Genomic DNA, 56,843 nt, shown 5'->3' on the forward strand with positions numbered 1-56,843 from the left:
GTCATGACCCAATCCACCAGCAGGACGAAAGCGGTCAGAACCACCATGCCCGCAAAGACGCCCGTCACATCAAAGACACCCTCGGCCTGCTGGATGAGGTAGCCGAGACCGGCGGCGGAACCGAGATATTCGCCGACGACCGCACCGACAACGGCAAAGCCGACCGAAGTATGCAGGCTGGAAAACACCCAGGAAAGCGCGGAGGGCAGATAGACATGGCGCAGCAGCTGCCGCTCGTTCATTCCAAGCATGCGGGCATTGGACAGCACCGGCTGGCTGACTTCCTTGACACCCTGGTAGACGTTGAAAAAGACGATGAAGAAGACGAGCGTGATGCCGAGCGCCACCTTGGACCAGATGCCGAGGCCGAACCACAACGCAAAAATCGGGGCGAGCACGACGCGGGGCAGCGCATTCGCCGCCTTCACATAAGGGTCGAAGACTGCCGCGATCAGCGGCCGGCGGGCGAACCAGAAGCCGAAGACGACGCCGCCGAAGGCGCCGAGCAGGAAGGCAAGGATCGATTCCGATAGCGTGATCCAGAGATGATACCAGATCGATCCGCTGGCGAACCACTGGATCACACGTTGCGCGACCTTGAGCGGATCGGCAAAGAAGAAGGATATGGTCTTCGGATTGCCGAAGAGGCCGGTATTCGTCGCCAGATGCCAGAGGACCAGAATGACCAGCGCCACCAGGATCTGCAGCAGGAGAAGGAGGGAGCGGTTCATGCGATCTCTCCGCTGCTCTGGCGATAGGCGGTCATCACCTCATCGCGCAGCGCCTGCCAGATATCACGATGAAGCTGGTTGAAAACGGGATCGTGCCGGATCTCGCCGATTTCGCGCGGCCGTTCCAGCGGCACCTTGAAGTCACCGATAATGCGGGACTTCGGACCAGCGGACATGATGACGACACGGTCGGCAAGGGCGATCGCCTCATCGAGATCGTGGGTGACGAACATCACCGCCTTGCGGTCCTCGGACCAGAGTTTCAGCAGCAGGTCGCCCATGATCAGGCGGGTCTGCGCATCGAGCGGGCCGAAGGGTTCGTCCATCAGGAGCAGTTTGGGATTGCGGATGAGCACCTGAGCGAGACCGACCCGCTTGCGCTGGCCGCCCGAGAGCATGCGGGGGAAACGATCGGCAAATGTGGCAAGGCCGACGCGTCCCAGCCAATCCCGCGCAATCCTTCTGGCCTCGGCCGTCTCCCTTCCCGTGATCTCTAGTCCGATCGCAACATTCTCGAGAACCGTTTTCCACGGCATCAGCGAATCCTGCTGGAAGAGATAGCCTGCCTGGCGGTTGATGGATTTCAGGGGCTGACCAAAGACTTCGACCGTCCCTGACGCCGGCGTCAAAAGCCCCGCCGTCGCATTGAGAAGTGTGGATTTGCCGCAGCCCGTCGGGCCGACAATAGCCACGAACTCATGCGCCTCAACATTCAGATTGGTCGCCGCTACGGCGTCGAACCGTGTCTTATCGGCCATTTCAAAGGAAATCGCCACCTGTTTCAGGCTGACCGCCCTCACAGCCTCCATCGTCATGCCCTGCTTTCCTCCCGGACGCCCGCAATCTCGCGCGGACATCAGGCATTGTCATGTCGGGCCAACAGATCAAAGCCAGCCGTACCAGTCAATACGCGATTAGTGCAGGTTCCGTTCTATCGGAGGCGGGAAATGCGAAAACCCTGAAAAGTTGAGTCCAACTTTTCAGGGTCAGTTCACATTCGATACCGGGGTTTTATTAGTTCCGTGGAAGTTGATCGATCAGGCCGCGCGCCGCCGGTGCTGGCCCTCCTGAACTTCTTCGACGATTTTGTCGACGAAGGCGGGAAGATCGTCGGGCGACCTAGATGTGATGATGCCTTCATCAGTCACGACCTTTTCGTCCTTCCAGGTTGCGCCGGCATTTTTGACATCCGTCTTGATGGACCAGTAGGAGGTTGCCTGGCGTCCACGCAATGCGTCGGCTTCGGCAAGCAGCCAGGGTGCGTGACATATGGCGGCGACCACCTTGCCGGAATTCAGGAAATCACGGACGACCCGCATGGCATCGCCATCCATGCGCAGCTTGTCGGGATTGATCTGGCCACCCGGCAGCACCAGCGCATCAAATTGGTTCACGTCGACATCCTTGGCGATGATATCGACCTCAACGCTGTCGCCCCAATCGGTCTTGTCCCAGCTCTTGATGCTTTCCTTCTTGATGGAGGCAACCTTGACGTCGGCGCCACGCTTCCTGAGTTCGTCGAGGGGAACGCGAAGTTCCGAACGTTCGTAGCCGTCGGTCGCCAGAATGAGGATATGTGCGGAATTGATGGAAGGCATGATCTATCCTTTCGCTGTATCGTTGATCGGAACGCCCGTTTCCAAACCCCAGCCGCAGGCAATCGTTCCCCGGCTTTGTGGGAACCGCAGCGCGATCCCGCGGTTATGGAAATCGACAGGGAGAGATCGGATGGAGAAGGCAATCAAATTCGAGCAGTCTGGCTGGATCCCGAATAATCAGCGATTTCCTGTGATCGTCTATCGGCAGGTGCTCGAAGGCCCCGACCGAGCCGAAAATTTCGAACGGCTCTTTCGAACCAATGGCTGGGGCGGCCTCTGGCGAAATGGCGTCTATTCCTTTCACCATTTTCATTCCACGGCGCACGAAATATTGGGCGTTGCGGCAGGTCGGGCCCGGCTGATGATCGGCGGACCCAGCGGCAAAGAAATCACGGTCGAGGCCGGCGATGCCCTGCTGCTACCGGCCGGAACCGGCCATTGCCGGCTCGAGGCGAGCGAAGACCTGCTCGTGATCGGCGGCTATCCTCCCGGTCAAGAGGCCGATCTCTGCCGGGAAATGCCCACGGCCGAGCAGCAGGCGATGATCGGAAAACTTGGCGTGCCCGCAAGGGATCCACTGAAAGGAGGGGCCGGTGGCCTCCTCTCTCTATGGCATGGCAAAGCCTAGCGCCGGCCGAAATCGAGCATTACCAGACACCCGGCAGCAATCGGAACCGCACGCGCCCGGCATAATCGGCATAACCCTCGAGTTCCGCCTGCAGCAGGGCGTCCTCCCAGCTGGTACGCAGAATCAGCACCCCACTTGCCCAAGCGGCTGGGATTAAAGCCCACCAGGAACCGAGCGCCAGCGCCAGCCCTGCAAATACCAAGATCGCGCTGACATAGCCCGGATGGCGCACGTAGGCGTAGGGACCATTGCTGATGACATGTTGGCCGCGTTCGCGCTGGAGGCGGACACCGGGTTCAAAGAAGCGATTGACGGCCTGCGCCCATGTGCCGAGCGCAATGCCGACCGCAAGCAGGATATAACCCAGGATCACGACGGAGGTTGGCATCACCGACCATTTCATCCTGCCGGCATCCAGGGTTCCAAGCGGTATTTCGGCGATCATACCCAGGCAGATGAGCGAGACCAGAATGAGGTCCCAACGTTTGGTTCCGGCCTGGAAGCGGCTGCGTGCCCTGAAGATCATGGGGTTCACGCGTCGCATGACCAGTATCGCGATCCCGTAGATTACCAGGAGGAAAATAATAAAGACCCATCCGGGCCGCCAGTCGAGGCGACCGACAGGTAAAAAGACGAGAGCAAGCAGCGCAAGCGGCAGACCGATCGCGTAGGATATGGCCTTCGTGCGGGACATGGGTTCAGGTTCGGTAACAGTCATGCATTTGCTCCTTGCAAGGCAAACTTGCCGCGCCCTTCGGTGGATTTATGCTGCTTAGATGATGGAAGCGAACGGATCGGGCGGTTCGAAGCCTTGACACGCGATGCGCCGGGTTTAGACCGGCCGAACATCATCATGCTCCTTCCCCCCGGAGATTCCATGAAATTCCTGGCATCCTTTTCCGCCTTCGTCGGCAAGACTTTTTCCATATGGGTCATCCTGTTTGCCGTTCTCGGCTTTTTCCTGCCCGATTTCTTCAAGCAGTTCGCACCCTGGATCGTCGTCCTTCTCGGCATCATCATGTTCGGTATGGGGCTGACCATATCCGTTGACGATTTTCGCGAGCTGGCGCGTCGTCCCCATGAGGTCGCGATCGGCGTCATCGCACATTTTGGCATTATGCCGGCGCTGGCACTGCTTTTGACGCGGATCATTCCGATGCCGCCGGAAGTCGCAGCCGGCGTCATTCTGGTCGGCTGCTGCCCAGGCGGCACCTCGAGCAATGTCATGACCTATCTTGCCCGTGGCGACGTGGCGCTGTCGGTCGCCTGCACGAGTGTGACGACGCTCGCAGCGCCCATCGTCACGCCGTTCCTCGTCTGGATGTTCGCGAGCCAGTATCTGCCTGTCAATGCCTGGTCGATGTTCATCAGCATCGTGCAGGTCATCATCGTGCCGCTGCTGCTTGGCGTCATCGCACAAAAGGCCGTGCCCGGCCTGGTTCGCGCGGCAATCCCGGTCCTGCCTCTCGTCAGCGTCATCGGCATCGTACTGATCGTTGCGGCTGTCGTCGGTGCCTCGAAGGCGGCCATCGTCCAATCCGGCCTTCTGATCTTCGCCGTCGTCGTCCTGCACAACGGTCTCGGCTACCTGTTCGGCTATTATGCATCGAAAGTGCTCGGGCTCAATTTCTACAAGCGCAAGGCGCTGGCGATCGAAGTGGGCATGCAGAATTCAGGCCTGGGTGCAGCGCTGGCCACAGCCTATTTCTCGCCGATCGCCGCCGTTCCGAGCGCGATCTTCTCCGTCTGGCACAATATCTCCGGCGCAACCCTGGCAAACTGGTTTGCTTCGCGCCAAGACGCAGACGCGCCGCCGCGGCCGTGAAATCTACGGTATGGATGGGGCGCGGCTTCAAGCCGCGTCGTGCCGGCCGAAATGCTTCCCATCGCTGAATGGTCGTTCAGCTCATATCCGTGGCAAGGGCGCAATAGACGGCTTGATCCACGGTTCCGCCAAGTCGGGTTACGGTGAGCGCAATTGGCGGCAGCCGCGATCCGGCGCCAAGACGGATGGTCGCGCCATCGCTGCGCAGGAGGTTCAGTTGCGCCGCCAGATCGGGTTCGTCCAGCCCGTCGAAGATGCCGCGGCCGCTGATCTTCAGCGCAGCCTCCTTTGCGACCCAGAGCCGGTAGCAGACTTCCAGCGCGATCGCGCTATCGAACGTGGTAACCGCGGCCGCTTCCCTCGGCGAGAAGTGGTCGGCGGCAAAAGCGATTGGGTCGAAGCCGTCGATATCCTCGACCTCTATATCCACGCCGACAGCATTATTGGGCGCAAAGCCCGCCAGTAGCAGATCGGTGCGATGTGAAAGCGAAACACCCAGCTCGTGATAGGGCTGCCTCAGCGCCGGCCGCTCGCTCGGTCGGCGATAGATGGAAAGATCGTCCCGCTGCGTGGCTGTTCTCAAGGCTGTTTGCGCGATCTGATCACGCTCCGCTCGTCCGCCAGGCATCGGGCGGACGAGGATGGCGATCGCATCCGCGACCGTCAGGACGACCTCGAATCGAGGCGCCGTCATCCCACGCTCACGCCGCGGCGGAGGGCAGGGCTTCTTTCTGAGCGACGGGAGCCGGTTCCTGCTCGGTTTGAACCGCCTGGGCAGGTGCGCCGACCCACGACGTTCCTTGCGGGATGGCCTCACCCTTCATGACCAGGGTCAGCAGTCCGATTTCAGCGAAATCGCCGACATTGGCCTCGTAAAGCACGGTGCTGCCCGAGCCGATCGAGACGCCGTCGCCGATCGTGATGCGGCCGACCTTCATGATGCGGTCTTCATAGAGATGGGTCTGCGGGCAGGAGCCCATATTGAGGACGGCGTGGTCGCCGATATGGGTGCAATCGAATTCGCAGATATCGGTGCTGTTGATCCATGCTCCCTGGCCGATCTTGGCGCCGAAGGGACGGAGCAGCCAGGGCAGGAACGGCGTGCCGCGCAGATAGTCGAGCAGCATCTTGCTGGCGAGACCGCCGTAGAAGACCGCGACGGCTTCGGTGCGCATGGCCCACCATGACCACATCGGCCGGTTCATCGGCTTGTAGGTACCAATCAGCGTCCATTTGAATGCGACGGCAACGAGGTAGAGGATGCCGGAGGTTGCGAGGCCGGCGGCCATCAGCGTCCAGAAAAGGCTGCCCCAGGCACCGTTGTCGATTTCGCTGGCCAGCATGTCGGACATGGCGAGTGCCATGACGATGAGGATGGCGGTCGGCAACGACGTATGCATGGCCTCGAACAGGATGCGCACAAGGCGCATGCGGAGCGGCGGTGCATAGGTGGTGTTCGCAGCCGCCTGCAGCCTCTCGCGCGTCGGGAACTGGAAGGCGGGGCTGCCGCACCAGGTTTCGCCCGACTTGACGTGCAGGGAATCGGGCAGGCGCGTCTTGATGCCGACGAGCGAATCGCTCTCGATCACCGCACCCTGCGAGATGACGGAGGAATTGCCGAAGAAGCAGCGATCGCCTGTTTTCAGGCGCTTGAGTATCATCCAGCCATTCTGGATTTCCTCGTCGCCGAAGATGGTCTCGTCACCGATGAAGTTGTCGCGGCCCATTTCGATAAGGTCGTAGCGGCCGGCGAAGTTTGCCGAGATCTCCGTGCCCTTGCCGATCTTGGCCCCCATCAGGCGGTACCAATTGCGCATGAAGACGGTGGCGTAGAGCGAATTCAGGGTTTCCAGCATGGCCTCGGTGGTCAGGCCGACGACCCATTTGCGGAAATAGAGATTGCCGAAAATGGAATAGCGACCCGGTACGACGCGAGGCAACAGTACCCATCTGAGCGCCACGACGACAGCCATCGACACGACGATCAGCAGGAAGGCGGCCGGCCAGGAGAGCGCGGCGATCATACCCCAGGACAAGGCCTCATCGGAGCCGGGCGCGTAGATCTGCTGTACGGCGGAGAACAGATAGAAGGCCGGGAAGATCGGCAGCAGGCCGACGACGAGGCTAAGATTGTAGGCAACGAAATAGGCCGCGAACTGGAAGATGCGCCCGACGGTACCGAGCTCCGGATGGGCGGGCATCTCTTCGTGCTCGGCGTGCCCGGTCTGGCGGGCGGGCGAGCCATCCCAGCGCGTATGGGCTTCAATATGGGTGCCGGCGGCAATCGCCGTCAGATCGCCGATGACGGCGCCGTCATCGATCTTGACATTGTGGCCGATGACGGAGCCGTTGCCGATCTGCACGCCCTCGCCGATATCGATCGTGCCGACATGGATCTCATTGCCGATGACTTCGACATTGGCGAGCTTGATCTTGACACCGAGGCTGGATCTCGCGCCGATGCGCACAAGGTCGATCGCGCCTTCCTCGAACTCATCGATCATCGCATCCTTGCCGACCTTGGCGCCGAGTGCGCGCATATAGACGCGGATAAGCGGCGAACCTTTCAGGAATTTCGGAGCGGTGAGCTGAACGATGCGCTGCATCAGCCAGATGCGGAAATAATAGGTGCCCCACAAGGGATAGACACCGGGCCGCGTGCGGCCGATGACAAGCCATTTGAGGGCGACGACGACCAGCTTCTCACCGAGATTGAGAGCCAGATAGACGCCGCCCAGAATGAGGATCTCATTCCAGACCGACGCGCCGTCATCGATCAGCAGGATGGAGGCGAGCAGTAGGCCGATCCATTGTAGCGTTGCGATCGCGACGATGAAGGGTAGCACCACGGCCTGAGCAAGACCGCAGAGAAAGCGCCGGCGCCAAGGAGCGGGCTCGAAATTCTTGCGCTCCTGTCCGGAAGCGCGCTCCGCGCGCTGCTCCAGGATCGCCGCGATGCCGCGCAAAGTGCGGCCGGCATAGACGTCGCGCAGGGCGATGCCCGCCAGCAGCGGGATCTTACGCACTTCGGAAACAAACCGGGCCGCCAGCATGGAATGGCCGCCGAGCTCGGTGAAGAAATCCGCCTCGAAGCTGATGGAGCGCAGCCGAAGCGCTTCCGTGGCGGCCTTGAGTAGCTGTGCTTCCGTCCATGTGCGCGGCGGCTCTTGTGCCTGGGTCGGCTGATCGGTCACCAGCGGGATGGCGGCAAGCGTCTTGCGATCGATCTTGCCGGAAGGAAGTCGCGGCAGCGAGACATGGCTATGCCAGGCGGCGGGCACCATGTAGGGCGGCAGCTTGGCTGCAAGCACGGCGCGCGCCTTGTCGCGATCGAAGCTGCTGCCCGTGGTAACGACGTGGGCAACCAGCATGTCCTCGCCATCCGGCGGACGATGCACGACGACGGATGCGGCCTTCACGTCGGGAAGCTCGCCCACGACGGTTTCGATCTCGCCGAGCTCGATGCGATAGCCGCGAATCTTGACCTGGTCGTCGATGCGCCCGAGGAAATGGAGCTGCCCTTCCTCGTCCATCAGCACGGCGTCGCCGCTGCGGTAAAGCATCGGGTCGTCATGACCGGCGAAGGGATTGGCGATGAACTTCGCGGCTGTCAGCTGCGGCAGGTTTCTGTAGCCGGCAGCGACACCCGGTCCGCCGATCAGCAATTCACCGGTATCGCCACGTGCCACGAGTTGCAGGTTTTCGTCGACGACATAGGCGGTCGTGTTGGCGATCGGCCCACCGATCGTGATCGGCCGGGATGGATCGAGTTCGGCGTAGGTTGCAACCACCGTCGTCTCGGTCGGGCCGTAGGTATTGATCAGGCGCCGGCCGGCTTTCGAAAAGCGGCTGACGATCGCCGGAGGGCAGGCTTCGCCGCCGACGATGATGACGCGCAGGCTTTCGACATCGCGCTCCAGCATGGTGAGCAGCGTCGGCACGGTGTCGATGACCGTGATCTTTTCTGCTTCCAGTACATCTGCGAGCCTGTCGAGTTCGGCCATAACGGCAGATGTCGCAACCTTCAATGTCGCGCCGACCAGATAGGGAACGAATATCTCCTCGAGCGAAAGATCGAAGGCGACCGAAGCCTGTTGAAGAACGACGTCCGATTCGACCATGCCGAGGACATCGTTGCCTGCCCGCAGATAGTGGCAGATATTCCGGTGCGTGATGACGATGCCCTTCGGCTTGCCCGTGGAGCCGGAGGTGTAGATCGCATAGGCGGGATCGTCATGCGTGGCGGCACGCGGCGCGATGCCATCATTGTCTTCTGCGAGCAGTCCCTTGAGGATCAGGGTCTGGCCGTCGAATTCGGGGGCAAGGGCCGCCTTTTCATCATGGGTCAGCAGCCATTTCGCGCCGCAATCGGCGAGGCTGACCGCCACGCGGTCGGCAGGGGCCGCGGCATCGAAGGGAATATAGGCAGCTCCGGCCTTGAGAATCGCCAGAAGTGCGACATGTAGCTCGAGGGAACGCTGGAACCACAGACCGACGAAGTCACCCGGACCAATGCCACGACGGCTGAGTGAACGCGCTGCCTCATCGGAAAGCCGGTCCAGTTCGGCATAGGTCATCGCCTGGTCGGTTCCGATCAGCGTGAGTGCCGTCTTGTGGGGGCTGCGGGCAACCGTTGCCTTGAAGATGTCCACCATGGTTTCATTGCGGACGAATTCAGGCCGAATGCCGCCTGAGGAAACCGAGAGGCTGGCATTTGGGGTAATCGACGAAATCTGGATAGTCATGGTAACTTCTGCGGAACGAAACTCGGCACAATCAGCGTGCCATCTGCTCATGCTTATACACCCTTCAATTTGCAGCTCTCTTACGGGCGTTGTCAGTGAATTGTAATGTTGGGAAAGCTATGCTTGGTTCGCTGCAGGGCGAGCCCTGCGTGCCAGCTCGAAAGAAGGATTGATATTGTTGCGCATATTCGGGCGAGGAGCCGGCTGGCCCCGCTGGCTGTCCGTTCTCTTGGTGGCGGTTCCGCTAAGCTTGCCAGGCATGGAGGCATTCGGTCGCATACATAACAGTGTTCTGGTCGAAGATGCCGGCAGCTTGCGGCCGCTGCGCGACATCTATGCGGTCGTTGCGCGCGAAATGCCGGGAAAGGTGCTTCGCATCAAGCGGGTTCGCCGGGCTGGGCGTCAGGCCTATGCCGTGCGCGTGTTGAAGCCGGATGGCAAACGTGGTGATATAGTGCTCGACGGCGTAACGCTTGCCGTGATCGAGAGACGCTGAGAATGCGCATTCTGATTGCTGAGGATGAGCCCAGTATCGTGGCGGACATGCGCCGCTGCCTGGAGGATCAGCATTATGTCGTCTCGACCGTGAGCAATGGCGAGGAAGCCTGGTATCGCGGCGATATCGAGCATTTTGATCTCGTCATCCTCGATCTCGGACTTCCGAAGCTTGATGGTCTGACGGTGTTGCGGCGCTGGCGCGCGGAAAAGCGGGGTATGCCTGTTATCATACTGACGGCGCGCGACGGCTGGCGCGACAAGGTCGACGGCATGGATGCGGGTGCCGACGATTATCTGACCAAGCCCTTCCGCATGGAAGAACTTCTGGCCCGCGTGCGCGCCCTCATGCGCCGCGCCGCCGGGCAGTCCTCCCCGATCCTTTCCAATGGCGTGCTGGAGCTCGACACGCGCCAGCGCACCGTTTCGTTTCGCGGGCAGCCGGTTCAGGTGACCGCGCTGGAATACCGGCTTCTTGCCTATCTGATGCACAATGCCGGCACCGTGCTTTCCCGAACGCAGATCGCCGACAGCATTTATGACGAAGAGACGGAGCTTCTGTCGAACGCGCTCGAAGTGGTCGTCGCACGTCTCAGGCGCAAGTTCGACGGCACCGTCATCGAGACCCGGCGCGGCCAGGGCTACATTATCCCGCGCGAGGCGCCGCCGTCATGACACCGTTCTCGCTGCGAGGGCGGTTGCTGCTGGGTTCCGTGGTGGCGATCATCGTTGCAACTTTGCTGGCAGGGGTCGGCATCAATGCCATTTCCGGGCTGGCCGTCAGGGCTCTCGCCCTCTCGGAGATAGACGAGGAGTTGCGCGTTCTTCTCGCCGCGGTCGATATCAATTCGTCCAATCAGCTCTTCCTTGATGACACGCCGACTGATCCCCGCTTCGGCATTCCGAATGGTGGCTTCTATTGGCAGGTCGGCCGCAATGGCACTGTCGAGCTGCGCTCGCAATCGCTCTGGGAGCAGAACTTGCCTTGGCTGCGTGCCCGGCCTCGCGATGCCGGACGGGCGACGGATATGAAAGGGCCAAATGGCAGCCGTCTTCTCGCCGTCGAACGGTCCATTTCGATCCCCTCGGCCACGGGCGACCAGATGGTCGATATCGTCATGGCGCTCGACAACAGCGAGCTTGCACCGGCGCGCTGGCGCTTCTTCTATGCCATGGCGCCCTCTCTTGGCGTGCTGTCAGTCGCCCTGATCGGGGCAGTCGTGGTATTCCTGCGATATGGGCTGCGGCCGCTCAATGACCTGCGCACGGCCCTGATGGCGGTGCAGGAGCGGTCCGCGCGCAAGATCACTGGTCAGTTTCCGCGAGAAGTCCAGCCTCTCGTGGACGACCTCAACGGGCTGCTCGCATCGCGTGAAACCCAGCTGACACAGGCGCGTGCGCGCGCCGGCGATCTCGCGCATGGCCTGAAGACCCCGCTCGCGGCGCTCGAGGCGACTGCGCGTATTCTCTCCGAAGAGGGTATGTCGGAGCGGGCTGCGGCCATCCAGACGGAGGTGAGCCGGATGGAGGCACAGATCAAACGAACGCTTGCGCAAACCCGCGCAAGCCTCGCCGCCGCCCATACCGTCGGCGTCATGGATGCCAGCGCCGATCTCCAGAAGATCATTTCGGTCATGCGGCGTCTCTCGGCCGAGCGGAAAATCGATTTCGAGCTCGTGGCGCCGCCGGAGATGTGGCTGGCGATCGACGAGGCGGATTTTGCCGACATTACCGGCAATCTGATCGACAATGCCAGGAAATGGACGGCCGGCAAGGTCAAGGTTCGCCTGTCGCAGTTGCCCGAGGGCGTGGAACTGTGCATCGAGGACGATGGCCCGGGCCTGCCCGAGGATGCGGAAATGGCTTTCATCCGGCGCGGCAGGCGGCTCGACGAAAGCATCGCCGGAACCGGCTTCGGCCTGGCGATCGCCAAGGATCTGGTCGAAGCCTATGACGGCAAGCTGACGCTCGCCCGCTCCAGCCTCGGAGGGCTGTCGGTCACCGTCAATTTGCCGGCGCGGCTGGTCAAGGACAAGCAGACGGCGCTGGAAAACTAGTTCACTATAAGCGGCTCAAGCATTGCCGCCCGCCTTCTTGCTTTCGCAAGGCAGGCGGACGGATTGAATTTGGACCTTGTCGCCTCAGGCAGCGCGTCGCGTGCGTGTTTCGTTGGCGGCCTGCTCGCTAATGCGAAACTGTGCGAGCAGCTCGTTCAAGGTCGCGGCTTCCGACGCCAGGCCGTGGCTCGCGGCCGTCTGCTGCTCGACCATGGCGGCGTTCTGCTGCGTGCCCTGATCCATGGTGTTGACCGCCGTGTTGATCTCCTGGAGACCTGTCGACTGTTCGCGCGAGGCTCGCACGATCGCTTCGATGTTGCGGTTGATCTCCTGAACGTCCCGCACGATCACCTCAAGCGCTTCGCCAGTCTGGTTAACGAGGGTAACGCCGTTCTTCACCTGTTCGCCGGAGGCGGTGATCAGGGATTTGATCTCCTTTGCCGCCTGCGCGGAGCGCTGTGCGAGCTCGCGGACTTCCTGCGCGACCACGGCGAAGCCCTTGCCCGCCTCGCCGGCACGTGCGGCTTCGACACCGGCATTCAGAGCCAGAAGATTGGTCTGGAAGGCGATGTCGTCGATGACGCCGATGATGTTGGAGATCTCGCCGGAGGATTTTTCGATCATGTTCATGGCGCCGACGGCCTTTTCGACGATCTCGCCGGATTTTTCCGCGCCGCCGCGAGCTCGCGTGACGAGCTGGCCGACTTCTTCTGCCCGGCGGGCACTATCCTTGACCGTTGTCGTGATTTCCTCGAGGGCTGCCGCGGTCTCCTCGACAGAAGCGGCCTGTTGCTCGGTGCGGCGTGCAAGATTATCCGCGGCGGCGCGGATTTCTCCGGCACCGGTGTCGATTGCCCGGGCATTGCGCCCGACGGTCGCCATGGCGTCGTGCAGCCGTGCGACCGACATATTGAAGTCGGTCCGCAGGCGGTCGAGATCGCCGGCAAAGGGAACGTTGATGCGATGGACGAGATCGCCATTGGCAAGACGGCCAAGCCCATCGGCGAGCGACTGCACGGCGGAAGCGATCTGTTCCTCCTCACTGGCCCTGAGGGCTTCGCGGTCGCGCCGCTCCTGCTCGCTCAGCATCCGCGTATCCTCGGCCTCCTTCGCAAGGCGGCCACGCTGAATCATGTTGTCTCTGAAGACGGCGACCGCCGCGGCCATGCGCCCGAGCTCATCCTTGCGATCGGTTCCCGGAATTTCGGCGGAAACGTCACCGCCGGCAAGCTTGCCCATGGCGCTCGTCATCTGCAGGACCGGGCGGACCACCAATCTCGACAGCAGCATCGCCAAGACGCCGATCAGGGCGACGACGCCGATAGCGGTCGCGGCGGTCGCAGCAATCCGGAATTTGGCGACGCCGGCAAAAGCAGCGTCGCGGTCGATCTGCACGCCGAGATACCAGTCGGCGCGCGGCAAGCCTTGAACGGGCAGGAAGCTGACAAGGACGGACTTGCCGTTGAAGATCGTTTCGGAAATGCCGGAGCCGATCGCAGGCGTTGCCTGCGGAAAGGCATCGGCGAGCTTCTTGGTGACCAGCTGCTGATCCTGATGGACAAGAATGGTTCCATCGTTCTTCACCAGGAATGCCGAACCTTTGCCGCCCATGGTGACCGACTTGATCATGGAGACGAGCGAGCCGAGCGAGAAGTCGCTTGCGGCAACGCCGAACAGCTTGCCATCGCGTTTGACCGGCATGGCGGCGCTGATGATGAGGTTGCCCGTCGAAGCGTCATTGTAGGGATCGGTCAGGACCAGCTTGTCGGCCTTCACGGCATCCTTGTACCAGGGCCGCTTGCGCGGGTCGTAATCCGCCGGAAGCGGCTGGTTGGGAACGCTGGTGAAGACGCCCTGCTCGTCTCCGACATAGGTGGACATGAATTCGCGCAGCAGAACGGGATTGTCGAAAGCGCTGCTGATGCCGGCCGGATTTCCAGCCTTGGCGGCGGCATTGGCGGCAAGTTCGGTCAGCATGACGCGTGCGCCCAGCCAGTTCGAAATACTCTGCGACGCCTGAAGGCCGGAGGATTCGATCTCTCCCTTGACCGCCTCGCTGGCGGCCGTGCGCTGAAGGCTGTCTATGTAAATTGAAAAACCGGAGAGGGCGGCGATGACCACCAGAGATGCCACCACCAAAATTTTCGTCATCAAATTGGAACGGGTTTGCACGGGATCGGTCCTTTACGGTGATCCAGCGTGCCGATGATTGAAGAGGCCGACGCGCCGGATGGGCCAAACGTCATGGTCATTCCCGCAAATGCCGTCATGGCGCCGCGAATGTCTTGATGAGACATGCGGTCAGATATGCTTGAGAAGCGTTAAGGCGCCTTTAATCATGATCGATCGATGACCACTGAGGAAGAAGCAAGCAGCAGATGCCATATTCTCAGCTCAATGAAACCTCAACCTGCGATAGCTTTCAGGTATCTCTCAGCAGAACGTTCCACCACGCGATTGCCGTCGCCTCTGATCGTTCGGCCGGGGAATGCGCCGTAGATCGCTTCGAAACGATAGGGTCGGATGGCTTCCGATATCGCCGTCACGGCCTTGGCGTCGAGCGGAACAAGATTTGGGTAACTGCGCATGAAGCTGACGAACTTGCGGTCCATGGTCACCTGCATCGTGTCGCCGACGAAGAGCGCGCCGCGTCCGCCTTCGAGCCAAGGGCAATGGAGCACGCAACTGCCGTCGAAATGGCCGCCGCAGCGGATCATGGTCGCCTGGCCAATCGATAGTGTCTCGCCTGTCCATGGACGTAGCGCCGCATCGCGCCTTTGTACACATTCGCTATCGTCGGCGTGGATATGGATCGGCACGCCGCCGCAGGTGGCACTCCATTCGGTCATCGACGAATAGAAATGAGGGTGGGAGATCGCGATCGCGCTTAAGCCGCCCATGGCGGCGATCCGTGCCTTGCTGGGCTCGTCGATAAGGCTGAGGCAGTCCCAGAGGATATTGCCGTCAGGTCCTTCGATCAAAAAGGCGCGCTGGCCAATGCCGAAATGAGGCGAGATCTGCAGACTGTGGACGCCTTCCGCTTCCTCGTTCCAGATTACCTCATGCTTCTGGCCGAGGCTCGCCATGTCTGTCCATTCCTGTCCCGATTGAGGTACGAACTGGCGCTCGTCTTCGCAGATTGGGCAGGCCAGAGGTGGTCCGTCGCCTTCGTCGAACTGTGTGCCGCATGTGATGCAGATAAAATGCGTCATCTCGAACTCCTCGCCAGTCTGTCTTTCCAACCTGCGACCACGGACCCGCCGCACGGCAAGTGAAGGCTTCTGTGCTATATTGGCCAGACCTTGGACGGATCAAAGCAAAAAGGCGACGCAACAACCCTCAGACGATCTCGTTGGAGACAGAAAATCGTCGCTTTCAGGCCGACCTTTCTTGGGAAAATGGATATTCCTAACGAATGGTGGTAGGATTCATGAAAATCCTATATCTATGATTTTTAACGTAAAAATTCTTATTTCATCGATTTATGACAATCTGACCTTGCAAAAGGCGCCAAGACAAAGAAACATAGTCGGCTAATGAAAGTTTAGATAATCGCGATATTGATGCCCAGCATCGTAGGCATATGGAGGACCACTATGGCGCTAATTCTCGGCCTCGTTGCTCTGGCCGGCCACATCGCCCTTCTGCTTTGGGGCACGCGCATGGTCCAGACCGGTATCCAGCGCACATTCGGGCCTGATCTGCGCTCCTTTCTCGGCCGGGCGCTCAGCAATCGCACGAAGGCTTTTTTTGCGGGCATCGGTGTCACCGCCATCCTGCAGAGCAGTACGGCAACCGGCCTGATGGCCTCCGGCTTCGCGGCGGGCGGCCTGGTGGATCTCGTGCCGGCACTTGCCGTCATGCTGGGAGCCAATGTCGGCACGACCCTGATCGTTCAGGTGTTGTCTTTCAATGTCGCGGCGGCTTCGCCGGCGCTAATCCTGATCGGCGTGCTGATGTTCCGCCGAACCGGGAATTCACGCGTGCACGATCTTGGCCGCGTCATGATTGGGCTTGGCTTCATGCTTCTGGCACTGCATCAGCTCCTCGACCTGATGACGCAGTATGAGGGGTCGAAGGCGCTCGCCTACGTCCTTGATGCGATCGCCGCGACGCCGGTGCTGAGCATGCTTCTCGCAGCCATTCTGACCTGGGCTGCCCATTCCAGCGTGGCCGTGGTGCTGCTCATCATGTCGCTTGCAAGCAAGGGGCTCGTCGATGTCGATCAGGCCTTTGCTCTCGTTCTCGGCGCCAATCTCGGCACCGCGATCAATCCACTCATCGAAGGGCAGTCGGGAGCGGATCTATCGGTGAAGCGTTTGCCCATTGGCAATATGCTGACACGCATTGTCGGTGTGATCGCGATGATCGGCCTGCTGGAGCCAGCCGCACGTCTGTCGGCGATGATCGATAGCGACAGTGCCCGGGCTGTTGCCAATTTTCATACGGCCTTCAATGTCGTTTTGGCCGTGGTGTTCATGCCGCTATTGCGGCCCTATGCCGATCTATTGACCAAATTGCTACCGCAGAAGATCGACGAGGCCGATCCGACGCGCCCGAGATATCTTGATCCGGCGGCCAAGGAAACGCCCGTGGTTGCTCTCGGCGCGGCAGCGCGCGAGGCGCTGAGACTGGTGGACGTGCTCTCGGAAATGCTTGCGGGCGCCAAGTCCGCCTTATCGGACACGGATCGAAAGGCGCTGACGCGATTGCGATCGCTGGACAATATCCTCGACAGCCTGAACACGGCGGTAAAGACCTATCTGACATCGATCGATCCCGACGAGCTTGGAGAAGCCGACCGGCGGCGTCTGAACGAGATCCTGCTGTTTTCGATGAACATGGAACATGCCGGCGACGTGCTCGACCAGAACCTTCTGCCGCACCTGGCAAAACGCCTGCGCCGAGGTTTGAGTTTCTCGAAGGAAGGACAGCTCGAACTGGCGACATTGTTCGACCGATTGCAGTCGAACCTCCAGACGGCGGCTGCCCTGTTCATGACGCAGAATGAAAGTGCCGCCCGCATGCTGGCGGAGGAGAAGGTGATTTTCCGCAAGGCGGAGCGCGAGGGGACGGAAGCCCATTTCCAGCGCTTGCGCCAGGGCGGGATCGAGACCGCCGAGACCAGCTCGCTTCACCTCGACCTTCTGCGCGACCTCAAGCAGATCAATTCCCACCTCGTCGCCGCCGCAGCCTATCCCGTTCTGGAAGAGCGTGGCGAACTTTTGCAGAGCCGGACCCCAAGCCCGGTTCCACCGGTTGCAGTGACTGCACATGACTAAAAGATCTATCTCAGCCGTCTGTCGGGCGGCTGGGCCGGAATGCGCGGCGCCGATGTGGCTTCGATATGCCCATCGGTGACAGCTGTCCGGTCGGTCGCAGCGCTGCGCCATCAAAAGTTCCTTTGACCCCATCGTGAGAGCCATCGTGTAGGGAGGTAGTCAGCCAAACGCAGCCATTGTCCATTGGATTGCGGGAGGTGCTCCGAAATACCGAGTTCTCGCATGGATCTGCCGAAGATAAAGACACTGATCGATTTTGTTGGACGATCCAACGTTACCGAACTCACGGTGACGGAAAGGGATGTCACGGTTCGGATCTTCCGAACGCCCAATCCGACGGATTCGTTCGCGCCAGCGCAGGTGGCCGCCAGCGCAGCAACCGGTCATGCTCAACAAGGCGGCGATGTTTCATCACAAGGCACGGCCGTCACCGTGGCGGCGCCGATCTTCGGCGTTCTGCATCGGGCGGCCGCACCCGGGCAGGAGCCCTTCGTCAAGATCGGCGACATTGTGGAGGAAGGGCAGACGCTCTTCATCATCGAAGCGATGAAGGTCTTCAACAAGATCGCAGCCCCGCGGGCCGGCCGCATCAGGCAGATCACCCAAATAGATGGCGGCGAAGTCGAGACGGGCGACATGCTCGCGGAGATCGCGTGATGGCGGAATCTCTCGACAGGGTGGGGTTGGCACGCCGCCGTTTCGATACGGTCCTGATTGCCAATCGCGGCGAAATTGCCGCGCGAATTCAGCGGGCCTGCCGCGAACTCGACTTGAAGACGGTGGCGATTTGCTCTGAAGCCGATAGGCAGGCACCTTACGGCGAGACCGCCGACACCTTTCTGTGCATCGGTCCGACGAACGCAGCCGGCAGTTATCTCAATCAAAATGCGATCCTCCTTGCCGCGCAACTGACCGGAGCGGGTGCGATCCACCCCGGCTACGGTTTTTTGTCCGAGAACGCTGCCTTTTCCGAAGCCGTTGAGAAAGCCGGTCTCACATTCATTGGGCCGGACGCTTCCTCGATTGCGATCATGGGCGACAAGATATCGGCGAAACGGGCAATGATTGCTGCCGGTGTGCCCTGCGTGCCTGGTCCCGATACATCGCTTCCGGATGATCCGGCGTCGGTCGAGCAGATCGCCCAGGAGATAGGCTATCCCGTGATCATCAAAGCCGCCGGCGGCGGAGGCGGCAGAGGGATGCGGGTGGTTCCGGGCGCAGGCGAGCTGCACGAGGCCATCGTCCTGACACGGGAAGAGGCTCGTCAGGCTTTCGGCTCTCCAACACTCTATATAGAGAAATTCCTTCAGCATCCGCGTCACATCGAAATTCAGGTGCTCTGCGATATCCATGGCAATGCCGTCTGGCTCGGGCATCGCGATTGCTCGATGCAGCGCCGGCATCAGAAGGTCGTGGAAGAGGCCCCTGCGCCCGGGATCTCTTCGGAAGCGATTGGCTCCGTCGGCCTGGCCTGCGTGGAAGCTTGCCGGCAGATCGGCTATCGCGGCGTCGGAACCTTCGAATTCCTCTATGAAAACGGCGCTTTCTACTTCATCGAAATGAACACGCGCCTGCAGGTCGAGCATCCCGTCACCGAGATGACCAGCGGGATCGATATCGTTCAGGCGCAGATAATGGTCGCCCAGGGCATTCCCCTCGAAATGCGCCAGGACGATGTGGCATGTGTCGGTCATTCGTTCGAATGCCGCGTCAATGCCGAGGACCCGGAAAGTTTCTTGCCGTCTGCGGGCACGATCTCCGATCTGGCGCTGCCGGAAGGGCCAGGTATCCGGGTCGATACCCATATTCATGCCGGCTATCGCGTCTCGCCCTATTATGATTCGCTCATCGCCAAGTTGATCGTTCATGCGCCTACCCGGGCCGACGCGATGACAAGAATGCGAGAGGCGCTTGCCGCCACCCGGATAGGAGGGATTTCCACCAACCTGCCGTTGCTGCGCGCATTGTTCGACGATGAAGGCTTTGCCCGGGGCGAGACCGATATCCACTATCTGGAGCAATGGCTTCGGCAGAGGAGGGCGGCATGAGCGCGATCGACTTTAGCGATCCTTCGATCATCGCGGCCTTGGCCGAAGCGCTGACGGCGGCAGGCGTCGACGGTCTGGAAATTTCGCGACCGGGCGCCAATCTGCGTATCGTGGTTTCGAAGGCTGGGCATGCTGAAATCAGGCTGACGAGAAACGCGCAGCCTCAACCGACGATACCAGTGGCGGTGGCCAAAGCGCCGATGGCGGGCCACTTCTATTCCTTGCATCCTTTGGATTCCGATGGAACCGGGCATCTTCCGCGCGCTGTCTCCAGCGAGGATGTGATCGGGTTCATCCGCATCGGTTCCGTCCTGCTTCCCATTCTCGCCGGCAGGACCGGTTTGCTGGTCAGGCAATTGGTCGAGGCTGAAGCCCTGGTCGGATTCGGGGATCCCCTGTTCGAAATCGAGCCGCTGTCATGATCGCCACCTCGAACACCGTCACATCGTCGCGCGAAATCGTTCCCGCCTCCAAGGGCCGGGCCAGGATCTCCTGTATCGGCACCCGATCTTTCCTGCTCGAAGCGCCCGGCGAATTCCATCTGCCTGCGCAGCGGTGGATCTGGGCCCTGGCGCAAACGGTGAAGGGCTGGACCGATATAGCGGAAGTGATCCCCGGGATGACCAATCTTCTAGCGATCTTCAAGGAGACGCCCGAGGATCCCGAATTGGTGGCGGGCCGGCTTCTTGAAGCATGGAACAAGGCCGATAGCCTCGATCTGGCGGGAAAGATCATCGAAATCCCCGTTCACTATGGCGGCAGCTATGCGATTGATCTTCCCGCGATCTGCGATTTTTGCGGCTTGAGCGACCGTGAGGTCGTGCGCATCCACTATGAGGCGAGTTACCGCGTCTTTGCCCTGGGAAGCGCCCCCGGTTTCGGCTACCTGCACGGGCTCGACCCGCGCATCTACATGCCGCGCAAGACCATTCCGTCGCTCAGGATGGAGAAGGGCAGCGTGACGATCGGGGGGATGCAGACAGGCGTTGCGATGCTGACAGGCCCGAACGGGTGGAACTCGCTCGGACATGCGGATCTGCAGATGTTCGATCCGGCCTCCGCGACGCCAGCCCTGATGGCGCCCGGCGATACGGTGCGTTTTCTGCCGGCAAGGATCGAGCTATGATTGAGATCATTGAAACCGGCCCATTCAACACGGTTCAGGATCTCGGCCGCCCCGGTTATCGCGATATTGGCGTCACGGCCAGCGGCGCGATGGACCCCCTTGCGGTGAAGATCGGCAATATCCTCATTGGCAATGACGACGACGCGGCGGGAATAGAGGTCCAGACCTTTCCGTTCAAGCTGCGGTTCGAGACGGGTGGCATCTTTGCCGTCACGGGCGCGGATGGCAGCCCCACGCTGGACGGAAGGGAGCTGCGTTCCTGGTGCACCCACGTCGCCGAGCCGGGTCAGCTTCTGGAGGTAAGGCAGCCGCCCCGGTTAGCGCGCGCCTATCTCGTGTTCCGCGGAGGGCTGGATGTGCCGGTTCTCATGGGCTCGCGCAGCACATCCCTGCGCGGTGGCTTCGGCGGCAATGCCGGTCGAGCGCTCGTCAGGGGCGATAGGATTGAATTTGGGGCGGCCGCCGATGAGCTCCCCTTGCCGGCTGGTGGTCTTGCCGTCGTCGAGCCGGCGGTGGCGCTGCATGATGTCTTTCCGGCCCCAACTGATGGCGTGCTGTCCATCCGTGCGATCGTTGCTGGCGAACATGAGCTGTTCGCCTCGGAAGGCGAGGCCTTCTGGGGTCAGGTCTGGCGCATATCGTCAAGCAGCGACCGCACCGGCTATCGACTATCCGGCGAACCCATAAGGCCGATGTCGACGGTCGAGATGCGCTCTCATGGCGTGGTGCCTGGCGTGATTCAGGTCCCGCCCGGCGGTGAACCGATCATTCAGATGAGCGATGCCAATACCGCGGGCGGCTATCCGAAGATCGCCGGCGTCGTCGAATGCGATCTGTGGCGGCTCGGTCAGGCACGGATCGGAAGCCGGTTGCGGTTCGTCCGTGCGACACATGCCGAGGCACGCGCCGTGGAGCAGGCCATGACCGGCTACGTCGAGGATATCAGGCGGACGTCGCAGATGGTCAAGCGTGCTTTGAAGGCAATGGTCTGATGAGAGTGGTGGGGACCAAGTGGAGGCGCGGGTGAAAATCGATCTGAATTCCGACATGGGGGAAGGTTTTGGTCCCTATCGGCTATGTGATGACGAAGCGATGATGAAGATCGTCTCATCGGCCAACATCGCCTGTGGTTTTCACGGGGGGGATCCGGGGACGATGGCGCGCATGGTTCGTCTCGCCAAGGAGAATGGCGTAGGCATCGGCGCGCATCCGGGGCTGCCGGATCGCGCGGGCTTCGGCCGTCGCGAGATGGCGTTCCAGCCGGACGAGCTACGGCAGCAGATGCTCTATCAGCTTGGTGCATTGACCGCCATCGCTAGGAGCGAAGGCATGACCCTTGGACATTTCAGTTTTCACGCGGCCATGGGCAATATGGTCAATCGCGATCCAGCGCTCGCCGATCTGATGATGAATGCCATTGCCACGGTCGATCAGCGCCTCGTCGTGTTCGTGACGCCTGACAGCGAAATCGAAAGGGCGGCAAAACGCGCGAAACTCAAGACGCTGGCGCTGTTTCTGGCCGACCGCGCCTATGATGCCGGCGGCAGGCTCGTTTCCCGCGATCTGCCGGGAGCACTGGTCAAGGACGAAGCTTCCGTGCGGGCGCGAGTGCGCCGTTTCCTGACCGATGGAACCATCGAGGCAATCGACGGCACCGCGCTTGAAATGCCGGCGAGATCGATCCTCGTGCACTCAGATACGCCCGGCTCGCTGGAGCTCGCGCGAATTATCCGCAACGAAATCGAGGCCACTGGAGCCACGCTCACACCTGCGGCTGAGCTTGCATCCTGATTGCCTCCGGCCACCAAGTTTTTCATTTCCACCGAAAGAACACGCCAATGCCCTCCACAGCTGATCGCCTGAAGAATGTTTCCATCTCCGCTTCCGCCGCCATGACCCAACGCGCCCGCGAGCTGGCCGCCAAAGGCATCAAGGTCGTCAGCCTTTCATCCGGGGAGCCGGATTTTCCGACACCGGCCCATGCAATCGATGCAGCGCATGCTGCCGCACTTGGAGGCGATACAAAATATCCGCCGATGGATGGTACGCCGGCGTTGAAGGCTGCGATCAGCCGAAAATTCAAGCGCGACAACAATCTCGATTACGATGCGAGCCAGATCGTCGTTTCGGGCGGCGGCAAGCAGGTGATCTTCAACGCGATGCTTGCCACCTGTAATCCAGGTGACGAGGTCGTCATTCCCACGCCGTCATGGGTCAGCTATGCCGATATCGTCAAGTTTGCCGGCGGCGTCCCGGTCGCCGTGCCTTGCTTCGAGCAGGCCGGGTTCAAGCTGCGTCCCGAAGACCTTGAGGCCGCGATCACGCCGTGCACAAAATGGCTGATTCTGAACTTCCCGAACAACCCGACGGGCGCTGCCTGCTCGCGCGCGGAAATGGCAGCGATCGCCGAGGTCATGCTGCGCCATCCGGATGTCTGGATACTCACCGACGATATCTACGAACATCTGGTTTATGATGGTTTCGAATTCTGCACGATCGCCGATGCGGAACCGAGGCTTTACGACCGGGTCCTGACCATGAACGGCGTCTCCAAGGCCTATGCCATGACCGGTTGGCGCTTGGGATATTGCGCGAGCGGTTCGAAGGAGCTGATTGCCGCCATCAGCAACGTCAACGGTCAAAACGGCGGCGGTATTGCAACCGTCACACAGGCGGCGGCGATCGCGGCGCTGGACGGTCCGCAGGATCTCCTGCAGGAGCGGGCGGCAATCTACAGGGAAAGACGCGACTTTGTCCTCGATCAACTGTCGAAGGTCGATGGGCTGCGCTGCCACAAGCCGGAAGGCGCCTTCTATATCTATCCCAACATGTCCGGCCTGATTGGCAAGACCACCAAGGGCGGACGCAAGATCGAGAGCGACGTCGATTTCGTCATGGCGCTGGTCGAAGAGCAACATGTCGCGACAGTGCAGGGTTCAGCCTATGGCATGAGCCCCTATTTCCGCATTTCCTACGCGACAAGCATGGAAAAGCTTGGCGAGGGCTGCGCCCGTATCGCCGAATTCTGCCACGATATGCGCTGAGAGACGATTCCGCACGACTGCGATCCGGCTTGCGGGTCGGGAAGGACACGTTCCGAAGCTCTAAAACTTCAATTGCTCTGTCAGCTCGACGAGGATGTCCTTGACGGCGAATGCCGGCTCCGACAACGAGTTCTGATCGGACGTGCAAAGCGACAGCGTTTCCTCGATCCGCGGCGAGATCAGCCGGCAGACGAGAGGCTCGCTCGATTCCGAGACGATACGGTCGGCGATCGCTTTTGGCATGATGGTCGCGCCAAGCCCGCTTCCGACGGCGCGCGCCAGGGTGCGCACGATCTCGACTTCGGCCACGACCTTGAGATTGATGCGGCTACGCGTAAAGGCGGCATCGACGGCCCGGCGCACGAAATTGTAAGCCGGCGGCAACAGCATCGGCATCCCATCGAGGGCACTGACCGGTACGGGTTTCTGGTCTGAATCGATCGCGAAATTGCGATGAGCGACAAGGTAGAATTCCTCCCTCAGGATCGGCTCGAACCGCACGCCCTTGATCGGCCCCGTACCGTGGATCAATGCCATTTCCAGCCGGCCGGTCATGATCATCTGGCTATAGGTCTGGCCGACGCTCTCCGTCAGATGAAGTAGAATCCCGGGGTGCCTCTTCCGTGTCTCCGCCAGAAGATCGACCGAAAGCGTGGCGGCGCTGCTGAAAGGCACGAGACCGACCGAGACGCGTCCAGCAAGCGAATTACCGGCGGCGGCGGCATCGGCTTGCGCCTGTTCCATCTGGCGCAGAATGATTTGCGCGTGCCGATAAACCGCGTGTCCGGCATCGGTCATGCTGACGCCCTGCTGGCTTCGGATCAGGAGCTTCTGGCCGAAATGTTCCTCAAGCGCCGCCAATTGCTGGCTGAGAGCGGGCTGCGCGAGATGCAGGATATCGGCGGCCCGCGTGATGCTGCCGCTATCGACGATAGCGATGAAGGATTTGAAGCGTCTGATATCCATGGCATTCGTGCTGTTCTGTCCTTGCCGGGCATGTTTGCAGACACGGATCTGTTTTGCAACGCGGGCCGATGTCGGCAACCGTTGCGAGTCGCTGCGAAAGTGGCGCGATGACCCGCGGCTTTGGCCGGCTGGCTGGCGGCCGGCACATCTCCATAAAACTTGCTTATTACTCCAAAAGTAATCGGTCTTAGGCAAGGAGTTGAAGCTCCGCTAATGTCCACACCAACAAAAAGGGGATCAGAATGCCATTCTCCGATTACAAGACCGCGCTGGTCACCGGCGCTTCCTCCGGTATTGGCGCCGCCGTGGTCGAGCGGCTTTGCCGCGAGGGCATCGAAGTGCATGCGATCGCTCGCAGCGCCGGTGCCCTGAAGGAGCTGGCCGAGCGCACGGGATGCATCGCACATGTCATCGATGTCACGGATCGTGCCGCAATCGCCGCTCTTGCGAGCAGTGTCGAGTTCGACATTCTGGTCAATAATGCCGGTGTTGACCGACCGAAGAAATTCCTTCAGGCGGATGAAGAGGACATCGATCTGCTCATCGACGTCAATCTTCGCGCCGTTCTGTACATCTGCCGTCTGGTCGTGCCGGGCATGGTTGCTCGCGACCGCGGGCATGTCGTCAATATCTCCTCGATCGCCGGACACTACAATTTCGGCGGCAACTCCACTTACCATGCCGTGAAGGCCGGTGTTGCGATGCTGTCGAACCAGCTGCGTATCGATGCATTCGGCAAGCGGGTCCGGGTCACCGAGATCTGCCCCGGCCGCGTCGCGACCGATATCTTCAACCACGTCCATGGCGATGACCCGAGCGTGCGCGAGCGCTTCATCGACGGGTTCGAGCTGCCGCAGGCGGCCGATATCGCCGATGCGATCGCCTTTGCGATTTCAGCGCCGGTCGCGGTCAATATCGGCCACATGGAAATCACCCCGACATTGCAGGTGATGGGCGGCCTGCAGACGGCAAAGCCCGAGACGTCCGCCGCCACCTATGATGCGAAAGGTGCGAAGCGGTGAGCGGGTTCGATCTGTCGGCCATTCTGAGGAATCCGGATTATGTCGCGATGCTCTTGCGAGGCATTGAGATGACTTTCGTCATCTATATCGGCTCCTGGCTCCTTGCGATGACGCTGGCCATCCTGCTTTTTGCCCTTCGCGTCTCGCCGCTTCGCATCGGCGATCCGATCGTGAAGGCTTACGTCTCCTATCACCGCAACGTGCCGACGCTTGTGCAGCTGATGTTCTGGTATTTCGGGATCTATACGCTGATGCCGCAAGGCATCACCGACTGGCTTGCCGATCATGATGCCGAGGCGATCTTTGCCATCATAGGTCTGGGATTGTGCCAGGCCGCCTATTTCAGCGAGGATTTGCGCTCCGGCATGCGGTCGGTCAGCCCAGGGCAGATGGAAGCGGCGAAAGCGCTCGGGCATGGCTACATCTCGGCCATGCGTTTCGTCATCCTGCCCCAGGGCGTGCGCAATGCTCTGCCGCCGCTCATCAATCACAGCGTTTCCTTGTTCAAGAACAGCAGTCTCGCGATCGTCGTCGGTGCGTCAGAGCTTACCCATGCCATCAAGGAGATCGACAATGTCAGTTTCCGAACCTTTGAGATCTATCTGATCGGCACGGTCATCTATCTGTTCTTCTCGCTCATCATCATGGCCTTCGGCACATATATCTCGCTGCGCAGCGATCCGGCGCGGAGGGCGCGTGCGTGATCCAGGATATCATCAAGATCATCCACGATTATTGGCTTCTGCTGCTGATCGGTCAGTATCCCAATGGCCCGCTGGGTGGCCTTGCCAATACGCTGATCCTTTCAGCACTGGCCATCGCGCTCGCATTTCCTGTCAGCATTCTGCTAGCCATGGCTCGCCTCTCCAAATGGGCAGTCCTCAGATGGCCCGCAACTGGCCTCGTCTACATCACGCGCGGCGTTCCGCTGCTGATGCTGATCCTGTGGTGCTATTTCATCGTTCCGCTTTGGACGGGCGCCGACGTGCCGAGCTTCCTGATCATGCTGGTAACGCTCGTGATCTATGAGGGCGCCTTCCTGAGCGAGGTCGTGCGGGCCGGCATCGTCTCGCTCGGCCAGGGGCAAATGGATGCCGCCAGGGCGCTCGGCCATGGTTACATCGGCGCGATGCGTTTCGTGATCCTGCCGCAGGCGCTCTACAACATGATCCCGAGCATGATCTCGACCTTAGTCTCGACGATCAAGGACACGACGCTCGGCTACATCATCAACGTGCCGGATCTGACTTTCGCGGCAAGCCAGGTGAACAACCAGCTTCTGTCGCAACCCTTCCAGGTCTTCTTCATCCTCGCCGCGGTCTATTATGTGCTCTGCTGGAGCCTGACCCACGTCGCGAACAGCGTTGAACGGCGAATTGCCCGCCGGCGGGCCGGTCCGCGGAAGATACGCCTGCGCAGCGACGTCGTTCCCTTAAAAACATTCACGGAGCAGTTATGAGCATCCCAGTTTCCGCACCGCAGGATGGCGCTCGGGAAATCCGTCTTCACGCGGTCTGCAAGAGCTATGGTCATTATCAGGTGTTGAACAACATCGATGCCGATGTCAGTCGCGGCGAAGTCGTCGTTATTTGCGGACCGTCTGGCTCCGGCAAGTCGACCTTGATCCGCACGATCAACCGGCTGGAGGAGATCAATAGCGGTTCGATAGATTTCGAGGGAAAGAATATTCATGCCGCGATGGGCGCTGCCGAGCTCAATCGGCTGCGCAGCCGGATCGGCTTCGTCTTTCAGAATTTCAACCTGTTTCCCCATTTATCTGTTGTCGACAATGTTTCCATGTCACCGATCCGGGTCAAGGGCGTGCCGGCGAAAGTGGCGCGCGACAAGGCGCTCGCACTGCTTGAGCGCGTCGGTCTTGCCGACAAGGCGACTACCTATCCCGGCCAGCTTTCTGGTGGTCAGCAGCAGCGCGTCGCCATTGCCCGCGCGCTCGCGATGGAGCCGCCGGTCATGCTCTTCGACGAGCCGACGAGCGCGCTTGATCCCGAGATGGTCGGCGAGGTGCTTAGTGTCATGAAAAGCTTGGCGGCCGAAGGAATGACCATGCTCTGCGTCACCCATGAAATGGGCTTTGCTCGCGATGTGGCCGACCGGATCTGGTTCATCGATGCCGGTGAGATCTTGGAAACCGCGCCACCCGAGGAGTTTTTCAAGAGCCCTCGTCATCCCAGAGCTCAGCGCTTTCTTTCCGATCTGCGCCATTAGAGCAATTCCAGGAAAAGTGTGTAGCGGTTTTCCGTCCGGAATTGCGAGAAAACAAAGAGATAAAGCACCACAAATCAATAACAAGGAGAACAGCTATGGACTGGAAATATCTTGCCCTGACATTGGCGCTTTCCGGCGTCGCCATTGCCCTGCCGGCCAAGGCGGATCAACTCGACACCATCATGTCGGCAAAGACGCTGCGCTGCGCGACCTATGCCGACGTGCCGCCGTTTTCCTCGCCCGATCCAAAGACCAGAGAAATGGTCGGCTTCGATGTCGATCTGTGCCGGGCGATCGCAAATGAACTCGGCGTGAAAGCCGAGATCAAGCCGATCTCGGTCGAGGCGCGTGTTCCCGAAGTGAAACTTGGCCGCGTCGATATCACGGTTGCCAATCTTGCCTATACGCTCAGCCGCGCGGAACAGATCCAGTTCAGCGACCCCTATTATATCGCCAAGGAAATGCTCATCGTTCCCGCGGATGATGCCGGCAAGACGAAAGCCGATTTCGAGGGCAAGCGGCTTGCCTCGACCAAGGGCTCGACTTCGGAACTGGCAATCAAACTCAACAAATCCGATCCGCTGACCTTCCAGGACACCGGGTCTGCCTATCTCGCCGTTCAGCAGGGCAAGGCGCGCGGTCTGGTCGCCAACACCATGACGACGACGCTGCTTGTCAACGAATCCAAGACGAAGGGCAAGCAGATGCGCATGATCGACGAACCGATGCTGCTGGAGCCGGTTGGCATCGGTATGCAAAAGGATCAGCCCGCGCTGACCGCAAAGATCAACGAAATCCTGCACACGCTCGACGGCAAAGGCGAGATCAACAAGATCTGGGAGAAATGGCTCGGACAGAACACCGAATACAAAATGACCCGTACCGAAAAGGTCGTCCCGATCACCGAATTGAAGTTCGACCCCATCCCCTGACGAAGGGCGGCCTAGCCGGTCAGTCCATCCATCAAAATCGTTATCGATAACAGGCGGCGGGCGCGCCCGCCACCGGCTTAACCATGGGAGGTTTCCTTGACCCACATCAAAGATATTGCCAAGCGTCCAAGCAAGGCCGACATCGAGGCGCTTGCCAAATTCTCGCCCGCGACGATCCATGAGGCCCAGGGCCGTCGCGGCGCGCTGTCCTCGCGGCTGAAGCCCGTGGATTATCGCATGAAGCTCTGCGGCCCGGCATTCACGGTCAAGTGTGCGCCGCGTGACAACATCATGCTCCAGCTCGCGATCAACTACGCCAAACCGGGCGATATCATCGTTGTCTCCGCGGGTGAGTATGAGGAAGCAGGCTCCTTCGGCGATGTTCTGGCCAATGCCTGCCTAGCCAAGGGCATTGGTGGCCTGGTGACCGATACCGGCGTGCGCGACACGCTGCAACTGAGAGAACTTGGATTTCCGGTGTTCTCGCTGAGCGTCTGCATCAAGGGCACAGTCAAGGAGACGATCGCTGCGGTCAACGATCCGGTCATCGTTGGCGGAGAGATCATCAATCCCGGCGACATCGTCATCGGCGACGCCGACGGACTGGTCATCGTTCGCCAGGAAGAGGCGCTGGATGTCGCGCGGCTCTCACAGGCCCGCGACGAGGCCGAAGCTGGATACATCGAGGCCTACAAACAGGGCAAGTCGGTCATCGAAGTCAGCAAGCTTGAACCTGTACTGAAGGCCAAAGGCCTCATCGTAGGTATCTGAGCTACGGGCGTTTGAAGTCTCTACGGCCAACCACATAGGCGGCGATCCCATTGACGACAGATTGCTGCCGCCGTGACCGCCTATGATTCTATGAGGCGCTCGGCGCTGAACTTGTCCGTTATCAGCGTATCGATAACTCCGATCCTCAGGGCGCCGGCGATCGCCGCTGTCTTCTTCGCTCCGCCGGCAAGCGCGATGACCCGATCGACCCGTTCGAGATCTTCTAGCGGGAAGCCGATCACGCGCTCATCGAGCGGCGTTTTGACAGGCTTGCCGTCCTTGTTGAAGAACCGCAGCGATATATCGCCGACCGCACCGGCCTCGGCAAGATCGGCGAGCTCCCGCGACGAGAAGATATTGCCGGATCTCGCCAGCAGTTCCGACGGCTCCACGGCGCCGATGCCGACGATGGCAAGCGTGATGCTGCCGAAAAGATCCATGGTCTCCCGCACGAACGGATCCGCCTGCATCAGGAGTTTGGCCTCGCGCGAGGTCGTGACGCCCTGTACTGGAAGAAGCTTCGGTTCGGCGCCGGTCAGTCGAGCGAGGCGGGTGGTCAGCTGGGTGGCATGAGTCTGGACCGACGGGTCGCCCATGCCGCCCAGCGTCTGAACGACGTACTTGGCCTGGGCGCTCTTTTGCGGATGAATGTTCTCCACCATCCTGAAGATCGTCTGGCTCCAGCTCGAAACGCCGATGATTTCGCCGGGTGCAAGCGTCACCTCCAAAAGATGCGCGGCGGCTTCGCCGATCCGGGCCATGATGGCGCCGTCGCGGTCCTCCGTGCATTCGACGACGATTGCCTCGGGGAGACCGTACTTCTCGCGCAGCGCTCCTTCGAGTTCGCTGTAGGTGCCGACGGGCGGAATGACGCTCGTGCGAACGATGTCTTCCGCCTCGGCCCGTTTCAGCATTCGCGACACCGTCGCCTGCGACAGGCGAAGGTGCTGCGCGATATCCGCCTGCCGCTTGCCCTCTATATGGTACATCTGGGCAACTCTTGAGATGAGGCGGAGTTCGTTAAGGCGAGCCATCGTTGATCCCGGGGTGAATTTTTATTCACCTTTAACCGGAGTTGCGCGCAACGTCGAGCGGGCCAGCGCATCATTCCACCTGTTCAGGAGGCCTGTACTGTCGATGTTCTCCGGCTCGATGATCTTATTGTTTCTCGGAAGCGCCGCGATGGCGACGAGATCCGGCCACAGGCCTATCGAGAGACCTGCGAGATAGGCTGCCCCAAGAGCGGAGGCTTCCGGTGCCTCGCACTGGATGACGGCGTGCCCCACCAGGTTTGATACGCACTGCATGAGAAAGCGGTTCTGGCTCGGGCCACCGTCGACATAAAGCGTGCCGAGATCGCCACCGCTCTGTGCTCGCATGGCCGTAATCACGTCATGAACCTGGAAAGCGATCGAGTCAGTAACCGAGCGCGCCATCTGCGCGCGGGTTGTGCTGAAGTTGATCTGTGAGAAAAGGGCACGGGCGTCGGAATTCCAGTAAGGGGCGCCCAAACCGACGAAGGCGGGCACGAAGCCCGGGCCATCAGGCTCAGCGGTCGCCGCTAGGTCGATAAGGGAGCCAACATCCGGAAGGCCCAGGATGCCGGCCATCCAGGGCAGGCTCGCGGCGCACACGAGGATATTGCCTTCGAATGCGAAGGTCGGTTGTCCGGCGATGCGCCAGGCGACCGTCGTGGTGATGCCGTTGCGCGGCGCGATGAAGCGCGGAAGAGTGGTCATGACAGAAGACCCTGTTCCGAAGGTCGCCTTGCCGTCGCCCGGCTTGAAGGCCCCGTGTCCGAACAGGGCCGCATGGCTGTCCCCGATGGCCGATCTGATCGGCGTGCCATCCGGAACGCCGGCAAGGCCGTGCGTTGTTCCGATGTCCGCGGAACTGTCGAGTACCTCCGGAAGGAGCCGGATATCGACTCCGAAAATCGCACCCAATTCCCTGCTCCAGGTTTGGGCCTCAAGGTCGAACAACTGGCTTCGCGCGGCGTTCGAGGCGTCGCAGACATGCTTGCGACCGCCGGTAAGGCAGTGAACGAGCCAGCTGTCGATCGTTCCGATGCGGACCTTTTTCCCATGCGCGACCCGATCGAGAAGCCATCGGAATTTCGGACCAGGAAACATCGGATCAAGGGGGAGGCCGGTCAGCGCCTCGACGCGCTTGAGATGCCCGTCCGCGATAAGACGCTCGCAATCCGACGCGGTGCGCCGGCATTGCCAGCTCAAGACCGGTCCGAGCGCTTTGCCAGTTTCGGCATCCCAAATGGTGACGGATTCCCGCTGATTGGAGATCGCTATCGCTTCGATTGTCGCGACGGGCGCGCTTCGCAGGCATAGTGCGATCGCTTCACAGACGGATGCGTAAATCCGATCGGGATCCTGCTCGACCCAGCCGGGCCGCGGATAGGAGATGCCTACCGGAGCCGAGCCTCTGGCAATGATGTCTCCGCTCTCGGAGACCAGTACCGCCTTGGAATTGGTGGTTCCCTGGTCGATTGCCAGAATGGCCCGCATCATATCCTCCACCGGAGCATGGTACCGAAAAGTGTGAGCGGTTCTCGGACGACATCATGCTCTATTTCTTTGATTTCAAAGCGGATTCAGACTTTAGCTCTATTCCAGCTAAAATCATCCGCCTCCAATGACTGGAACCGACGGCAATCCGCGCCGGTTCCAACGCGTCTGTTTGTCTACTTGCGCTTGATAAGCGCTTGCGCGGCGTCGGCAATAGCTGGTGGGGCCATGCCGAATTCATCGAGCAGGAATTCGGCAGAACCGGTCGGCGCGTAGATGCCGGGAACGCCGAGGCGCGTCATCGGCACGGGGGCGTTGTCGACGACAACCTCGGCCACGGCCGATCCCAACCCGCCAAAGATCGAATGTTCTTCCGCCGTCACGATCGCGCCGGTTTCCTTGGCGGCGGCAATGATGGCATCCTCGTCGATCGGACGAACCGTGGCGAGATTGATCACCCTGGCCTCTATGCCGCGTTGCGCGAGGATATCGGCGGCCTTCACCATGCGATGGGTCAACGTTCCGTTCGCAATGAGCGTGACATCGGAACCTTCACGCAAGAGATTGGCCTTTCCAAGCTCGAACTTATAATCCTCCGGCAGCAGGTCGGGCACGCTGACCCGCGACAGGCGCAGGAAGCATGGACCATTGTAATTTGCCGCCCATTCCACCGCCGCCGCCGTCTCGATGCGGTCGCAAGGCGCGATCACGGGGAGGTTGGGCAGAACTCGGGTCCAGGCGAAATCCTCTATCGAGTGATGGGTCGGGCCGAGCTCCCCATAGGCCATGCCGGAGGAAATGCCGACGAGCTTGACGTTAGCGTTCGAGTAGGAGATGTCGGCCTTGATCTGCTCAAGCGATCGTCCTGTGAGGAACGGTGACGCGCCGCAGACATAGGGGAGGCGTCCGCCATTGGCGAGGCCCGCGCCCACGCCGACCATGTTCTGCTCGGCGATGCCGACATTGACCAGCCGATCGGGGAATTTGGACTTGAAGCCGCCGAGCTTCGAAGATCCGACCGAATCGTTGCAGACTGCGACGATCGTTTCGTTCTCGGCGGCAAGGCGTTCGAGCGTCGATGCGAAAGCGTCTCGGCAGTCATGGAGCTTGGGTGCATTCACAGGCGCGTTCATTAAAGTGCCTCCGACAATTCTGCCAATGCGACTTCGTACTGTTCCTTGTTCGGAACCTTGTGGTGCCAGTCGACGCGGTCCTGCATGAAAGAGATTCCGTGCCCCTTGTTGGTGTGGGCCACGATGCAGTGGGGGCGCTCGCTTCGGCGCTCGAGCGCCGGGACGACCTCGTGCATGTTGTTGCCGTCGATTTCGCTGACGTCCCAGCCAAAGGCTTCGAGCTTCGGGCGAAGAGGTGCTATGTCGTTCGTATCCGAAAGCGCGGCACCCTGCTGGAAACGGTTGTGGTCGACGATCAGGGTGAGGTTATCAAGCCGGAACTGCGCCGCGGCCATGATCGCCTCCCAGTTGGAGCCTTCCTGCATCTCGCCATCGCCGGTGATCACGTAGGTATGGTAGCCGGCCCCGGATAATTTCGCCGCCTTGGCCATGCCAACCGCGACCGGCAGGCCGTGTCCGAGAGGACCAGTATTGGTTTCGACGCCCGGCACCTTGTTGCAATTGGGGTGTCCATTGAGCCGTGAATGCGGCTTCAGGAACGTCGAAATCTCGTCTTCCGGGATGAAGCCGCGTTTCGCCAGAGTGACGTAGAGCGCGCACGCCGTATGTCCCTTCGACAGCACAAACCTGTCCCGATCGGGATGTTTCGGCTGATCCGGCCAGACGCGCAGCACGCGGAAATACAACGCGGTCAGAAGGTCGATCACGGACATCTCGCCGCCAATATGTCCGGCCCCTGCCTCGTAGACTGCCTGGAGGTCTCGCAGACGTATCTGGCGAGCAACACGTTCAAGTTCGGAAAGCTCCATTATTTCCTCGTGTGAATAAATATTCATTAGTTTATATTTTTGCACAGGAGGGCCGTTAGTCAAGCCCCCATATATCCGTTGTTAGTAAAACAGGCAGATAAGACCCGGTTGACAGCGCCAAAGTGAGTTGGTAATGAATTTTCCAGCATATGTGAATAAATATTCTGGCTTGAAGTTCTAGCCGCCAGACATGGCCGCTAGCCTCAGGTCCCAGGGAGGAATGATGGTGGCGATCGACGTTAATGAACAGAGCCGTCCGTCCGTGGCATGGCTGAGAAAGCTCACCGGTGCTACCGGACCGCTTGTCGGATTGCTCGCTCTTTGCGTTTTCTTGAGCCTCAGCACCGATGCGTTTCTTTCGCTCCGCAACGGCCTCAACATTCTCGATCAGATCACCGTGCTCGGAATCATGGCCGTCGGCATGACTTTCGTCATCCTGATCGGCGGCATCGACCTTTCCGTCGGTTCGGTTCTTGCGCTGTCCATGATGGTCATGGGCTGGACGGCAAATATCGCCGGCCTGCCGCTTGCCGCCGGCATCGTGGTCGCACTTGCCGCCTCCGCGGTGAGCGGACTGATCGTCGGGCTTCTCGTCACTCTTTTCAGGGTTCCGGCCTTTATCGCAACTTTGGCTATGATGTCGGCCGCGCGCGGTGTCGCGAACATGATCACGGATGGCCAGCAGATCGTCGGATTTCCCGACTGGTTCATGATGCTCGCGATCGATCGCCATTTCGGCGTGCTGACGGCAACGGTCTTCCTGATGCTGGCGGTCGTCGCCGTGGCCTGGGTGTTCCTTCACTTCCGCTCCGAGGGGCGCATGCTCTATGCCGTGGGCGGCAATCCGGAAGTGGCTCGTCTCGCCGGCATCAATGTTCAGCTAGTGACGATTGCGGTCTATGTCGCAAGCGCGGTACTTGCCGGTCTTGCCGGTATCGTATTGGCGGCTCGTCTCGATTCGGTTCAGCCATCCAGCGGCTTTGGATACGAACTCGACACGATTGCGGCCGTCGTCATTGGTGGCACTTCGCTCTCCGGTGGGTCCGGCGGTATCGGCGGCACGCTGATCGGCGTCCTGATCATCGGTGTCCTGCGCAACGGTCTCAATCTGCTCAACGTCTCGCCATTCCTGCAGCAGGTCATCATTGGCATCGTCATCGTGCTCGCGGTCGGTGCGGAAACGATCCGCAGGCGGCGGGCCTGACATTCTGGCCCGCGTCCGGCGGATCCCAGCGATTTCCCCTCCGAACGGTTTGGAGCGGATCATTTGCCCGAGGGGGAGGATATGCCCAAGGGTTCACTAAAAAAGGAGGAAATGAAATGAAACTTGCGCGCATTCTTCTGACCTCGGCCGCCGTGCTGGCGATGTCGTTGGGCTCTGTTCAGGCAAAAGACACCAAGAAGATCGGCCTGGCGGTCGCGAACCTGCAGGCAAACTTCTTCAACCAGATCAAGCAGTCCGTCGAGGATGAAGCCAAGAAGCGTGGCATTCAGGTCGTCACCGTGGATGCCAAGGGCGACGGTCCGACGCAGATCAACCAGATTCAGGATCTGCTCACCCAGAATATCGATGCCTTGATCTATATTCCGGCCGGTGCCGCTGCCGCGAGTGTTCCGGTAAAGCTCGCCAAGAATGCGGGTATTCCTGTCGTCAACGTCGACCGCAATGCCGACGGCGCGCCTGGCGACACTTTCCTTGCGACGGATTCCATCGCGTCGGCCAAGGCCGTTTGCGACTACATCCTCAAGCAGGCCGGCGGCAAGGGCAAGATGGTGATCATCCACGGCCAGAAGGGCACGACGCCTGAAGTCGACCGCAGCAAGGGTTGCGCCGAATCGCTGAAGGCAAACCCCGGCGTGAAGGTGGTTGCCGAGCAATATTCCAACATGTGGGCCCAGGACGAGGGCTTCCAGATCATGCAGAACATGCTGCAGGCAAATCCCGACGTATCGATCGTGTTTGCTCAGGCCGACGCGCTTGCCCTCGGCGCCGCGCAGGCGATCAAGGTTGCAAACCCGTCCCAGAAGATCGTTGTCGGCGGCTTCGACGGCGATACGGCGGCTCTGGAAGCGCTCAGCAAGGGTGTCTTCGATGTGACCGCGACGCAGCAGACGCAGAAGATGGGCCGCGACGCGGTCGCCAATGCCGTCAAGCTCGTCGCCGGCGAGAAGGTGCCCGCGGTGCAGCTCATGGACGCCACGCTGACGACCAAGGAAAACGTGGCCGGCTTCATCGCCAACCACCCGTAATCGTCCTGAAATCTTGAGGAGGTGTGCCGTGACTGAGCCCGTTCTTTCCCTGAGGGGCATATCCAAGCGCTACGGACCGCTTCAGGTGCTGAAGAATGTCAGCCTTGATGTCTATCCGGGTGAAGTGGTCGCGCTTCTCGGTGAAAACGGCGCCGGCAAATCGACCTTGTCGGGCATCATCGCCGGATCACGCACGCCTTCCGAGGGAACGATGACATGGCTGGGGCAGCCCTATGCGCCCGCCACGCCGCGCGAGGCGATCGACAAGGGCGTCGTCCTGATCCATCAGGAATTGCAGCTCCTGCCGCATCTTTCGATCGCCGAAAATGTCTTCATCGGGCGATGGCCGATGAAGAACGGGGCTGTCGATCGCCCTCAGATGGTCCGGCGCGCCCAGGAACAGCTCGCACGCCTGAACCTACATATTCCAGCGACACGCAAGGTCGCGGGCCTGTCGACTGCCAATCAGCAGCTCATCGAGATCGCCAAGGCGCTGGCGCTCAATGCCAAGCTGCTGATTCTCGATGAGCCGACCGCAGCGCTTGGTGGCGCGGAGACGGAAGCGCTGTTCGAGCAGGTGAGAAAGCTTCGGTCTGAAGGTGTCGGCATCATCTACATCTCCCACCGCATGGAGGAGATCAAGCAGATCACCGATCGCATCGTCGTCCTGCGCGATGGCGAGCGGGTTCAGGAGTTCGCCGACAGCGCCACACCCGTTCGTACCATCGTTGAAAGCATGGTCGGCCGTTCGCTGGACCGGATGTTCCCGGCTCTTCCCGAACCGACGGATCGCCCTGTTTTGCAGGTCAGCGGATTGAGTTCGCCTGACGGGTCCTTCCAGGACGTGACGTTCGAAGTTCGCGCCGGGGAGATCCTCGGCATTGCCGGGCTGGTCGGTGCCGGCCGCACCGAACTCGTCCGTGCCGTTTCTGGCGCTGATCCGATCATCGCCGGCTCGATCAAGCTGGAGGGTGAGGAGCTCAAGCTTCGCAATCCGGCCGATGCGATCGCCAAGGGCATCGTGATGGTGCCCGAGGATCGCAAGGAGCAGGGTCTCGTCGTTGGCCATCGCATCAGTGAAAACATCATCTATGCCAATCTCGATAAGCTCGGTGGGCGCTGGATCACATCACGTGTCAAACGTGCTTTCGCCGAAAAGGCTGTGGCGAAATTCGGCGTTAAAGGCCGGGCCGAGCAATATGCCTCGGACCTGTCGGGCGGCAACCAGCAAAAGGTAGTCATCGCAAAGTGGCTGATGCGTGACCCCAAGGTCGTCGTCCTCGATGAGCCGACCCGTGGCATCGATGTCGGCGCGCGAGCCAGCATTTACGACATCATCGTCAACCTCGCAAAGCAGGGGGTGGCCGTCATCGTCGTCAGCTCCGATCTCGAGGAGGTTCTTGGTGTCTCCAACCGGATTCTCGTGCTTGCACAGGGCAAGCAGGCAGGCATTCTCAATCGTGACGAGGCCAATGACGTCTCTGTCATGGAACTTGCGACAATCTAGACAAACAGAAAGGAAGAGCGGTGTCCGACATCACTCTGAACGCCCCGAAGCTTTTCGATCTTGAGGGACAGGTCGCGCTTGTGACCGGCGCTGGAAGCGGGATTGGGCAGCGTATCGCCATCGGTCTTGGGCAGTGCGGCGCCAACGTCGCGCTTCTGGACCGTCGATCCGACGATGGTCTCGCGAACACGGCTTCGCATATCGAAGCGGCCGGTCGCCGTTCCATCCAGATCGCGGCTGATGTCACCAGCAAATCTTCTCTTGCGGATGCGGTTGCCCGCACACAGGCGGAGCTTGGTGCCTTGACGCTTGCAGTCAATGCCGCCGGTATCGCCAATGCCAATCCCGCGGAAGAGATGGAAGAAGAACAGTACCAGACGCTGATGGACATCAACCTGAAGGGCGTTTTTCTGTCCTGCCAGGCGGAAGCACGCGCGATGCTGAAGAACGGACGCGGATCGATCGTCAATATCGCCTCCATGTCCGGCGTCATCGTCAATCGCGGCCTGAGCCAGGCTCATTACAACGCCTCCAAAGCCGGTGTGGTCCACATGTCGAAGTCGCTCGCGATGGAGTGGGTCGGTCGCGGCATCCGCGTCAACACCATCTCGCCGGGATATACGGCGACGCCGATGAACACGCGTCCGGAAATGGTTCATCAGACCAAACTTTTCGAAGAGCAGACGCCGATGCAGCGCATGGCAACGGTCGATGAGATGGTCGGCCCAGCCGTCTTCCTGCTGTCGAATGCCGCAAGCTTCGTGACGGGCGTCGATCTGCTCGTCGATGGCGGGTTTTGCTGCTGGTGATGCGATGAGGAAACTGATTGCCGGCAACTGGAAAATGAACGGTCTCGCGTCCTCCCTGGCCGAGATCGAGGCGCTGAAGGGAATAACGGACGACGCGGCGTGTGACATCGTCGTCTGCCCGCCCTTAACGCTGGTCGAGAAAGCGGTCGAACGGGTGCGACGATCAGGGATTGCCATTGGGGCACAGGATTGTCACGCGCGGACCTCAGGCGCCTATACCGGAGATGTTTCCGCCGAGATGCTCGCCGAAATCGGCGCTCGTTTCGTCATTCTGGGACATTCCGAGCGGCGCTCGGCCTATAGGGAGACGGACGGCGCAGTTGCGGCCAAGGCTGTCGCGGTCCATGAGACCAGGCTGACGAGCATCATTTGCGTCGGGGAGACACGTGCGGAACGGGACGAGGGCAGGGCGATCGAAGTGGTTCGTGCCCAGCTAGAAGCATCAATTCCCAACACCGCAACCAGTTCGAACACGGTGATCGCCTATGAACCAGTGTGGGCGATCGGAACAGGGCTAGTTCCGACCCTGGAGCAGATCGAGGAGATGCATTCGTCCATCCGTCAGGCGCTTGAAAAGCGGCTGGGAGAAGAGGGGAAGGATGTCAGGATCCTCTATGGCGGCTCGGTCAAAGCATCGAACGCAAGGGCAATCTTCGGCGTTCGCAACGTCGATGGTGCCCTGGTCGGGGGCGCATCCCTGAAGGCATCGGAGTTTGCCGGGATTATCTCGGCCGCCGTTTGAAGTCGCCAGCAACAGGCGGGCGCTCGGCCCCTTGAGCCGGCGCCTGGCGTGGCTGTCACCGCGAAAGGAATAGGAAATGCAGCGTTTCGAAAACAAGACCGTGGTCATCACCGGCGCGAGCCGCGGCATCGGGGCCGCGATCGCCAGACGGTTCGCGCGTGAGGGCGCCAATCTCGTAGTCTCGGCCAATGAGGATTCCGTCCATGCGGTCGCCGATGCGATCAAGGCTGACGGCGGGAAGGCGATTTCCTTCATCGGTGACGTGACCGACAAGGCCAGTGTGAAGGGGCTCTACGAGGCGGCTGAGGTGGCCTTCGGTGCCGTCGATGTTTCCATCCAGAATGCCGGTGTCATCACCATCGCCCGCGTCGAGGACATGACCGAGGGCGAATGGGACAAGGTCATGGCGGTCAATACCAAAGGTGTCTTCCTCTGCGCCCAGGAGGCGATTGCCCGCATGCGCAAACATGGCCGCGGCGGCCGCATCATCAATACCGCTTCCGGCCAGGCGCGGGACGGCTTCATCTACACGCCGCATTATGCGGCATCGAAGATGGGCGTCGTCGGCATTACCCAGAGCCTTGCCAAGGAAGTCGCGACCGAAGGCATCACAGTGAACGCTTTTTGCCCAGGCATCATCGAAACCGACATGTGGGCCTATAACGACCAGGCTTGGGGGAAGCTTTTGGGCAATTACGGCCCCGGCGAACTCATGAAGGAATGGGTCCAGGGCATTCCGATGAAACGGGCCGGATCGGGCGAAGATGTCGCCGGTCTCGTCACTTTCCTGGCCAGCGACGATGCGGCCTATATCACGGGCCAGACGATCAATGTCGATGGCGGTTTGATCATGTCGTAGTTCGACAACGAGGAACGGTGCGTTCATTGAGCGGATCGGATTCTCGACGTTTTGGCGATCAAAGCCTCTTGCGGAACGAGGCATTGATCCCTTATCTTTCAATTGTTCTCAGGGCGGGGTGTAATTCCCCACCGGCGGTATGGGGAGTTTCCTCGAGCCCGCGAGCGCCTTCCGAGCTTTCGGAAGGGTCAGCAGATCCGGTGAGATGCCGGAGCCGACGGTATAGTCCGGATGGAAGAGAGCAACGCAGCAGACGCCGCGTCGTGGCGGCGTTCACATGCTTGTTCGCCCAAGGGAAAATGGTGGCTTTGACCGGCCATGCACGCCGTTTCGAACGGCAACCCTTGAAAGGCAGGAAAATGGCAATTTCGAAAATTGAAGATGCGATCGCTGCGATTGCGCGGGGCGAGATCATCGTGGTTGTCGATGATCGTGACCGCGAAAACGAAGGCGATCTGGTGATCGCCGCGGAAGCGGTCACACCGCAGGCGATCGCGTTCATGATGAACCATGCCCGTGGTCTCATCTGCGTTCCGATGGAGGGCGAGAGGCTCGACGAGCTCGATATTCCGTTGATGGTGCCGCGCAACACGGAAGTCCTCAAGACCGCCTTCACCGTTTCCGTCGACTACATTCCGGAAACCACGACCGGAATATCCGCCGCCGACAGGGCGGCAACCGTTCAAGCCCTCGTCAGGGACGGATCGCGTCCTGAGGAATTTGCCCGGCCCGGTCATATCTTTCCGCTTCGCGCGCATCCAAACGGCGTCCTGTCGCGTCCTGGGCACACGGAAGCAGCCGTGGATCTGGCCCGGCTTGCCGGCCTTTCGCCGGCCGGCGTCATCTGCGAAGTGGCGAACGACGACGGCACGATGGCGCGCCTTCCAGAGCTTGAGGTCTTTGCCGAGCGGCATGGCCTCCATCTCGTGACGATCGAGGATCTGATTGCCTACAGGGCCGCAAGCGCTCCCTTCAAGGCTGCCTGATCGTTCCGATACAGCCTATTTTGATCCTGCCCGGATCGATGCTTGCGCAAGGCTCTCCTATGCTCCTTGAGGATGAAGGAGAGCCTTCTTCAGCCGATGAATATGCCCGGCGCCGATCCCGCAGCAACCACCGACCATCGTCGCGCCGGCATCGACCCATGAACAGGCGAAGCGCGAATAGGCGTCGTCATTCAGATCCTGACGGGTCGCGTGAAGGCCCTCGTTGGCGGCCGACTCGCCTTGTTCTCCCTCGAAAGCATTGGCATAGACGCCGATCCGCAGATTATTGCCGCCCTGCTTGAAAACCTCCGCTGCCGCATCGACGGCCTTTCGCATGACTTCCGGTTTGCTGCAGTTGAACAGGAGCGCTTCGGCACCGGATGATGCTGCCCACCGAGCCGCGTCCTCGACAAGTTCGCCGGAGCGGAGCTTAGGCGAGGCGCCATGCCTTTGCGCGGCGTCATCCGCAAGCGTGAAGGAGATCCAGAACGGTTTGCCGCTTTCAGCGACCGCTGTCCGAACCGCCCCTCCCTCCGCGATCAAGCTGAGGGTTTCCCCGAGCCAGACATCGACGTAAGGATCGAGGTTTTCGACCAGAACCTTGAGGTAGTCCTGAACGCGTGAGGGATCGAAATTCTGGGGTTCGTACGATCCGAAGATCGGAGGCAGGGAGCCTGCGACCAGGATTTTTCGATCCTTGCTCGCATCGGCGGCGTCGCGCGCCAGCCGTCCGGAAAGAGCGATGAGATCAGGCCCTTCCTTCCAGAACCGTTCCTCGCCAATGTGGAAGGGTACGAGCGCGTAGCTGTTGGTCGTAACGACATCCGAACCGGCAGCGATGAATTCGTCATGCACCTGCCGGACAATCTCCGGTGAATCGACCAGCGCGAGCGCCGACCATTCCGGCTGCTTCAGTTCCGCGCCGAGACGCAGCAGTTCGCGGCTCATGCCGCCGTCGAGGATCAAGGGTTTGCTCATGAATGGGATCTCCAGAATGGCTCGGATCTGCGGAGAGGTTTGATCTCTCCTTCATGCCGGGGTTAGCGCCGCACCGGCACCTGCGCTTCCAGGAACCGGAAGCTTCGCGCGATGATGGCTGTGATGACGAGATAGAAGACGGTGACGACGATCAGAGGCTCGTAGACCAGCAGGGTGTCCTGACGAACCTTGGTGGCAACGGCATAGAGGTCCATCACGGTGACGGTGAAGGCGAGTGGCGTTGCCTTCAACTGCATGACGATTTCGCCCCCGATCGTCGGCAATGCGATGCGAATGGCTCGCGGTAGCCAGATGCGCCGCGTCAGCGTCAGGGGGCGCATGCCGAATGCGCGGCCGGCTTCCAGCTCGCCTTTCGGGACGGCAAGCAATGCGCCGCGCAAAACCTCCGCCTCATAGGCCGCGTAATTCAGCGTGAAGCTGACGGCCGCGAAGAAGAAACCTTCACGTAGGATCGGCCAGAACAGGCTTTGGCGGATTCCCGGGATCATCGGCAGAAGAGAGCCGACGCCGTAGTAGAGCAGCCAGAGCTGTATCAGCAGCGGCGTGCCCCGAAAGAAGGTGCAGTAGCCACGCGCAAGGCTTCGCAGGATGGGGCCGCCGCTGACCTGGGAAAAGGCGAGGCCGATCGCGATGACGAAGCCGAAGACGACGGAAATCACAAGCAGCGACAGCGTTTGCACGGCTCCCGTCAACAGAAGCGGCCAATAGGCGGATATCCATGAGAAGGTCATGCCGGCACCCCTCAGGCAAGCTTCGGCTGGCCGCGGCGTACACGCCGCTCCAGCAGGTTGAAGAGGGCGTTCGAGACGAGCGTGAGAGCGAGATAAATGAGGGCGGAAGCCAGGAAAAAGATGAAATAGTGCTTGGTGCTAGCGCCAGCGAGCCGCGTGGCGAGAGCCAGTTCCTGGTAGCCGACGACGGCGACGAGAGCGCTGTCCTTGGTGACCGACATCCATAGATTGGCAAGACCGGGAAGGGCATTCGGCAGCAGGGCGGGTAAGATGATGCGACGGAAACGCAGGCGTGCGCCCATGCCGAATGCCTTTGCCGCCTCGATCTGGCCGACAGGGATCGCCAGGATCGCGCCGCGCAGGACTTCCGTCATATAGGCGCCCTGCACGAAGCCAAGCACGGCGACCGCGACAGCGAAGCCATTCAATTCGAATGCCGGCAGATTGAGCGCAATGAGGAGCCGATTGAGGCCGTCCATCCCTGCGTAATAGAGCCCGACGATCAGGATCAGCTCGGGGATCGCGCGGACGGCGGTCGTATAGAGTTCGAGCAGCAGCCGGAGCGGCCTGATGCCGGAGAGCTTGCCGAGCGCGCCGCCCGTACCGAGCAGAAGGCCGATCAGAAAAGCGCCGGCGGAGATGGCGACCGTGGAGGCGGCCCCGGTCAAGAGTACTCCACCCCAGCCCGGAGGATAGGGGGAGAGCAGGTCCAGAATGCCCTGAGGAGAGGTCGCCATCGTTGCGATCGTTTACTTGGCGCCGTAGATATCGAAGCTGAAATACTTCTTGGTGATCTCGTCGTATTTGCCGCTGGCGCGCACCGCGGCGATCGCTGCGTTGAGCTTAGCCTTGAGCTCGGTGTCTTCCTTGCGCAAACCGCCGGAAACGCCGGCTCCGAGGACTTCCTTGTCGTCGGCGACATCGCCCATCTTGGCGCAGCAATCCTTGCCGCTGTCGCTCTTGAGGAAGGCATCAAGCGCAAGGGAATCGCCGAAGACGTAGTCGATGCGGCCTGCAGCGAGGTCCTGAAACGCCTCGTCGAGCATTTGGTAGGTCTTTTCGTCTGCAACCTTGGCGAAGTACTTCTTGTAATATTCCGACTGGATCGTCGACACCTGGATGCCGATGGTCTTGCCCTTGACATCGTCTGCCGTCGCTCCGGTCTTCTGGTCCTTCGGGCCGATCAGCGTGCTGGGCGTGTTATAATATTTGTCGGTGAAATCGATGATCTTCGAACGCTCCGCCGTGTTCGACATCGACGACCAGATCACATCGAACTTCTTGCTCTGAAGCGCCGGAATGAGGCCGTCCCAGGAAAGCTCGACGATCGAGCATTTCTCTTTCATCTGCTCACAAACGGCGTCCATCATATCGATTTCCCAGCCCTGCCATTTGCCGGAGGCATCCTTGGCGAAGAAGGGCGGGTAGGATTCGTTCATGATGCCGAAGCGAACCTCGGCCTGCGCCGTCATCGAAGAGAGAGCGAGGGCAAGCCCGGCGAACAGAGTGGAAGCCATTCTCATATAAGGGATTCTCCTAATGGTGTTGTCTGCGAATGGGATGTGGATCAGGACGTGAGCATGCCGGTAAATTCCCGGCATCGGCTGCTGATCGGGGCGTCGAAGATCTGCTTTGGCGGCCCTTCCTCCTCGATCCGTCCCTGATGCAGGAAGAGAACGTGGTTCGAGACATCGCGGGCAAAGCGCATTTCGTGGGTGACCAGCAGCATGGTTCGGCCCTCTTCCGCGAGGTCGCGGATGACCTTGAGGACCTCGCCGACCAGTTCGGGATCGAGCGCCGATGTCGGTTCGTCGAAGAGCATCACGGCTGGGTCGATGCAAAGCGCGCGAGCGATCGCCGCTCTTTGCTGCTGTCCCCCGGAGAGAAAGGCCGGATAGGCGTCGCGTTTATCGTAAAGCCCGACTTTATTGAGAAGAACCTCTGCCTTCTCGATTGCCTCGCGACGGGGGACGCCGAGGACATGCACCGGAGCCTCGATGATGTTTTCGAGAACGGTCATGTGCGCCCAGAGATTGAAGCTCTGAAATACCATGCCCAATCCGCTGCGCATCCATTCGATCTGCCGCCAGCTTTTCGGCTGCATCTGTCCGCGGCGTCCCTGCCTTAGCGCGACTTCCTCGCCGTTGACGACGATGCGGCCGCGATCGGGCATTTCAAGCAGGTTTATGCACCGCAGGAACGTGCTTTTCCCGGAACCGGACGAGCCGATGATGGAAATCACGTCCCCTTGATGGGCGGTCGTTGAAACGCCCTTGAGGACCTGATGTGACCCAAAGCTCTTGTGGAGATCTTCCACGCGAAGAGCCTGGGAGGGCAGCTCTGTCATATAGAATTCCGATGAAAAACAATTTGCGGAGAATATCGCGAAGGAGAGCGGAATTTGCGCGCAATTTCCGATTATTTTGCATATAAAAAGCAAAAATGTATTTCTTGTGCATCTTTTATGATGGAACAGAGATGTCGTCGCCTAATTTCATCGATGCCGAAAGGAGCGGAAATGGAAAATCTGGATCGCTTTGATCGCGATATTCTCGATATCGTCCAGCGCAATTGCCAGCTCACCGCCGAAGCGATCGCGGAGGAGGTCGGCCTTTCGACTTCGGCTGTGCAACGACGCCTGAAACGGTTGCGGGAGGACGGTATCATCAAGGCGGAAATCGCGGTCGTCGACCGCAAGGCTACCGGAACTCCAATGGTGTTCATTGTCGGTATGGAGATCGAGCGGGACAATTACGATGCGCTTGCCAAGTTCCGCCTTTGGGCGGAAAAGCAGGATCATATCCAGCAGGTCTATTACGTCACGGGCGCCGTCGATCTCATTGCGATCGTCACCGCCAGGGATGTCGAGCATTATGACGACATCGCCGCCGTGATCATGGCGGAAAATCCGCAGATCCGGCGCATGCATACGAATGTGGTGCTGCGTGACGTCAAGCTTGGTTTGTTCGTGCCGCTGGCAGATGGCAACGAGGCCGGCCGGTAAGCTGCGGGTCGCGGGATGATCGAGGGCGTGCCGTACTCGCCCGATCATTGACATGTACTAGGCGAGAGGGAACTGTCCTTGGTCCGGCTGATATTGCCTGACCTTCAAGATCTTCAACGAATAACGATGGGGCCTCTGCAGGCGCGCTCAGCCCGACTGGAAGACCTTCGCCGCCCTCAGGCTGTGACGTAATAAGCTGCTTCAACGCATTGTTTCTATTGCTCGCAATAACGTGCTGCGGGATGGCAGGCTGGCGGCGCTTTACAAAACGAACTAGTTCGTACATTATTGTTAACGAGGAGTGAGGGTGCCGCATCGTGCAGCATCGAAGACTGTCAGGATGATCTGGGATGTCCTTGCAAGCGGGTGCAGGCGGAGGCCGGATGCGCACGGTTGCGATATGTTCTCGACATCCGAATGCTCTGGGGAGGAACGACCATGAAAAGACAAATCGAACATAAAACACCCAAGCGCGCGGCTCTTGCGAGCTGGTTGGGAAGCGCCGTCGAATATTACGATTTCTTCGTCTACGGTACGGCAGCAGCGCTCATTTTCCCGAAGATATTCTTTTCGGCGGAAGACCCGCAAACGGCCGCCATCGCCTCATTCGCGACCTTTGGCGTCGCCTATATCATGCGGCCGCTGGGGGCGGTCGTCCTGGGTCACGTCGGCGACAAGTTCGGCCGCAAGAAGGTGCTGACCTTCACCCTGCTCCTCATGGGTTTTTCGACTTTCATCATCGGCTGCCTGCCCACCTATAATCAGGCCGGCATCCTGGCGCCCATTCTTCTGGTTCTGGCGCGCGTGCTGCAAGGCATTTCGGCCGCCGGCGAACAGGCCGGCGCCAGCTCCATGACGCTTGAGCACGCGCCAGAAAATAGACGGGCCTTCTTTACCAGCTTCACGCTGAGCGGAACACAGGCCGGACTGATCCTTGCAACATTGGTCTTCATTCCGCTTGGAAAGCTCGATGAAGCCGCGTTGATGTCATGGGGTTGGCGTATCCCGTTCTTCCTGAGCTTCGTGGTGGTCATCGTCGGATTCTGGGTTCGCCGCACGCTTGCCGAAACCCCGGCCTTTCTGGAGGAAACCAAGAAGGGCGAGATCGTAAAGCTGCCGCTCGTCTCGCTGCTCACCAATTATTGGGCGGATGTCCTGCGCATCATCTTCGCGGCACTGATTTCCGTCGTCAGCACGATCTTCAGCGTCTTCACGCTGTCCTATGCGGTCAATACCATGCATATTGATCGTTCGACGATGCTGACCGTTCTGGTGCTTGCCAACATCGCGGCGCTGGGCGCGATTCCCGCATGGGCCATTCTAGCAGACCGCATCGGCCGCAAACCCGTGTTCATCTTTGGAGCCGTCGGCTGCGCGGTGCTGATCTGGCCCTACATCTGGGCCATCAGCCAGAACAACCTCATGCTCGTCTTCGTCCTCGGCATCCTGCTTTCGGGCGTGGTCTATAGTGCATCGAACGGCATCTGGCCGGCCCTCTATGCCGAAATGTTCGATACCCGCGTGCGTCTGTCCGGCATGGCCGTCGGAACCCAGATCGGTTTCGCGCTCGGCGGCTTCGCGCCAACGATCAGCGCGGCGGTCATGGGCACCGGACCGATGGGTTGGGTGCCAGTCGCGGTCTTTACCTCCATCACAGCCTTGATTGCCGCCATTTCCGCGGCAACCGCGACGGAGACCTACCGGACGCCGATCGATCAGCTTGGCAGGGATGAACGACGCTTGGCAGCTGCCGTGCGCCACGCCGATCGGGCTATCTAGCGGCCAGTCCCGATCTGAGCAGCAACGACGTGTCGCGATCGCGGATGAGTTTGTTGAAAATCGTCAAGTAACGGGATGAAACAATGAAAACCTCGATTGCGACCGTTTCGATCAGCGGTGACCTCAAGGAAAAGCTTCAGGCCATCGCCAGGGCAGGTTTCGATGGCGTCGAAATCTTCGAGAACGACTTTCTCGCTTTCGATGAATCACCGCGCCAGGTCGGTCAGATCGTGAGGGATCATGGGCTGGAGATTACACTCTTTCAGCCCTTCCGGGACTTTGAAGGCATGCCTGAACCCTTCCGCAGCCGGACCTTCGATCGCGCAGAACGCAAGTTCGATCTAATGCAGGAGATGGGGACCGATCTCGTCCTTGTTTGTTCGAACGTCTCGTCCGTGGCGCTGGGCGGGATTGATCGTGCCGCCGCCGACTTCTTCGAGCTCGGCGAGAGAGCGGCCAAACGCGGCCTGCGCGTCGGATATGAGGCGCTCGCCTGGGGGCGACACATTCACGACCACCGCGATGCCTGGGAAATCGTCCGCCGTGCCGATCATCCAAATATCGGCCTCATTCTCGATAGCTTCCACACGCTTTCGCGCAGGATCGACGTCAATTCGATCCGGTCGATCCCGAAAGAGAAGATCTTCATCATCCAGCTTGCCGACGCGCCGCTAATCGACATGGATCTGCTCTATTGGAGCCGCCATTTCCGCAACATGCCGGGGGAGGGCGACCTTCCCCTACTCGAATTCATGAAGGCCGTCGCCGCAACGGGCTATGACGGCTATCTGTCGCTGGAGATTTTCAACGACCAGTTCCGCGGCGGCTCGCCGACCGCCATCGCCGTCGATGGCCGGCGCTCGCTCATCTATCTCGGCGACCAGGTTCGTCGCGCGGAGAACAGCGGTCTCACCTTGCCCCCGATGCCGCCGCGTGCCGAAGTGGACGGCGTTGCCTTTGTCGAGTTTACCGTCGACGAAGCCGAGGCGTCTGTCCTTTCTGATCGGCTGCGTGCGCTGGGCTTTCGCCATGTCGGGCGCCATAAGAGCAAGCGCGTCGATGTCTTCCGGCAAGGCGACATCAATCTTGTCGTCAATACCGATCCGGACGGGTTTGCGGGCGCTTCTTACGCTTTGCACGGGCAGTCGGCCTATGCGATGGGATTATGGGTGGATGATGCGGAAGCCGCGGTTGCGCGGGCCGTGGCCCTGGGCGCCGAACGCTTCGAACAACCATTGGATCCCGGCGAGATTGAAATGCCTGGTGTCAGGGGCGTTGGCGGCGGCATCCTGTATTTCCTCGATCGCAGGAGCGCGCTTAGCCGCATATGGGAGATCGAATTCGATCCGGTCCATGACGATACCGATTGGCGGCCTGTTGGGTTGACGGGCATAGACCATGTCGCGCAAACGATGAAATACGAGGAGCTGCTGACCTGGCTGCTCTTTTATACCGCGATATTGAATGCGCATAAGACGCCGATGGTCGACATTATCGATCCCGCCGGGGTCGTTCGCAGCCAGGTCGTCGAAAACGAGCCGGGCAGCTTGCGCATCACGCTGAACGGTGCGGAAAATCGCAACACGCTCGCCGGGCATTTCATCGCCGAAACTTTTGGCTCCGGCATCCAGCATCTTGCCTTTGCGACCGATGATATCTTTGCCGCCGCGGCCGCTCTGTCGGACAACGGTTTTGCCACCTTGATGATCTCGCCCAACTACTACGACGATCTGGAAGCGAGATTCGGCCTGGAGCCGGCTTTCACGGATCGCCTGAAGGCGCACAACATCCTCTATGACCGCGACGATCACGGCGAATATTTCCAGCTTTACAGCCCCACTTACGGCGAAGGCTTCTTCTTCGAAATCGTTCAGCGCAGCGGCTATCGTGGATATGGCGCGGCGAATGCCATTTTTCGCATTGCGGCGCTGAGGCGGCATCTGCGACCGATTGGTCTGCCGAAACTTTAGGCCCTCCCCATTGGCGTGAAGCCTGTGTTAAAGCTTTGATCTTCAATGTTGGGCAGGGACAGACCCAGGAAGACGGGCAAGGCATGACCAAAGCGCAAGCGGCCAAGATCGAGCGTCTTACGCGAAAGAACGATCCAGACGCGACCAAGGAAAACATTCTCAAGATCGCAACCGAGGAATTCGTCGCAGCCGGTTTTTCCGGTGCGCGCGTCGATGAGATCGCCGAGCGCACCAAGACGTCCAAGCGCATGATCTACTATTATTTCGGCAGCAAGGAAGGGCTCTATCTCGCCGTTCTCGAGCAGGCCTATACGAAGATTCGTACGCTGGAGAGCGAACTCGATCTCGAAAACATGCCGCCCGTTCAGGCGATGGCGCAATTGATCGCAAGCACCTTCGATCATGACGACCAGAATCCGGATTTTGTACGGCTGGTCAGCATCGAGAACATTCATCGCGCCGAACATATGAAACGTTCGGTCGTCCTGTCGCAGATGAATATCGCCGTCATCGATATCATCACGGAAATCCTTGAACGGGGCTACGCCGATGGCAGCTTCGTGCGCAGGGTAGACCCCGTCGATCTGCATATGATGATCAGCGCCCAATGCTTCTTTCGCGTTTCCAATCGCCATACCTTTGGGGCGATCTTCGAGCGTGACCTGTCGTCCGAAGCCTTGAAGAAGCGGCACAAGTCGCTAATCGTCGATGCGATCCTTGCATTTCTGAGACATCCTTCCTCCGAAATGGCCTGACAAGGCGTGGGGTGACTTGATTGGCTTTGGCGTTTTCCGGCCGCGCTCCATCACGTCTCATATTGACTTTACGTACTAGTTCGTACATTTTGCGAATAAGCCTGCGGCATGGCTTTGTTTTGCTGCTCGGGAGGAAAGATTGAACACTCAAGCCGCCATTGTTCCTCGTCAACTTCATGTCGGATTGATCGGCGCCGGGATCGGCCGATCGTTGACGCCGGCCATGCATATGCGCGAAGGCGAGCATTGCGGCCTGTCCTATCGCTACGATCTCATCGACCTCGACGCCCGTGGTCTCTCCGTATCGGACCTGCCGGCTCTCATCGATGAGGCCGAGGCGATGGGGTTTGCCGGCCTCAATATCACCCATCCTTGCAAGCAGGCGGCCGTCGCGCTGGTGGACGAGCTTTCGCCCGATGCCCAGACGCTGCGCTCCATCAACACGATCGTTTTTGATGGGCGGCGCAGGATCGGCCACAATACCGATTGGTGGGGATTTGCCGAAAGCTTCCGGCGCGGGCTGGCCGGGGTTTCACTCGACCATGTCGTCCAGCTGGGCGCGGGCGGCGCCGGCGTTGCCGTTGCGCATGCAATGGCTGAAATGGGCGCGCATTCCGTGGAGATATTCGATCTCGACCCTTCGCGTGCGCGGGCCCTCGTCGAACAGCTTCAGCCGGCACATGCCGCTTGCCGTTTCTCGGTCGGTCATGATCTTGCCGCGGCACTGGATGTCGCCGATGGTCTGGTTCATGCAACACCAACCGGCATGGCCGCCCATCCCGGGCTGCCGCTCGATGCGCAACTTCTATCCGATCGTCTCTGGGTCGCGGAAATCGTCTATTTCCCGATCGAGACCGCGCTGGTGAAACGCGCCCGACAGACAGGGTGCCGTGTTCTCGACGGCGGCGGCATGGCGGTATTCCAGGCGGTGAAGGCTTTCGAACTCTTCACCGGCATCCGTCCGGCTGCCGAGCGTATGATGCAGCACTTCAATTCGCTGCGCGCCTAAACGCCGATCAATAATCGAAGAGCCTCGATCCCAAAACTCCGGCGCCGAAGTTTCATCCTCGGCGCCGGAGACGTCACAGGTGATATTAGACCGGTTGCTCGATCACCAATACGCCGTAGCCGGCAAGCTCGGTCGCGCCTGATATGGCTTTGCCCGTCAGCAGGTCGGTACCCGCCGGCAGATTGACGATCTTCGTTTCATGCTCGGTATTGAGCACGAACAGCAGCTTCCTGCCGCCACCTTCGCGCAGTGACACTTCGACGCCATTAGGCATATCCTGCACCAGCGGCGCGGCAACATCGTTGCTGACGAGAAGCTCGCGAATGACCTCCGCGAGCGGCGCGGTGAGATAGGTGCCGAGGTAGTAGACCTGACCATTGCCATGCCGGCGGCGCGTCAGCATCGGCGTGCCTTCCAGGAAACGGTCGGACCAGCGGCCGATGATCTCGGTGTCGGCGGATGTCTCCAGCTTCTCGTAAAGGTGTCCGGCTTCCAGCTGACGATTGCCGATCGTATAGGCATATTTGCGCGAGGCCGAGGTTGCGGCCGGACGTGGGGATGGTTGGTGGCTGCCGATGCCGCCCTCGCGGAAACCGGTGAACAGTCCATCCGCTCCTGGAGCGGAGACAGGACCGAATTCATGGACACGCACGCCGGAAAGCTCCGCGAGCGCCTTGCCCGGTGCCTGGGTACGGATGATGTGATTGTTGTCGTCGCGAGTTCCGGTCATCGCCGACAGGATGAGCGTACCGCCATCGGCGACGAACTTCTCCACGGCTTTCGACCACTCCTCCTTCCACATGACCCAATGGGGAACATAGAGGGCCTTGATGCGCGAGAGATCATCTTCCGGATAGATGAAGCCGCAGGCTATGCCCGCCTCATAGCATGCGCGGTGCAGATGGGCTGCATCCTGCATCGGGCTTGGCAGGCCGATCGCGTAGGTCTTGTAGGCTTCCTGATTATCGAAATCCGCGCCGGCGATGGCAATATCCATACGGACGGTCGTGCCGAGCAGCTTGTCCTCGATCTTGCGGATGTCGGATGCGAATTGCTTGGCTTCCTCATAGCGGCGGCGCGGGATGTCATCGTGGTCGATAATGCCGTTCCAGTAGATTTCGGCGCCGAAATGCGCCGGCCGCCAGCGGAAGAACATCAGTCCGTCAGCGCCGCGCGACACCGAGGTCATCGCCATGCGGCGCATCTCGCCGGGCTCCGGCACGGAGGAGGAGAAGCCCGGCTGGCTGCCGAGGCCGGACGCCTGTTCCGGAACGATGAAATTGCCGGAATAGGCGCGGCATTGGTCGAGATGGAAGGCCTGTGTAATCGCATGACCGCCGCCGCGACGCATCTCGTCATAAAGGAACGGATAGATATCGAAGCCAATGAAATCGAGATCCTGGCCGAACTGGCCGCGGAAATCGATATCTACAAGGCCGCCCAGATTATGGAAGATGAACCATGCGGGATTGGTCGCCCGCAGGATTTCGACCTGATCGTGCTGGAAGAGCGCTGTCGCGAAGGCGAGAAAGCGATGATAGTCCTGCACGTGACCAGGGCTGGAGAAGGATGGATTCATCGGCTGCGGGAAGACGATCTGATCGAAAGTCTGGTACGCCGTTGCCCAGAAGTCGCCGCCCCAAGCAAAATTCAGCGCGTCGATCGTTCCATATTTCGCGCGGCAGAACTTCTGGAACTCGATGAGCGCGGATGGTGAATAGCTTTCGGAGGTGGTCGTATTGAGCTCGTTATCCGTCTGCCAGCCGATGACGTGAGGATTGTCCCGGTAGTGCTCGGCCATCGCACGGGTAATCCGTTGGCTGTGTCGGCGCAGTACCGGGCTCGTCGTGTCGCAATGCTGGCGCGATCCATGGCTTGCCTCTCTGCCATTGGCATCGACGCGCAGGACTTCGGGATACTTCGCAGTCAGCCAGCGCGGCGGCGTTGCCGTCGGCGTGCAGAGAATGGTCTTGATGCCGTGCTTGGCCAGGCCGGCGATTGCCTTGTCGAAGAGCGAGAAGTCGAAATGGTCCTCATGCGGCTCCATGATATGCCAGGCGAATTCCGCCATGCGAACGGTGTTGAAACCGGCGGCCGCCATGCGTTCAGCATCGCGGTCCCAATAACTCTCGTCGACATGTTCGGGATAATGCGGCACGCCGACCAAGAAGCCGTCGAGATTGAGCGTCCGCCAGACGGATAGCGGCTTTCTTTCCAAAACTTTCATGAGGCCACAAGCTTTCTTTACAGAGAGGCAATGATTGATTTCGGCCGGCTGAGGGTTCTGCCATCGGGACCGAAGAGATAGAGGGACGATGTCGAGGCGGATAGCTTGATCTGCTCGCCGGCCGAAAAGCCGGCGGCATTGCCGAGCTGAACGGTGAAATTGCGCGTGCCGCTTTCAGACCCGATCGTTGCGAGCGGACCGGCATCGACATAGAGAATGGTTTCACGGCCGAGCTGCTCGACGAGGCCGACCTTGCCGTCGAATGAAATGGCTGTGTCTTCGCTGGGGGCGCCCATCTTCAACGATTCCGGCCGAATTCCCAGCGTCAGGCTGGCTTGCGCCTTAAGATCGCCGACATCGGCCACCGGAACATGGACCGTCGTGCCGCCCCCTTCCAGCGCGACTTCAGCGATACCGTCGCTGAGGGAAACGAGCTTCGCATTGACGAAGTTGATGCGCGGCGCGCCGAGAAAGCCAGCGACGAATTGGTTTGCCGGATTGTGATAGAGATTGAGCGGCGCGCCTTCCTGCTCGATGATACCCTTGTTGAACACCACGATGCGGCTCGCCATGGTCATCGCCTCGACCTGATCGTGCGTCACATAGATCATCGTCGAGCCGAGCTGCTGGTGCAGCGTTGAAAGCTCGACGCGCATTTGCGTGCGCAGCGCGGCATCGAGATTGGAGAGCGGTTCGTCGAAGAGGAAGACTTCCGGCGAGCGGGTGATGGCGCGGCCGATGGCGACGCGCTGGCGCTGGCCGCCTGAAAGCTGCTTCGGGCGCTTGTCGAGCTGGTCGGATATTCTGAGGATTTCGGCCGCGCGCTTGACGGCAGCGTCGATCTCGCTTTGCGGGCGCTTCGCCATCTTCAGGCCGAAGCCCATGTTCTCAGCAACCGTCATATGCGGATAAAGCGCATAGGACTGGAAGACCATGGCAATGCCGCGGTCACCCGGCTCTTCGCGCGTCACGTCGCGGCCGTTGATCCAGATCTCGCCGGAGCTGATGTTTTCGAGCCCGGCGATCGTCTTCAGCGTGGTGGACTTGCCGCAGCCCGAAGGGCCGACCATGACGATGAACTCGCCCTTGTCGACGGAAAGATTGACCGAACGCAGGGCGTGATAGCCGCCATAATGTTTGTCGATGTCGATCAGCTTTACATGGCTCATGAGTGATACTCCAAATCTGTTCGCGCGGTATGGGACATGTCAGCCCTTGACGGCGCCCATGGTCAGGCCCGCGATGAAATGTTTCTGCATCAGGAAGAACATCAGGACCGGTGGGACGGCGACGAACAAGGTTGCCGCCGCCACGATATTCCAGGCGGAGGTCCACTCGCCTCTGAGATTGTTCAGGCCCGCGGTTACCGGTTTCACGACGTCGCTCTGGGTGAGCACGATCGCCCAGAAGTAATCGTTCCAGATGAAGGTGAAGATCAGGATCGCAAGGGCTGCGAGCGCCGGCCGCATCAGCGGTATGACGACATGGCGCATCGTCTGCCAGGGGGACGCGCCTTCCGCGCGCGCGGCCTGAAACAATTCGTCGGGCAGAGCCGCGATGAAATTGCGCATGAACAGGGTCGCAAAGCCGGTCTGGAAGGCGACATGGAAGATGATCAATGCGAAATAGGTGTCGTAGAGGCCAACCGAGACCATGAGATCGCGCACCGGGATCATCATGATCTGCGCGGGCAGGAAGTTGCCGCCGACGAAGAGCGAGAAGAGCAGGGCGTTGCCGCGAAAATTATAGCGTGCGAGCACATAGCCGGTCAGCGTCGAGAATAGGAGAACCAGCAGCACCGAAGGCAGCGTGATGATGAGGCTATTGATGAAATAGCTCCACATGTTCGTCTGCTGGAAAACCGCCTGGAAATTCTCGACGAGATTGACGTGCTCGGGCCATGTCCAGTATTTGCCGGCCATGATTTCATCGGCCGTCTTGGATGCGGTCAACATGACCGCGAAGAGGGGCAGCAGCCAGAGGATCAGGATCAGGCCGACGAAGCCGGCATAAAGGCCGCGAAGTACGGGCTTTTCTTCGGGGATGGGGCGAGGATACATCAGCGTGTCTCCCGTTCCATGCGCACCATGACGCGCAGATACCAGGTGATGAAAACGATCATGATTGCAAAGAGGACGGTGGCGATCGCCGCGCCGTAGCCAAAACGATAGGAGAAGATCGACTGCTCGTACATCTGGTAGGCCAGCACCTCCGACGAGCCGAAGGGCCCGCCTGATGTCATCACCGCGATCATGTCGAAGGATCGCAAGGCGCCGACAACGGTCACGGCAAGAGCGATGAAACCCACCTGGCGCAATTGCGGCAGGACGACGTGCCAGAGCATGTTCCAGCCGCGCGCACCATCGACACGTCCGGCCCCGATGATATCGGAACTCAGATTGTTGAGGCCGGCGAGAAAGAGCACCATGCAAAAGGCGATCTGTGGCCAGAGCGCGGCGGCAACCACGGCGAAGGTGACGAAATGCTCATCGGCGAGCAGGGCAGGCGCCGTCGCGCCGAAGAGATTGAAGATCAGCGCAAGAAGCCCGTAATTCGGATCATAGACCCAGCCGAATACGACACCGACCGTGACCGTGGCGAGTACGAGCGGAATGAAGAAGAGCGACTTCAAGATCCGCATGCCGGCGATCTGCTGGTTGACGAGCAGTGCCAGCGCCAGCCCAAGCGGCGGCGCCGCCATGAACATGACGAGCCAGATGATGTTGTTCTTCAGCGAGACGTAGAATTGCGGGTCGGCAAAAAGCTCGGAATAGTTTGCCAATCCCACCCAGCTCTTCTGTCCGACGCCGTCCCAATCGAAGAAGGAAATCCAGATCGATTGGATCGAGGAAGCGATGATGATCGTTCCGAATAGGATGCATCCCGGCACGATGAAGAGGACAGGCGTCAGCCAGTTCCTGTGTTTTTTCCACATGGCTCAGACTTTTTGGTTCGATAATTCAAGGCACGCGCGGCGGGGTGAGGGCTTAAAGCCGATGCCCGCCGCGCCTTGGTCCGGGAGGACTATTTGAAAATGCGCGCGCGCGTCTTTTCGAGCCGCGCCAGGATCTGGTCGCGACGCTCGGGCTTGACCGTGAATTCCTGGAAGCCCTTCATGCCGTCCTGCGCCATGTCCGGGTCGGTGTCACGGTCATAATATTGCGCCGTTCCCTTCACGCTCCTGAGCGACTCCACGGCGATGTTGACCAAGGGGTCCTTGCTGGGTGGGCAATCGTTGCGCGGCGGAATGGTGCCT

Annotated in this window: 54 protein-coding genes and 1 riboswitch (2 of these 55 cut by a window edge); of the genes, 31 read left to right on the top strand and 23 right to left on the bottom strand. The window is 60.2% G+C overall.

The window, feature by feature from the left end; translation table 11 throughout:
* The 3 genes from AC13QY_RS07775 to AC13QY_RS07785 all read right to left on the bottom strand — a co-directional run.
* Positions 1–731: the 5' portion of an ABC transporter permease gene (locus tag AC13QY_RS07775; RefSeq protein WP_113408631.1), read on the bottom strand. 40 nt of this gene lie to the left of the window's left edge; 731 of the gene's 771 nt are visible here — the first part of the coding sequence; its start codon is at positions 729–731; its stop codon lies off the left edge, out of view.
* A complete protein-coding gene (locus tag AC13QY_RS07780; RefSeq protein ID WP_488493150.1) occupies positions 728–1,546 on the bottom strand; it encodes an ABC transporter ATP-binding protein in 819 nt (272 codons plus the stop codon). The genes AC13QY_RS07775 and AC13QY_RS07780 overlap by 4 nt, the downstream gene beginning before the upstream one ends.
* A 222-nt stretch (positions 1,547–1,768) precedes the next feature.
* Complete coding sequence (locus tag AC13QY_RS07785) at positions 1,769–2,329, bottom strand: DJ-1/PfpI/YhbO family deglycase/protease (RefSeq protein WP_488493151.1); 561 nt, start codon at positions 2,327–2,329, stop codon at positions 1,769–1,771.
* Positions 2,330–2,459: 130 nt separating this feature from the next.
* On the opposite strand from AC13QY_RS07785, the gene AC13QY_RS07790 reads away from it, so the two are divergent.
* Positions 2,460–2,957: a cupin domain-containing protein gene (locus tag AC13QY_RS07790; protein ID WP_488493152.1), complete on the top strand. Its 498-nt coding sequence runs from the start codon at positions 2,460–2,462 to the stop codon at positions 2,955–2,957.
* A 19-nt stretch (positions 2,958–2,976) separates the two neighbouring features.
* On the opposite strand, the gene AC13QY_RS07795 is transcribed toward AC13QY_RS07790, so the two are convergent.
* Positions 2,977–3,675: a methyltransferase family protein gene (locus AC13QY_RS07795; protein WP_488493153.1), complete on the bottom strand. Its 699-nt coding sequence runs from the start codon at positions 3,673–3,675 to the stop codon at positions 2,977–2,979.
* A gap of 159 nt (positions 3,676–3,834) precedes the next feature.
* Here AC13QY_RS07795 and AC13QY_RS07800 point away from each other — a divergent pair, with 159 nt between their 5' ends.
* On the top strand, positions 3,835–4,782 hold the full coding sequence (locus AC13QY_RS07800; RefSeq protein ID WP_488493154.1) for a bile acid:sodium symporter family protein: 948 nt from the start codon (positions 3,835–3,837) through the stop codon (positions 4,780–4,782).
* A 76-nt stretch (positions 4,783–4,858) separates the two neighbouring features.
* On the opposite strand, the gene AC13QY_RS07805 is transcribed toward AC13QY_RS07800, so the two are convergent.
* Both AC13QY_RS07805 and AC13QY_RS07810 read right to left on the bottom strand, forming a co-directional pair.
* Positions 4,859–5,476, bottom strand: coding sequence for a 4'-phosphopantetheinyl transferase family protein (locus AC13QY_RS07805; RefSeq protein WP_152095138.1), 618 nt, complete (start codon positions 5,474–5,476; stop codon positions 4,859–4,861).
* A 7-nt stretch (positions 5,477–5,483) separates the two neighbouring features.
* Positions 5,484–9,527 carry a Pls/PosA family non-ribosomal peptide synthetase gene (locus AC13QY_RS07810; protein WP_488493155.1) on the bottom strand — a complete coding sequence of 1,348 codons (4,044 nt, stop codon included), beginning with the start codon at positions 9,525–9,527 and terminating at the stop codon, positions 5,484–5,486.
* A gap of 259 nt (positions 9,528–9,786) precedes the next feature.
* Here AC13QY_RS07810 and AC13QY_RS07815 point away from each other — a divergent pair, with 259 nt between their 5' ends.
* The 3 genes from AC13QY_RS07815 to AC13QY_RS07825 are packed head-to-tail and all read left to right on the top strand — an operon-like array spanning position 9,787 to position 12,079.
* Positions 9,787–10,023 carry a hypothetical protein gene (locus AC13QY_RS07815; protein ID WP_113331303.1) on the top strand — a complete coding sequence of 79 codons (237 nt, stop codon included), beginning with the start codon at positions 9,787–9,789 and terminating at the stop codon, positions 10,021–10,023.
* Positions 10,024–10,025: 2 nt separating this feature from the next.
* Positions 10,026–10,697, top strand: a complete 672-nt coding sequence (locus tag AC13QY_RS07820) for a response regulator transcription factor (protein WP_069614398.1) — start codon at positions 10,026–10,028, stop codon at positions 10,695–10,697.
* Positions 10,694–12,079 (top strand): ATP-binding protein, encoded by a 1,386-nt coding sequence (locus tag AC13QY_RS07825; RefSeq protein WP_488493156.1) that lies wholly within the window; start codon positions 10,694–10,696, stop codon positions 12,077–12,079. The genes AC13QY_RS07820 and AC13QY_RS07825 overlap by 4 nt, the downstream gene beginning before the upstream one ends.
* A gap of 84 nt (positions 12,080–12,163) precedes the next feature.
* Here the strand turns inward: AC13QY_RS07825 and mcpU are convergent, their stop codons facing one another.
* Both mcpU and AC13QY_RS07835 read right to left on the bottom strand, forming a co-directional pair.
* Positions 12,164–14,251 carry a methyl-accepting chemotaxis protein McpU gene (mcpU, locus tag AC13QY_RS07830; RefSeq protein ID WP_488493157.1) on the bottom strand — a complete coding sequence of 696 codons (2,088 nt, stop codon included), beginning with the start codon at positions 14,249–14,251 and terminating at the stop codon, positions 12,164–12,166.
* A 233-nt stretch (positions 14,252–14,484) separates the two neighbouring features.
* A complete protein-coding gene (locus tag AC13QY_RS07835; protein WP_488493158.1) occupies positions 14,485–15,291 on the bottom strand; it encodes an MBL fold metallo-hydrolase in 807 nt (268 codons plus the stop codon).
* A 384-nt stretch (positions 15,292–15,675) separates the two neighbouring features.
* Between AC13QY_RS07835 and AC13QY_RS07840 the strand changes: the two genes are divergently transcribed.
* The 8 genes from AC13QY_RS07840 to AC13QY_RS07875 all read left to right on the top strand — a co-directional run bounded on the left by AC13QY_RS07840 (position 15,676) and on the right by AC13QY_RS07875 (position 23,579).
* The gene (locus tag AC13QY_RS07840; RefSeq protein ID WP_488493159.1) at positions 15,676–17,361 is read left to right on the top strand and encodes a Na/Pi cotransporter family protein; all 1,686 of its coding nucleotides are present in this window, start codon (positions 15,676–15,678) and stop codon (positions 17,359–17,361) included.
* Positions 17,362–17,583: 222 nt separating this feature from the next.
* On the top strand, positions 17,584–18,018 hold the full coding sequence (locus AC13QY_RS07845; RefSeq protein ID WP_488493160.1) for an acetyl-CoA carboxylase biotin carboxyl carrier protein: 435 nt from the start codon (positions 17,584–17,586) through the stop codon (positions 18,016–18,018).
* On the top strand, positions 18,018–19,409 hold the full coding sequence (locus AC13QY_RS07850) for an acetyl-CoA carboxylase biotin carboxylase subunit (RefSeq protein ID WP_488493161.1): 1,392 nt from the start codon (positions 18,018–18,020) through the stop codon (positions 19,407–19,409). The genes AC13QY_RS07845 and AC13QY_RS07850 overlap by 1 nt, the downstream gene beginning before the upstream one ends.
* On the top strand, positions 19,406–19,831 hold the full coding sequence (locus tag AC13QY_RS07855) for an acetyl-CoA carboxylase (protein WP_488493162.1): 426 nt from the start codon (positions 19,406–19,408) through the stop codon (positions 19,829–19,831). Before AC13QY_RS07850 ends, AC13QY_RS07855 begins: the two co-directional genes overlap by 4 nt.
* A complete protein-coding gene (gene pxpB / locus AC13QY_RS07860) occupies positions 19,828–20,535 on the top strand; it encodes a 5-oxoprolinase subunit PxpB (RefSeq protein WP_488493163.1) in 708 nt (235 codons plus the stop codon). The genes AC13QY_RS07855 and pxpB overlap by 4 nt, the downstream gene beginning before the upstream one ends.
* Entirely contained in the window at positions 20,532–21,527 is a 996-nt protein-coding gene (locus tag AC13QY_RS07865) for a 5-oxoprolinase subunit C family protein (RefSeq protein ID WP_488493164.1), read from the top strand. Before pxpB ends, AC13QY_RS07865 begins: the two co-directional genes overlap by 4 nt.
* A 31-nt stretch (positions 21,528–21,558) precedes the next feature.
* Positions 21,559–22,326, top strand: coding sequence for a 5-oxoprolinase subunit PxpA (locus AC13QY_RS07870; RefSeq protein ID WP_488493165.1), 768 nt, complete (start codon positions 21,559–21,561; stop codon positions 22,324–22,326).
* Between the two features lie 47 nt (positions 22,327–22,373).
* Positions 22,374–23,579, top strand: coding sequence for a pyridoxal phosphate-dependent aminotransferase (locus tag AC13QY_RS07875; protein WP_488493166.1), 1,206 nt, complete (start codon positions 22,374–22,376; stop codon positions 23,577–23,579).
* Positions 23,580–23,639: 60 nt separating this feature from the next.
* Here AC13QY_RS07875 and nac read toward each other — a convergent pair whose 3' ends face one another.
* The gene (gene nac, locus AC13QY_RS07880; protein ID WP_113229123.1) at positions 23,640–24,545 is read right to left on the bottom strand and encodes a nitrogen assimilation transcriptional regulator NAC; all 906 of its coding nucleotides are present in this window, start codon (positions 24,543–24,545) and stop codon (positions 23,640–23,642) included.
* A gap of 242 nt (positions 24,546–24,787) precedes the next feature.
* Between nac and AC13QY_RS07885 the strand changes: the two genes are divergently transcribed.
* The 6 genes from AC13QY_RS07885 to AC13QY_RS07910 all read left to right on the top strand — a co-directional run bounded on the left by AC13QY_RS07885 (position 24,788) and on the right by AC13QY_RS07910 (position 29,496).
* Positions 24,788–25,567 (top strand): SDR family oxidoreductase, encoded by a 780-nt coding sequence (locus tag AC13QY_RS07885; RefSeq protein ID WP_488493167.1) that lies wholly within the window; start codon positions 24,788–24,790, stop codon positions 25,565–25,567.
* On the top strand, positions 25,564–26,271 hold the full coding sequence (locus AC13QY_RS07890) for an amino acid ABC transporter permease (RefSeq protein ID WP_488493168.1): 708 nt from the start codon (positions 25,564–25,566) through the stop codon (positions 26,269–26,271). The genes AC13QY_RS07885 and AC13QY_RS07890 overlap by 4 nt, the downstream gene beginning before the upstream one ends.
* Positions 26,268–27,026 carry an amino acid ABC transporter permease gene (locus tag AC13QY_RS07895; RefSeq protein WP_488493169.1) on the top strand — a complete coding sequence of 253 codons (759 nt, stop codon included), beginning with the start codon at positions 26,268–26,270 and terminating at the stop codon, positions 27,024–27,026. The genes AC13QY_RS07890 and AC13QY_RS07895 overlap by 4 nt, the downstream gene beginning before the upstream one ends.
* A complete protein-coding gene (locus AC13QY_RS07900) occupies positions 27,023–27,793 on the top strand; it encodes an amino acid ABC transporter ATP-binding protein (RefSeq protein ID WP_183810180.1) in 771 nt (256 codons plus the stop codon). Before AC13QY_RS07895 ends, AC13QY_RS07900 begins: the two co-directional genes overlap by 4 nt.
* 95 nt (positions 27,794–27,888) lie before the next feature.
* The gene (locus AC13QY_RS07905) at positions 27,889–28,725 is read left to right on the top strand and encodes an ABC transporter substrate-binding protein (RefSeq protein WP_113331074.1); all 837 of its coding nucleotides are present in this window, start codon (positions 27,889–27,891) and stop codon (positions 28,723–28,725) included.
* A 96-nt stretch (positions 28,726–28,821) separates the two neighbouring features.
* Entirely contained in the window at positions 28,822–29,496 is a 675-nt protein-coding gene (locus AC13QY_RS07910) for a 4-carboxy-4-hydroxy-2-oxoadipate aldolase/oxaloacetate decarboxylase (protein ID WP_488493170.1), read from the top strand.
* A gap of 80 nt (positions 29,497–29,576) precedes the next feature.
* On the opposite strand, the gene AC13QY_RS07915 is transcribed toward AC13QY_RS07910, so the two are convergent.
* From AC13QY_RS07915 to AC13QY_RS07930, 4 genes are all read right to left on the bottom strand, one after another.
* A complete protein-coding gene (locus AC13QY_RS07915) occupies positions 29,577–30,530 on the bottom strand; it encodes a sugar-binding transcriptional regulator (protein WP_075855981.1) in 954 nt (317 codons plus the stop codon).
* 21 nt (positions 30,531–30,551) lie between these two features.
* Positions 30,552–32,018, bottom strand: a complete 1,467-nt coding sequence (locus AC13QY_RS07920) for an FGGY family carbohydrate kinase (protein WP_488493171.1) — start codon at positions 32,016–32,018, stop codon at positions 30,552–30,554.
* A 176-nt stretch (positions 32,019–32,194) separates the two neighbouring features.
* Positions 32,195–33,151: a transketolase family protein gene (locus AC13QY_RS07925; RefSeq protein WP_488493172.1), complete on the bottom strand. Its 957-nt coding sequence runs from the start codon at positions 33,149–33,151 to the stop codon at positions 32,195–32,197.
* Positions 33,151–33,987, bottom strand: a complete 837-nt coding sequence (locus AC13QY_RS07930) for a transketolase (RefSeq protein WP_488493391.1) — start codon at positions 33,985–33,987, stop codon at positions 33,151–33,153. Before AC13QY_RS07930 ends, AC13QY_RS07925 begins: the two co-directional genes overlap by 1 nt.
* A 196-nt stretch (positions 33,988–34,183) precedes the next feature.
* On the opposite strand from AC13QY_RS07930, the gene AC13QY_RS07935 reads away from it, so the two are divergent.
* From AC13QY_RS07935 to ribB, 7 genes are all read left to right on the top strand, one after another.
* Positions 34,184–35,164: an ABC transporter permease gene (locus AC13QY_RS07935; protein WP_069614389.1), complete on the top strand. Its 981-nt coding sequence runs from the start codon at positions 34,184–34,186 to the stop codon at positions 35,162–35,164.
* 116 nt (positions 35,165–35,280) lie between these two features.
* Positions 35,281–36,210, top strand: coding sequence for a substrate-binding domain-containing protein (locus AC13QY_RS07940; protein WP_488493173.1), 930 nt, complete (start codon positions 35,281–35,283; stop codon positions 36,208–36,210).
* 28 nt (positions 36,211–36,238) lie between these two features.
* On the top strand, positions 36,239–37,717 hold the full coding sequence (locus tag AC13QY_RS07945) for a sugar ABC transporter ATP-binding protein (protein ID WP_488493174.1): 1,479 nt from the start codon (positions 36,239–36,241) through the stop codon (positions 37,715–37,717).
* A gap of 20 nt (positions 37,718–37,737) precedes the next feature.
* Positions 37,738–38,526: an SDR family oxidoreductase gene (locus AC13QY_RS07950; protein WP_488493175.1), complete on the top strand. Its 789-nt coding sequence runs from the start codon at positions 37,738–37,740 to the stop codon at positions 38,524–38,526.
* A gap of 4 nt (positions 38,527–38,530) precedes the next feature.
* Positions 38,531–39,268 carry a triose-phosphate isomerase gene (tpiA, locus tag AC13QY_RS07955; RefSeq protein WP_488493176.1) on the top strand — a complete coding sequence of 246 codons (738 nt, stop codon included), beginning with the start codon at positions 38,531–38,533 and terminating at the stop codon, positions 39,266–39,268.
* Positions 39,269–39,344: 76 nt separating this feature from the next.
* The gene (locus tag AC13QY_RS07960) at positions 39,345–40,127 is read left to right on the top strand and encodes a glucose 1-dehydrogenase (protein WP_145634496.1); all 783 of its coding nucleotides are present in this window, start codon (positions 39,345–39,347) and stop codon (positions 40,125–40,127) included.
* A gap of 100 nt (positions 40,128–40,227) precedes the next feature.
* Positions 40,228–40,374, top strand: a riboswitch (FMN riboswitch).
* A 112-nt stretch (positions 40,375–40,486) separates the two neighbouring features.
* On the top strand, positions 40,487–41,113 hold the full coding sequence (ribB, locus tag AC13QY_RS07965; RefSeq protein WP_113353554.1) for a 3,4-dihydroxy-2-butanone-4-phosphate synthase: 627 nt from the start codon (positions 40,487–40,489) through the stop codon (positions 41,111–41,113).
* Between the two features lie 57 nt (positions 41,114–41,170).
* Here the strand turns inward: ribB and AC13QY_RS07970 are convergent, their stop codons facing one another.
* The 5 genes from AC13QY_RS07970 to AC13QY_RS07990 all read right to left on the bottom strand — a co-directional run bounded on the left by AC13QY_RS07970 (position 41,171) and on the right by AC13QY_RS07990 (position 45,190).
* Positions 41,171–42,091: a homocysteine S-methyltransferase family protein gene (locus AC13QY_RS07970; RefSeq protein WP_488493177.1), complete on the bottom strand. Its 921-nt coding sequence runs from the start codon at positions 42,089–42,091 to the stop codon at positions 41,171–41,173.
* Between the two features lie 62 nt (positions 42,092–42,153).
* Complete coding sequence (locus AC13QY_RS07975; protein WP_113353190.1) at positions 42,154–42,843, bottom strand: ABC transporter permease; 690 nt, start codon at positions 42,841–42,843, stop codon at positions 42,154–42,156.
* Positions 42,844–42,854: 11 nt separating this feature from the next.
* On the bottom strand, positions 42,855–43,580 hold the full coding sequence (locus AC13QY_RS07980; protein ID WP_488493178.1) for an ABC transporter permease: 726 nt from the start codon (positions 43,578–43,580) through the stop codon (positions 42,855–42,857).
* A 12-nt stretch (positions 43,581–43,592) separates the two neighbouring features.
* A complete protein-coding gene (locus AC13QY_RS07985) occupies positions 43,593–44,366 on the bottom strand; it encodes a transporter substrate-binding domain-containing protein (RefSeq protein ID WP_488493179.1) in 774 nt (257 codons plus the stop codon).
* A 44-nt stretch (positions 44,367–44,410) separates the two neighbouring features.
* Positions 44,411–45,190, bottom strand: a complete 780-nt coding sequence (locus AC13QY_RS07990) for an ABC transporter ATP-binding protein (RefSeq protein WP_488493180.1) — start codon at positions 45,188–45,190, stop codon at positions 44,411–44,413.
* 171 nt (positions 45,191–45,361) lie between these two features.
* On the opposite strand from AC13QY_RS07990, the gene AC13QY_RS07995 reads away from it, so the two are divergent.
* From AC13QY_RS07995 to AC13QY_RS08015, 5 genes are all read left to right on the top strand, one after another.
* Complete coding sequence (locus AC13QY_RS07995) at positions 45,362–45,847, top strand: Lrp/AsnC family transcriptional regulator (protein WP_095438161.1); 486 nt, start codon at positions 45,362–45,364, stop codon at positions 45,845–45,847.
* A 438-nt stretch (positions 45,848–46,285) separates the two neighbouring features.
* On the top strand, positions 46,286–47,626 hold the full coding sequence (locus AC13QY_RS08000) for an MFS transporter (RefSeq protein ID WP_488493181.1): 1,341 nt from the start codon (positions 46,286–46,288) through the stop codon (positions 47,624–47,626).
* 83 nt (positions 47,627–47,709) lie between these two features.
* A complete protein-coding gene (locus AC13QY_RS08005) occupies positions 47,710–49,596 on the top strand; it encodes a bifunctional sugar phosphate isomerase/epimerase/4-hydroxyphenylpyruvate dioxygenase family protein (RefSeq protein WP_488493182.1) in 1,887 nt (628 codons plus the stop codon).
* A gap of 83 nt (positions 49,597–49,679) precedes the next feature.
* Positions 49,680–50,351, top strand: a complete 672-nt coding sequence (locus AC13QY_RS08010; protein WP_113331056.1) for a TetR/AcrR family transcriptional regulator — start codon at positions 49,680–49,682, stop codon at positions 50,349–50,351.
* A 139-nt stretch (positions 50,352–50,490) separates the two neighbouring features.
* Positions 50,491–51,360: a shikimate dehydrogenase gene (locus tag AC13QY_RS08015; RefSeq protein WP_488493183.1), complete on the top strand. Its 870-nt coding sequence runs from the start codon at positions 50,491–50,493 to the stop codon at positions 51,358–51,360.
* Between the two features lie 85 nt (positions 51,361–51,445).
* Here the strand turns inward: AC13QY_RS08015 and AC13QY_RS08020 are convergent, their stop codons facing one another.
* The 5 genes from AC13QY_RS08020 to AC13QY_RS08040 form a co-directional block, all read right to left on the bottom strand.
* Positions 51,446–53,587 carry a beta-galactosidase gene (locus tag AC13QY_RS08020; RefSeq protein WP_488493184.1) on the bottom strand — a complete coding sequence of 714 codons (2,142 nt, stop codon included), beginning with the start codon at positions 53,585–53,587 and terminating at the stop codon, positions 51,446–51,448.
* A 17-nt stretch (positions 53,588–53,604) separates the two neighbouring features.
* A complete protein-coding gene (locus AC13QY_RS08025; protein ID WP_488493185.1) occupies positions 53,605–54,756 on the bottom strand; it encodes an ABC transporter ATP-binding protein in 1,152 nt (383 codons plus the stop codon).
* A 39-nt stretch (positions 54,757–54,795) separates the two neighbouring features.
* Positions 54,796–55,647 carry a carbohydrate ABC transporter permease gene (locus AC13QY_RS08030; RefSeq protein ID WP_488493186.1) on the bottom strand — a complete coding sequence of 284 codons (852 nt, stop codon included), beginning with the start codon at positions 55,645–55,647 and terminating at the stop codon, positions 54,796–54,798.
* Positions 55,647–56,522 (bottom strand): carbohydrate ABC transporter permease, encoded by an 876-nt coding sequence (locus AC13QY_RS08035; RefSeq protein ID WP_113353180.1) that lies wholly within the window; start codon positions 56,520–56,522, stop codon positions 55,647–55,649. Before AC13QY_RS08035 ends, AC13QY_RS08030 begins: the two co-directional genes overlap by 1 nt.
* A gap of 89 nt (positions 56,523–56,611) precedes the next feature.
* Positions 56,612–56,843 carry the final stretch of an ABC transporter substrate-binding protein gene (locus AC13QY_RS08040; protein ID WP_488493187.1) on the bottom strand. The gene runs 1,046 nt beyond the window's last position, so 232 of the gene's 1,278 nt are visible here — the last part of the coding sequence; its start codon lies off the right edge, out of view; its stop codon occupies positions 56,612–56,614.

The organism is Martinezella sp. CNPSo 3795 (assembly GCF_057784475.1).

Bases quoted from the DNA above. Each gene is read 5' to 3' on its own strand.
- AC13QY_RS07780 (WP_488493150.1), bottom strand. From the start codon at position 1,546: ATGACGATGGAGGCTGTGAGGGCGGTCAGCCTGAAACAGGTGGCGATT.
- AC13QY_RS07785 (WP_488493151.1), bottom strand. From the start codon at position 2,329: ATGCCTTCCATCAATTCCGCACATATCCTCATTCTGGCGACCGACGGC.
- AC13QY_RS07790 (WP_488493152.1), top strand. From the start codon at position 2,460: ATGGAGAAGGCAATCAAATTCGAGCAGTCTGGCTGGATCCCGAATAAT.
- AC13QY_RS07795 (WP_488493153.1), bottom strand. From the start codon at position 3,675: ATGACTGTTACCGAACCTGAACCCATGTCCCGCACGAAGGCCATATCC.
- AC13QY_RS07800 (WP_488493154.1), top strand. From the start codon at position 3,835: ATGAAATTCCTGGCATCCTTTTCCGCCTTCGTCGGCAAGACTTTTTCC.
- AC13QY_RS07805 (WP_152095138.1), bottom strand. From the start codon at position 5,476: ATGACGGCGCCTCGATTCGAGGTCGTCCTGACGGTCGCGGATGCGATC.
- AC13QY_RS07810 (WP_488493155.1), bottom strand. From the start codon at position 9,527: ATGACTATCCAGATTTCGTCGATTACCCCAAATGCCAGCCTCTCGGTT.
- AC13QY_RS07815 (WP_113331303.1), top strand. From the start codon at position 9,787: ATGGAGGCATTCGGTCGCATACATAACAGTGTTCTGGTCGAAGATGCC.
- AC13QY_RS07820 (WP_069614398.1), top strand. From the start codon at position 10,026: ATGCGCATTCTGATTGCTGAGGATGAGCCCAGTATCGTGGCGGACATG.
- AC13QY_RS07825 (WP_488493156.1), top strand. From the start codon at position 10,694: ATGACACCGTTCTCGCTGCGAGGGCGGTTGCTGCTGGGTTCCGTGGTG.
- AC13QY_RS07835 (WP_488493158.1), bottom strand. From the start codon at position 15,291: ATGACGCATTTTATCTGCATCACATGCGGCACACAGTTCGACGAAGGC.
- AC13QY_RS07840 (WP_488493159.1), top strand. From the start codon at position 15,676: ATGGCGCTAATTCTCGGCCTCGTTGCTCTGGCCGGCCACATCGCCCTT.
- AC13QY_RS07845 (WP_488493160.1), top strand. From the start codon at position 17,584: ATGGATCTGCCGAAGATAAAGACACTGATCGATTTTGTTGGACGATCC.
- AC13QY_RS07850 (WP_488493161.1), top strand. From the start codon at position 18,018: ATGGCGGAATCTCTCGACAGGGTGGGGTTGGCACGCCGCCGTTTCGAT.
- AC13QY_RS07855 (WP_488493162.1), top strand. From the start codon at position 19,406: ATGAGCGCGATCGACTTTAGCGATCCTTCGATCATCGCGGCCTTGGCC.
- pxpB (WP_488493163.1), top strand. From the start codon at position 19,828: ATGATCGCCACCTCGAACACCGTCACATCGTCGCGCGAAATCGTTCCC.
- AC13QY_RS07865 (WP_488493164.1), top strand. From the start codon at position 20,532: ATGATTGAGATCATTGAAACCGGCCCATTCAACACGGTTCAGGATCTC.
- AC13QY_RS07875 (WP_488493166.1), top strand. From the start codon at position 22,374: ATGCCCTCCACAGCTGATCGCCTGAAGAATGTTTCCATCTCCGCTTCC.
- nac (WP_113229123.1), bottom strand. From the start codon at position 24,545: ATGGATATCAGACGCTTCAAATCCTTCATCGCTATCGTCGATAGCGGC.
- AC13QY_RS07885 (WP_488493167.1), top strand. From the start codon at position 24,788: ATGCCATTCTCCGATTACAAGACCGCGCTGGTCACCGGCGCTTCCTCC.
- AC13QY_RS07900 (WP_183810180.1), top strand. From the start codon at position 27,023: ATGAGCATCCCAGTTTCCGCACCGCAGGATGGCGCTCGGGAAATCCGT.
- AC13QY_RS07905 (WP_113331074.1), top strand. From the start codon at position 27,889: ATGGACTGGAAATATCTTGCCCTGACATTGGCGCTTTCCGGCGTCGCC.
- AC13QY_RS07915 (WP_075855981.1), bottom strand. From the start codon at position 30,530: ATGGCTCGCCTTAACGAACTCCGCCTCATCTCAAGAGTTGCCCAGATG.
- AC13QY_RS07920 (WP_488493171.1), bottom strand. From the start codon at position 32,018: ATGCGGGCCATTCTGGCAATCGACCAGGGAACCACCAATTCCAAGGCG.
- AC13QY_RS07925 (WP_488493172.1), bottom strand. From the start codon at position 33,151: ATGAACGCGCCTGTGAATGCACCCAAGCTCCATGACTGCCGAGACGCT.
- AC13QY_RS07930 (WP_488493391.1), bottom strand. From the start codon at position 33,987: ATGAATATTTATTCACACGAGGAAATAATGGAGCTTTCCGAACTTGAA.
- AC13QY_RS07935 (WP_069614389.1), top strand. From the start codon at position 34,184: ATGGTGGCGATCGACGTTAATGAACAGAGCCGTCCGTCCGTGGCATGG.
- AC13QY_RS07940 (WP_488493173.1), top strand. From the start codon at position 35,281: ATGAAACTTGCGCGCATTCTTCTGACCTCGGCCGCCGTGCTGGCGATG.
- tpiA (WP_488493176.1), top strand. From the start codon at position 38,531: ATGAGGAAACTGATTGCCGGCAACTGGAAAATGAACGGTCTCGCGTCC.
- AC13QY_RS07960 (WP_145634496.1), top strand. From the start codon at position 39,345: ATGCAGCGTTTCGAAAACAAGACCGTGGTCATCACCGGCGCGAGCCGC.
- ribB (WP_113353554.1), top strand. From the start codon at position 40,487: ATGGCAATTTCGAAAATTGAAGATGCGATCGCTGCGATTGCGCGGGGC.
- AC13QY_RS07970 (WP_488493177.1), bottom strand. From the start codon at position 42,091: ATGAGCAAACCCTTGATCCTCGACGGCGGCATGAGCCGCGAACTGCTG.
- AC13QY_RS07975 (WP_113353190.1), bottom strand. From the start codon at position 42,843: ATGACCTTCTCATGGATATCCGCCTATTGGCCGCTTCTGTTGACGGGA.
- AC13QY_RS07980 (WP_488493178.1), bottom strand. From the start codon at position 43,580: ATGGCGACCTCTCCTCAGGGCATTCTGGACCTGCTCTCCCCCTATCCT.
- AC13QY_RS07985 (WP_488493179.1), bottom strand. From the start codon at position 44,366: ATGAGAATGGCTTCCACTCTGTTCGCCGGGCTTGCCCTCGCTCTCTCT.
- AC13QY_RS07990 (WP_488493180.1), bottom strand. From the start codon at position 45,190: ATGACAGAGCTGCCCTCCCAGGCTCTTCGCGTGGAAGATCTCCACAAG.
- AC13QY_RS07995 (WP_095438161.1), top strand. From the start codon at position 45,362: ATGGAAAATCTGGATCGCTTTGATCGCGATATTCTCGATATCGTCCAG.
- AC13QY_RS08000 (WP_488493181.1), top strand. From the start codon at position 46,286: ATGAAAAGACAAATCGAACATAAAACACCCAAGCGCGCGGCTCTTGCG.
- AC13QY_RS08005 (WP_488493182.1), top strand. From the start codon at position 47,710: ATGAAAACCTCGATTGCGACCGTTTCGATCAGCGGTGACCTCAAGGAA.
- AC13QY_RS08010 (WP_113331056.1), top strand. From the start codon at position 49,680: ATGACCAAAGCGCAAGCGGCCAAGATCGAGCGTCTTACGCGAAAGAAC.
- AC13QY_RS08020 (WP_488493184.1), bottom strand. From the start codon at position 53,587: ATGAAAGTTTTGGAAAGAAAGCCGCTATCCGTCTGGCGGACGCTCAAT.
- AC13QY_RS08025 (WP_488493185.1), bottom strand. From the start codon at position 54,756: ATGAGCCATGTAAAGCTGATCGACATCGACAAACATTATGGCGGCTAT.
- AC13QY_RS08030 (WP_488493186.1), bottom strand. From the start codon at position 55,647: ATGTATCCTCGCCCCATCCCCGAAGAAAAGCCCGTACTTCGCGGCCTT.
- AC13QY_RS08035 (WP_113353180.1), bottom strand. From the start codon at position 56,522: ATGTGGAAAAAACACAGGAACTGGCTGACGCCTGTCCTCTTCATCGTG.